At 74.8% G+C, this 56,507-nt stretch carries 53 protein-coding genes (1 of these 53 running past the window's edge); 30 read left to right on the top strand and 23 right to left on the bottom strand.

The annotated features are described in order from the left end of the window. The 3 genes in view from AMK13_RS35880 to AMK13_RS35870 are tightly spaced (at most 29 nt apart) and all read left to right on the top strand, a layout consistent with a single transcriptional unit that may run on beyond the window. Window positions 1-212 carry the end of an amino acid ABC transporter ATP-binding protein gene (locus tag AMK13_RS35880; RefSeq protein WP_107418955.1) on the top strand. The gene continues 589 nt to the left of window position 1, outside the view, so only the last 212 of its 801 coding nucleotides appear in the window; its start codon lies off the left edge, out of view; it ends in the stop codon at window positions 210-212. A 29-nt stretch (window positions 213-241) separates the two neighbouring features. Then, window positions 242-1,870, top strand: a complete 1,629-nt coding sequence (locus tag AMK13_RS35875; RefSeq protein ID WP_241853178.1) for an N-acyl-D-amino-acid deacylase family protein — start codon at window positions 242-244, stop codon at window positions 1,868-1,870. Beyond that, window positions 1,867-2,706, top strand: coding sequence for a serine hydrolase (locus tag AMK13_RS35870; protein ID WP_074005751.1), 840 nt, complete (start codon window positions 1,867-1,869; stop codon window positions 2,704-2,706). Before AMK13_RS35875 ends, AMK13_RS35870 begins: the two co-directional genes overlap by 4 nt. Before the next feature lie 67 nt (window positions 2,707-2,773). On the opposite strand, the gene AMK13_RS35865 is transcribed toward AMK13_RS35870, so the two are convergent. Both AMK13_RS35865 and lysA read right to left on the bottom strand, forming a co-directional pair. After that, window positions 2,774-3,697, bottom strand: coding sequence for a LysR family transcriptional regulator (locus AMK13_RS35865; RefSeq protein WP_049660390.1), 924 nt, complete (start codon window positions 3,695-3,697; stop codon window positions 2,774-2,776). 9 nt (window positions 3,698-3,706) lie between these two features. Further along, window positions 3,707-5,086 carry a diaminopimelate decarboxylase gene (gene lysA / locus AMK13_RS35860; protein WP_241853183.1) on the bottom strand — a complete coding sequence of 460 codons (1,380 nt, stop codon included), beginning with the start codon at window positions 5,084-5,086 and terminating at the stop codon, window positions 3,707-3,709. A gap of 183 nt (window positions 5,087-5,269) precedes the next feature. Between lysA and AMK13_RS35855 the strand changes: the two genes are divergently transcribed. Then, window positions 5,270-5,938, top strand: a complete 669-nt coding sequence (locus AMK13_RS35855; protein ID WP_074005749.1) for a GntR family transcriptional regulator — start codon at window positions 5,270-5,272, stop codon at window positions 5,936-5,938. A gap of 105 nt (window positions 5,939-6,043) precedes the next feature. Continuing rightward, entirely contained in the window at window positions 6,044-7,294 is a 1,251-nt protein-coding gene (locus AMK13_RS35850) for an MFS transporter (RefSeq protein ID WP_074005748.1), read from the top strand. A gap of 57 nt (window positions 7,295-7,351) precedes the next feature. Here the strand turns inward: AMK13_RS35850 and AMK13_RS35845 are convergent, their stop codons facing one another. Next, window positions 7,352-9,418, bottom strand: coding sequence for an MDR family MFS transporter (locus AMK13_RS35845; protein ID WP_074005747.1), 2,067 nt, complete (start codon window positions 9,416-9,418; stop codon window positions 7,352-7,354). Between the two features lie 264 nt (window positions 9,419-9,682). Between AMK13_RS35845 and AMK13_RS35840 the strand changes: the two genes are divergently transcribed. Further along, entirely contained in the window at window positions 9,683-11,158 is a 1,476-nt protein-coding gene (locus tag AMK13_RS35840; protein ID WP_053112161.1) for an MFS transporter, read from the top strand. A gap of 93 nt (window positions 11,159-11,251) precedes the next feature. On the opposite strand, the gene AMK13_RS35835 is transcribed toward AMK13_RS35840, so the two are convergent. Both AMK13_RS35835 and AMK13_RS35830 read right to left on the bottom strand, forming a co-directional pair. Beyond that, the gene (locus AMK13_RS35835) at window positions 11,252-12,124 is read right to left on the bottom strand and encodes an ABC transporter permease subunit (protein WP_107418954.1); all 873 of its coding nucleotides are present in this window, start codon (window positions 12,122-12,124) and stop codon (window positions 11,252-11,254) included. Continuing rightward, entirely contained in the window at window positions 12,121-13,044 is a 924-nt protein-coding gene (locus tag AMK13_RS35830; protein ID WP_074005746.1) for an ATP-binding cassette domain-containing protein, read from the bottom strand. Before AMK13_RS35830 ends, AMK13_RS35835 begins: the two co-directional genes overlap by 4 nt. 126 nt (window positions 13,045-13,170) lie before the next feature. Between AMK13_RS35830 and AMK13_RS35825 the strand changes: the two genes are divergently transcribed. Both AMK13_RS35825 and AMK13_RS35820 read left to right on the top strand, forming a co-directional pair. Next, the gene (locus tag AMK13_RS35825) at window positions 13,171-14,430 is read left to right on the top strand and encodes a sensor histidine kinase (protein WP_074005745.1); all 1,260 of its coding nucleotides are present in this window, start codon (window positions 13,171-13,173) and stop codon (window positions 14,428-14,430) included. Window positions 14,431-14,480: 50 nt separating this feature from the next. Further along, window positions 14,481-15,140 (top strand): response regulator, encoded by a 660-nt coding sequence (locus AMK13_RS35820; protein ID WP_079272832.1) that lies wholly within the window; start codon window positions 14,481-14,483, stop codon window positions 15,138-15,140. Window positions 15,141-15,162: 22 nt separating this feature from the next. On the opposite strand, the gene AMK13_RS35815 is transcribed toward AMK13_RS35820, so the two are convergent. Further along, window positions 15,163-16,002, bottom strand: a complete 840-nt coding sequence (locus AMK13_RS35815; RefSeq protein WP_074005743.1) for an SAM-dependent methyltransferase — start codon at window positions 16,000-16,002, stop codon at window positions 15,163-15,165. Between the two features lie 99 nt (window positions 16,003-16,101). Further along, on the bottom strand, window positions 16,102-16,851 hold the full coding sequence (locus AMK13_RS35810) for a hypothetical protein (RefSeq protein WP_074005742.1): 750 nt from the start codon (window positions 16,849-16,851) through the stop codon (window positions 16,102-16,104). Window positions 16,852-17,296: 445 nt separating this feature from the next. Here AMK13_RS35810 and AMK13_RS35805 point away from each other — a divergent pair, with 445 nt between their 5' ends. Then, window positions 17,297-20,095, top strand: a complete 2,799-nt coding sequence (locus tag AMK13_RS35805) for a hypothetical protein (protein WP_074005741.1) — start codon at window positions 17,297-17,299, stop codon at window positions 20,093-20,095. A gap of 95 nt (window positions 20,096-20,190) precedes the next feature. Here AMK13_RS35805 and AMK13_RS35800 read toward each other — a convergent pair whose 3' ends face one another. The 3 genes from AMK13_RS35800 to AMK13_RS35790 form a co-directional block, all read right to left on the bottom strand. Further along, window positions 20,191-21,216: a DUF1648 domain-containing protein gene (locus AMK13_RS35800; RefSeq protein WP_241853177.1), complete on the bottom strand. Its 1,026-nt coding sequence runs from the start codon at window positions 21,214-21,216 to the stop codon at window positions 20,191-20,193. After that, window positions 21,213-21,560: a GntR family transcriptional regulator gene (locus AMK13_RS35795; RefSeq protein WP_074005740.1), complete on the bottom strand. Its 348-nt coding sequence runs from the start codon at window positions 21,558-21,560 to the stop codon at window positions 21,213-21,215. The genes AMK13_RS35800 and AMK13_RS35795 overlap by 4 nt, the downstream gene beginning before the upstream one ends. A 114-nt stretch (window positions 21,561-21,674) precedes the next feature. Continuing rightward, on the bottom strand, window positions 21,675-23,465 hold the full coding sequence (locus AMK13_RS35790) for an oleate hydratase (RefSeq protein WP_074005739.1): 1,791 nt from the start codon (window positions 23,463-23,465) through the stop codon (window positions 21,675-21,677). 282 nt (window positions 23,466-23,747) lie between these two features. Here AMK13_RS35790 and AMK13_RS35785 point away from each other — a divergent pair, with 282 nt between their 5' ends. Together AMK13_RS35785 and AMK13_RS35780 are read left to right on the top strand one after the other, a co-directional pair. Next, entirely contained in the window at window positions 23,748-24,302 is a 555-nt protein-coding gene (locus AMK13_RS35785) for a universal stress protein (protein WP_074005738.1), read from the top strand. Between the two features lie 6 nt (window positions 24,303-24,308). Then, on the top strand, window positions 24,309-24,725 hold the full coding sequence (locus AMK13_RS35780) for a hypothetical protein (RefSeq protein WP_143204713.1): 417 nt from the start codon (window positions 24,309-24,311) through the stop codon (window positions 24,723-24,725). Window positions 24,726-24,961: 236 nt separating this feature from the next. On the opposite strand, the gene AMK13_RS35775 is transcribed toward AMK13_RS35780, so the two are convergent. The 3 genes from AMK13_RS35775 to AMK13_RS35765 form a co-directional block, all read right to left on the bottom strand. Continuing rightward, window positions 24,962-25,390 (bottom strand): RNHCP domain-containing protein, encoded by a 429-nt coding sequence (locus tag AMK13_RS35775; protein ID WP_074005737.1) that lies wholly within the window; start codon window positions 25,388-25,390, stop codon window positions 24,962-24,964. Window positions 25,391-25,419: 29 nt separating this feature from the next. After that, window positions 25,420-25,788 (bottom strand): RNHCP domain-containing protein, encoded by a 369-nt coding sequence (locus AMK13_RS35770; RefSeq protein ID WP_049655414.1) that lies wholly within the window; start codon window positions 25,786-25,788, stop codon window positions 25,420-25,422. A gap of 356 nt (window positions 25,789-26,144) precedes the next feature. Next, window positions 26,145-27,128 (bottom strand): S1C family serine protease, encoded by a 984-nt coding sequence (locus tag AMK13_RS35765; protein WP_074005798.1) that lies wholly within the window; start codon window positions 27,126-27,128, stop codon window positions 26,145-26,147. A 195-nt stretch (window positions 27,129-27,323) separates the two neighbouring features. Between AMK13_RS35765 and AMK13_RS35760 the strand changes: the two genes are divergently transcribed. Further along, the gene (locus tag AMK13_RS35760; RefSeq protein ID WP_074005736.1) at window positions 27,324-27,890 is read left to right on the top strand and encodes a Clp protease N-terminal domain-containing protein; all 567 of its coding nucleotides are present in this window, start codon (window positions 27,324-27,326) and stop codon (window positions 27,888-27,890) included. Window positions 27,891-27,955: 65 nt separating this feature from the next. Next, window positions 27,956-28,636, top strand: coding sequence for a GOLPH3/VPS74 family protein (locus AMK13_RS35755; protein ID WP_074005735.1), 681 nt, complete (start codon window positions 27,956-27,958; stop codon window positions 28,634-28,636). Between the two features lie 60 nt (window positions 28,637-28,696). On the opposite strand, the gene AMK13_RS35750 is transcribed toward AMK13_RS35755, so the two are convergent. Continuing rightward, window positions 28,697-29,116: a DUF3592 domain-containing protein gene (locus tag AMK13_RS35750; protein WP_074005734.1), complete on the bottom strand. Its 420-nt coding sequence runs from the start codon at window positions 29,114-29,116 to the stop codon at window positions 28,697-28,699. Window positions 29,117-29,324: 208 nt separating this feature from the next. Between AMK13_RS35750 and AMK13_RS35745 the strand changes: the two genes are divergently transcribed. Then, the gene (locus AMK13_RS35745) at window positions 29,325-30,302 is read left to right on the top strand and encodes a right-handed parallel beta-helix repeat-containing protein (protein WP_074005733.1); all 978 of its coding nucleotides are present in this window, start codon (window positions 29,325-29,327) and stop codon (window positions 30,300-30,302) included. A 9-nt stretch (window positions 30,303-30,311) separates the two neighbouring features. On the opposite strand, the gene AMK13_RS35740 is transcribed toward AMK13_RS35745, so the two are convergent. The 5 genes from AMK13_RS35740 to AMK13_RS35720 form a co-directional block, all read right to left on the bottom strand. Next, window positions 30,312-31,577 (bottom strand): NAD(P)/FAD-dependent oxidoreductase, encoded by a 1,266-nt coding sequence (locus AMK13_RS35740; protein WP_074005732.1) that lies wholly within the window; start codon window positions 31,575-31,577, stop codon window positions 30,312-30,314. A 138-nt stretch (window positions 31,578-31,715) separates the two neighbouring features. After that, window positions 31,716-32,147, bottom strand: coding sequence for a nuclear transport factor 2 family protein (locus AMK13_RS35735; protein WP_380720022.1), 432 nt, complete (start codon window positions 32,145-32,147; stop codon window positions 31,716-31,718). Window positions 32,148-32,154: 7 nt separating this feature from the next. Next, window positions 32,155-32,958, bottom strand: a complete 804-nt coding sequence (locus tag AMK13_RS35730; RefSeq protein WP_049655396.1) for an MBL fold metallo-hydrolase — start codon at window positions 32,956-32,958, stop codon at window positions 32,155-32,157. Window positions 32,959-33,037: 79 nt separating this feature from the next. Next, window positions 33,038-33,604, bottom strand: a complete 567-nt coding sequence (locus AMK13_RS35725; protein WP_049655393.1) for a hypothetical protein — start codon at window positions 33,602-33,604, stop codon at window positions 33,038-33,040. A 37-nt stretch (window positions 33,605-33,641) separates the two neighbouring features. After that, entirely contained in the window at window positions 33,642-34,913 is a 1,272-nt protein-coding gene (locus tag AMK13_RS35720; RefSeq protein ID WP_079272813.1) for an MFS transporter, read from the bottom strand. Window positions 34,914-35,118: 205 nt separating this feature from the next. On the opposite strand from AMK13_RS35720, the gene AMK13_RS35715 reads away from it, so the two are divergent. Together AMK13_RS35715 and AMK13_RS35710 are read left to right on the top strand one after the other, a co-directional pair. Then, a complete protein-coding gene (locus AMK13_RS35715; RefSeq protein ID WP_074005731.1) occupies window positions 35,119-36,216 on the top strand; it encodes a DUF5937 family protein in 1,098 nt (365 codons plus the stop codon). A gap of 72 nt (window positions 36,217-36,288) precedes the next feature. Next, entirely contained in the window at window positions 36,289-37,146 is an 858-nt protein-coding gene (locus AMK13_RS35710; protein WP_049660217.1) for a PhzF family phenazine biosynthesis protein, read from the top strand. A gap of 15 nt (window positions 37,147-37,161) precedes the next feature. On the opposite strand, the gene AMK13_RS35705 is transcribed toward AMK13_RS35710, so the two are convergent. Then, complete coding sequence (locus AMK13_RS35705) at window positions 37,162-37,338, bottom strand: AAA family ATPase (protein WP_234348702.1); 177 nt, start codon at window positions 37,336-37,338, stop codon at window positions 37,162-37,164. A 96-nt stretch (window positions 37,339-37,434) separates the two neighbouring features. Here AMK13_RS35705 and AMK13_RS35700 point away from each other — a divergent pair, with 96 nt between their 5' ends. Further along, window positions 37,435-38,682: an aminoglycoside phosphotransferase family protein gene (locus tag AMK13_RS35700; RefSeq protein ID WP_074005730.1), complete on the top strand. Its 1,248-nt coding sequence runs from the start codon at window positions 37,435-37,437 to the stop codon at window positions 38,680-38,682. Window positions 38,683-38,691: 9 nt separating this feature from the next. Then, window positions 38,692-39,621: a LysR family transcriptional regulator gene (locus tag AMK13_RS35695; RefSeq protein WP_107418952.1), complete on the top strand. Its 930-nt coding sequence runs from the start codon at window positions 38,692-38,694 to the stop codon at window positions 39,619-39,621. A gap of 77 nt (window positions 39,622-39,698) precedes the next feature. Here AMK13_RS35695 and AMK13_RS35690 read toward each other — a convergent pair whose 3' ends face one another. The 3 genes from AMK13_RS35690 to AMK13_RS35680 all read right to left on the bottom strand — a co-directional run bounded on the left by AMK13_RS35690 (window position 39,699) and on the right by AMK13_RS35680 (window position 42,523). Next, window positions 39,699-40,889, bottom strand: a complete 1,191-nt coding sequence (locus AMK13_RS35690) for an MFS transporter (protein ID WP_074005729.1) — start codon at window positions 40,887-40,889, stop codon at window positions 39,699-39,701. A gap of 165 nt (window positions 40,890-41,054) precedes the next feature. Continuing rightward, window positions 41,055-41,312 carry a ferredoxin gene (locus AMK13_RS35685; protein WP_074005728.1) on the bottom strand — a complete coding sequence of 86 codons (258 nt, stop codon included), beginning with the start codon at window positions 41,310-41,312 and terminating at the stop codon, window positions 41,055-41,057. Further along, window positions 41,309-42,523, bottom strand: a complete 1,215-nt coding sequence (locus tag AMK13_RS35680) for a cytochrome P450 (protein WP_049652220.1) — start codon at window positions 42,521-42,523, stop codon at window positions 41,309-41,311. The genes AMK13_RS35685 and AMK13_RS35680 overlap by 4 nt, the downstream gene beginning before the upstream one ends. A gap of 654 nt (window positions 42,524-43,177) precedes the next feature. Between AMK13_RS35680 and AMK13_RS35675 the strand changes: the two genes are divergently transcribed. The 12 genes from AMK13_RS35675 to AMK13_RS35620 all read left to right on the top strand — a co-directional run. Further along, window positions 43,178-44,263, top strand: a complete 1,086-nt coding sequence (locus AMK13_RS35675) for an S-(hydroxymethyl)mycothiol dehydrogenase (RefSeq protein WP_074005727.1) — start codon at window positions 43,178-43,180, stop codon at window positions 44,261-44,263. Beyond that, window positions 44,260-44,889 carry an MBL fold metallo-hydrolase gene (locus AMK13_RS35670; RefSeq protein WP_074005726.1) on the top strand — a complete coding sequence of 210 codons (630 nt, stop codon included), beginning with the start codon at window positions 44,260-44,262 and terminating at the stop codon, window positions 44,887-44,889. The genes AMK13_RS35675 and AMK13_RS35670 overlap by 4 nt, the downstream gene beginning before the upstream one ends. 61 nt (window positions 44,890-44,950) lie before the next feature. Then, a complete protein-coding gene (locus AMK13_RS35665; RefSeq protein ID WP_049652217.1) occupies window positions 44,951-45,352 on the top strand; it encodes a pyridoxamine 5'-phosphate oxidase family protein in 402 nt (133 codons plus the stop codon). Window positions 45,353-46,177: 825 nt separating this feature from the next. Next, on the top strand, window positions 46,178-47,209 hold the full coding sequence (locus tag AMK13_RS35660; protein WP_074005725.1) for a TauD/TfdA family dioxygenase: 1,032 nt from the start codon (window positions 46,178-46,180) through the stop codon (window positions 47,207-47,209). Further along, a complete protein-coding gene (locus tag AMK13_RS35655; protein ID WP_074005724.1) occupies window positions 47,206-49,014 on the top strand; it encodes a non-ribosomal peptide synthetase in 1,809 nt (602 codons plus the stop codon). Before AMK13_RS35660 ends, AMK13_RS35655 begins: the two co-directional genes overlap by 4 nt. Further along, window positions 49,011-49,781 (top strand): thioesterase II family protein, encoded by a 771-nt coding sequence (locus tag AMK13_RS35650; protein WP_074005723.1) that lies wholly within the window; start codon window positions 49,011-49,013, stop codon window positions 49,779-49,781. Before AMK13_RS35655 ends, AMK13_RS35650 begins: the two co-directional genes overlap by 4 nt. Continuing rightward, window positions 49,778-50,278 (top strand): cobalamin B12-binding domain-containing protein, encoded by a 501-nt coding sequence (locus AMK13_RS35645; protein WP_074005722.1) that lies wholly within the window; start codon window positions 49,778-49,780, stop codon window positions 50,276-50,278. Before AMK13_RS35650 ends, AMK13_RS35645 begins: the two co-directional genes overlap by 4 nt. Next, window positions 50,275-51,570 (top strand): methylaspartate mutase, encoded by a 1,296-nt coding sequence (locus AMK13_RS35640; protein WP_074005721.1) that lies wholly within the window; start codon window positions 50,275-50,277, stop codon window positions 51,568-51,570. Before AMK13_RS35645 ends, AMK13_RS35640 begins: the two co-directional genes overlap by 4 nt. A 62-nt stretch (window positions 51,571-51,632) precedes the next feature. Beyond that, complete coding sequence (locus AMK13_RS35635) at window positions 51,633-52,634, top strand: asparagine synthetase A (RefSeq protein ID WP_074005720.1); 1,002 nt, start codon at window positions 51,633-51,635, stop codon at window positions 52,632-52,634. Next, entirely contained in the window at window positions 52,631-53,959 is a 1,329-nt protein-coding gene (locus tag AMK13_RS35630; RefSeq protein WP_074005719.1) for a glutamate synthase-related protein, read from the top strand. The genes AMK13_RS35635 and AMK13_RS35630 overlap by 4 nt, the downstream gene beginning before the upstream one ends. Before the next feature lie 97 nt (window positions 53,960-54,056). Next, the gene (locus AMK13_RS35625; protein WP_049652209.1) at window positions 54,057-54,257 is read left to right on the top strand and encodes an MbtH family protein; all 201 of its coding nucleotides are present in this window, start codon (window positions 54,057-54,059) and stop codon (window positions 54,255-54,257) included. A gap of 136 nt (window positions 54,258-54,393) precedes the next feature. Further along, a partial coding sequence (locus AMK13_RS35620; RefSeq protein ID WP_143204712.1) for a condensation domain-containing protein occupies window positions 54,394-56,507 on the top strand: 2,114 nt, incomplete at its 3' end.

Raw genomic sequence — 56,507 nt, 5'->3', positions numbered from 1 at the left:
TGGTCGGCGAGGTGCTCGGCGTGATGCGCGACCTCGCCCGCAGCGGCATGACGATGATCGTCGTCACCCACGAGATGGGCTTCGCCCGCGAGGTCGCCGACCGGGTCGTCTTCATGGACGAGGGCGCCGTCGTGGAGGCCGGCAGCCCGGCCGAGGTGTTCACCGCCCCGCGGCACGACCGCACCCGGGCCTTCCTCTCGACGGTGCTCTGATGGGAGCGACAGGACTGATGGGAGCGGACGTGACCACGACCCCGGTCGACCTGCTGCTGCGCGGCGGCACCCTGGTGGACGGCACCGGGGCGCCCGGCCGCGCGGCCGACCTCGCCGTCGCGGGGGCCCGGGTCACCGTCCTGCCGCCGGGCACCGCGGTGGCCGCGGCCGAGACGCTGGACGTCACCGGACGGGTCGTCACCCCCGGCTTCATCGACGTCCACACCCACTCGGACGCGCTCGCCGCCCCCTTCGGCGGCGGCACCCACACCGACGGCGACGCCCTGGACGAACTGCGGCTCGCCCCGCTGCTCCAGGGCGTCACCACCGAGATCAGCGGCAACTGCGGGATCAGCCTGTTCCCCGCCCTGCCCGAGCGGCTGCCCGAACTGGCCGGGCACCTGCGGGTCTCCTTCGGCCTCGGGCCGGTGCTGCCCGCCGAGGACTTCGACGCCTTCGCGGCCGGCCAGCGGCCCGAACTGCGCCGCAACCACATCGCCTCGCTGGTCGGCCACGGCACGCTGCGCGCCGGGGTGATGGGCTTCGAGGACCGCCCGCCCACCCCCGAGGAGCTGGCCGCCATGTGCGACCTGCTCGACCGGGCGCTGGCCCAGGGCGCGGCCGGCCTCTCCACCGGCCTGATCTACCCGCCCGGCGTCTACGCGGACACCGAGGAGATCGTGGCCCTGGCCAAGGTCGCCGCGCGGCACGGCAAGCCGTACGTGACGCACCTGCGCGACGAGATGTCCCAGGTGGAGAAGGCCCTGGAGGAGGCGCTGGAGATCGCGGTGCGCTCCGGCGCGGCGCTCCAGGTCTCCCACCACAAGACCGCCGGGCGGCACGCCTGGGGCGCCACCCTGCGCACCCTGCCGCGCCTGGAACAGGCCCGCGCCGACGGCGTGGACGTGCTCTGCGACGTCTACCCGTACACCGCCGGCAGCACCGTGCTGCACGCGATGCTGCCGCCGTGGACCAGCGAGGGCGGGCCGGCCGCCCTGCTGGAGCGGCTGCGCAGCAAGGAGGTGCGGGACCGGATCCGGGCGGACATCGCGAACGGCGTCGAGGGCTGGGAGAACACCGTCGGCAACGGCGGCTGGGACCTGATCTCGGTGGCCGCCGCGCCCGCCCGCCGTACCGCCGAGGGCCGCCGGATCGCCGACCTGGCCGCCGAGCGCGGCGCCGACCCGGTCGACTACGTGAGCGACCTGCTGCTGGAGGCGCAGGGCGAGGTGACCATCATCAGCCACTCGATGCGCGAGGACGACGTCCGCCGGGTGCTGGCCAGCCCGCTGTCCATGATCGGCTCGGACGGCGTGCCCAAACCCGGCCGCCCGCACCCCCGTTGGGCGGGCAGCTTCGCCCGGGTGCTCGGCCACTACGGGCGCGAGCAGGGCCTGCTGCCGCTGGAGCTCGCGGTGCACAAGATGACCGGCCTGCCCGCCGGGCGGTTCCGGCTGGCCGGGCGCGGGGTGGTCCGGGACGGCGCCGTCGCCGACCTGGTGGTGCTGGACCCGGCGGCCGTCCTGGACGGCGCGACCTTCGAGCGGCCGCTGCTGGCGCCGGCGGGCGTGGAGACCGTCGTGGTGGCCGGCCGGGTCGCGGTGCGCGGCGGCCGGCCGACCGCGAGCCGGGCCGGAGAGGTGGTGCGGGTCCGATGAGCCTCGCCCAGGTGGCCGCCGCCGCGCGCAGCTCGGCGGCGCTCCCGCTGACCCTCGCGGTGGCCGCCGTCGACGTGGACGGCGGCGAAGCGGTCGGGGTGGACGACACCGTCGTGCTGCCCGTCGCCAGCGCCTCCAAGCTGCTGCTGCTCGCCGAGGTCGCCCGGCGGCTGGACAACGGGGAACTGGCGGCCGGGCAGCCGGCCGCGATCCTCCCCGAGGACGTCACCGGCGGCACCGGCCTGCTCGGCCGGCTCAGCCGCCCCGGCTGGACGGTGGAGGACCTGGCCTGGCTGACCGCCGCGGTCAGCGACAACACCGCCACCAACGCCCTGCTGCGGCTGGTCGGCCTGCCGGCCACCGCGCGGCTGGCCCGCGACCTCGGGCTGGAGCGGCTCACCCTGCACGACCGGGTGCGCGACGAGCGCGGGCCGGACGTCCCGCCGGTCTTCGCCACCGGCACCGCCCGCGACCTGGCCCGCCTGGTGGCCCTCGCGGTCCGGGGCACCATGGCCACCCCGGGGGCCTCGGCCCGGCTGCTCGGCTGGATGCGCGCCAACACCGACCACGGGCTGGTGCCCGCGCTGATCGACCACGACCCGTACGCCCCCGGCTTCCCCGAACCGCTGCCCGGCCGCCTGCTGGTGGCCAACAAGACCGGTACGGACACCGGGGTGCGGGCCGACGCGGGCGTCATCGTGGGCGCCCGGCGGGTGGCCTACGCGGTCGTCGCGCACTGGGACGTGGCGCTCGGGCCCAGCACCGAGCGGGCCGCCGTGCACGCCATCCGGGACGTCGGCGGCGCCCTCGCGGCCTGGGCCCAGCGGCCGGCCTGACGGGCTCCGGGCCGGGGAGGTCAGGGCCGGGCATGGTCCGGGCCGGGGGACGTCCGGGCCGGGGAGGTCAGGCCCAGCGCATGTCGAGCAGCGACCTGATCTCCCCGGCCGCCGCGCCGAGTTCGGCGAGGAAGGACCGCAGCACCGGGTTGCGGTTGGTGGTCCGGGTGGCCACCCCGATCCGGCGGTGCAGCTGCGGGTGGTCCAGCCGGCAGACGTGCACCCCGGCGCTGTCGGCCAGGCCGAGCGCCGGGATCAGCGCGACGCCCATGCCGGCCCGCGCGAGGTTGATGGTCACCTGGTAGTGGTCGCTGCGGCAGCGCACCCGGGGGCGGAACCCCTCGGCCGCGCAGGCGCGTTCGAGCACCGGCTCGCCGGTGCTGCCGCCGTGGGTGCCGATCCAGCTCTCGCCCTCCAGCTCGGCCAGCCGCACCAGCGAGCGCCGCCCGAGCCGGTGCCGCAGCGGCACCACGACCAGCTGCGGCTCCTCGAAGTACATCCGCACGTCCACCGCCGCCTGGCGGCACCACGGGTCCAGCGGGTGCTCGAAGACGACGGCCGCGTCCAGCCGGCCGGCCTCCAGGTCCGGGACCAGCTCGTGCGGCTGGCCCATGATCAGCTCCAGCTCCACCTGCGGGTTCGCGGCGGAGAACGCGGCCAGCGCCCGGGGCAGCAGGTCCAGCCCGGCGGAGGCGAAGAAGCCGATCCGCAGCACCCCGGCCGCGCCCTCGGCGTGCGCCCGCAGGTCGTCCTGGGCGACGGCCATCAGATCGGCGATCGCCTGGGCGTGCTCGGCCAGCCGGACACCCGCGGGCGTCAGGCGCAGGGACTGCGGAGCCCGTTCCACCAGCGCGACACCCAGCTCCTGCTCCAGGCGGGCGAGCTGGTGCGAGATGGCGGACGGGCTCAGGTGCAGGGCCTGCGCCGCGGCCACGATGGTGCCCCGGCGGGCGATCTCCAGGAGGACGTGCAGTCGGGCGCTGTTCAGCATCGGCCCAGGTTAGACGGCATGCGACCGCTGCGCAGCCACCGGTTCCCCGAGGCCGTCGCCGGCGGCCACGTCCAGCCGGAGCAGGTCGTGCTCGGTCTCCCGGCGCACCACCAGGCGGGCCTCGCCGTTGCGGACGAAGACCACGGCGGGCCGCGGCAGCTTGTTGTAGTTGGACGCCATGGCGTAGCCGTAGGCGCCGGTCACCGGGGTGGCCAGCAGGTCGCCGACCCGCAGGTCGGCGGGGAGCGCGGCGTCGTCGATGATCACGTCGCCGCTCTCGCAGTGCTTGCCGACCAGCCGGGCGTGCCCCGGCCGGGGCGCTTCGGGGCAGCGCGGCAGGAAGGCCTCGTAGCGGGCGCCGTACAGCGCCGGGCGCAGGTTGTCGCTCATCCCGCCGTCCACGCTGACGTACGTGCGCACGCCCTCGATCCGCTTGACGGTGCCGACCCGGTACAGCGTCAGCCCGGCCCGGGCGGCGATCGAGCGGCCGGGCTCGACGCCCACCTCGCCGCTCCAGCCCGCGCCGCGCACCGCCGCGCGGACCCGCTCGGCCCAGACCGCGAAGGAGGGGGCGCTCTGCCCGCTCAGGTAGGCCACGCCCAGGCCGCCGCCGACGGTCAGCCGGCGCAGTCCGTGCTCCACCGCGAACCGGGCCACCGCGGCGGCGCCGTCGGCCAGCTCGGCCGGGTCCAGCACCTGGGAGCCGACGTGGGCGTGGACGCCCTCCAGCCGTACGGCGGCGGAGCCCCGGGCGCGGCGCACCGCGGCCGCGGCGGCGCCGTCGGCCAGGCCGAAGCCGAACTTGGAGTCGTGGCCGCCGGTCTGGATGGCCTGGTGGGCGCCGGCCGCGACCCCGGGCGCCACCCGCAGCTGGACCCGGGCCGGGGGCAGGCCCTCCTCGCGGTGCAGCCGCTCGATCCGGTCCAGCTCGTCGAAGCTGTCCACCACGATGTGGCGCAGGCCGACGGTCAGCGCGGTGCGCAGCTCGGCCTCGTCCTTGTTGTTGCCGTGCAGCACGATCCGGTCCGGGTCGACCCCGGCGTACAGCGCGGTGCGCAGCTCGCCGCCGGAGGCGACGTCCAGCAGCAGGCCCTCCTCGGTGGCGAGGCGGGCCATCGCGGTGCAGAGGAAGGCCTTGGAGGCGTAGGCGACGTTGCCCCGGCCGAAGGCGGCCACCGCCTCCCGGCAGCGCCGGCGCAGGTGCTCCTCGTCGTAGACGAACAGCGGCGTGCCGTACTGGCGGGCCGCCTCGTCCAGGAGCACGCCGCCGACGGCCAGGCCCTCGGGGCGGAATTCGGCGGTGAGCGGCAGCAGGCCCGGGTCGACGGGCGGCAGGGCCGGGTCGAGGGGCGGCAGGGCCGGGTCGAGGGGCGGCAGGGCTGGGGACACAGGGGACAAGGCTTCCTCCCGGCAGGCTGGTTGGCCCCGCCCATCCTCGGCCCTGCGGGAGGGGGTGAGAAAGCGCATTCTTCCGGCCCTGAGCAGTACCGAAACCGATGCTCCCGGCCCGGGTCACGGCTCTGTCTCGACTGTTGCATCTAAGCTTGCATCTATGGTGCTACGGTGTGGTCCATGGCCGACACCCCGCCCCCCGCCCGCGTCCCGGCCGCGGACCGCGCGTACGACCTGACCAAGGACCTCATCCTCGGCGGCGGCCTCCCCGGCGGCACGCTGATCAGCGAGGGCGAGATCGCCGAGCGCGCCTCGCTCAGCCGCACCCCGGTCCGGGAGGCCTTCCTGCGGCTGCAGGCCGAGGGCCTGCTCCAGCTCTTCCCCAAGCGCGGAGCCGTGGTGGTGCCGGTCGGCCCCGGCGAGGCCGAGGACGTGCTGGAACTGCGCGAGGCGCTGGAGAGCACCGCCGTCCGCCGGATCACCCGCCGCCCCGACGGCCTCGACGCGCTCGTCCGGCAGCTGTCCGAGCTGATCGACCAGCAGCGCGAACCCGCCCGCCGGGCCGACCTCGGCGCCTTCGCCGACGCCGACGAGGCCTTCCACCGGGGCATCGTGACGGCCTCCGGCAACGAGCTCGCCGAACGGTTCTACGGGGCGCTGCGCGACCGCCAGCGCCGGATGGCCGTGCAGCTGCTCCAGGTGCAGCCGGAGGGGCAGCGGCAGCGGCTGGCCTCGCTGGTCGAGGAGCACACCGTGCTCGTCGAACGGATCGCCGCCCGCGACGCCGAGGGCTTCACCGCCGCCCTGCGCGCCCACCTGGACGCCCACCGCGCCGTCACCGACCGCTGACCTTCCCCCATCGCGCGCCGACGCGTTCGCGCACCGACGGGCGTTTCGCGCGCACAGCCCCGACGGACCGCCGGGACCTCCCATCCGACAAGGAGCAGCACCACCATGAGCACCACCCGGCCACCGTCCGCCGGTCCCGTCGCACCCTCCGGCCGGGGGCGGCCGTGGCTGCTCGCCGCCCTGGCCATGTTCTGCTGCGGGTGGGGCGGCAACCAGTTCACCCCGCTGCTGCTGATGTACCGCCACCTCGGCGGCTACTCGGAGGTCACCGTGGACGCCTTCCTGGGGGCGTACGTCCTCGGGCTGGTCCCCGGACTGCTGGTCGGCGGCGCCGCCTCGGACCGCTACGGGCGCCGCCCGCTGATGATCGGCGCGGTGGCCGCCTCGCTCGCCGCCAGCGGGGTGCTGTGCGGCGGCGTGACCGGTGAACTCCCCATCTACGCCGGGCGGTTCCTCACTGGCATAGCCGTCGGCATCGCGATGGCCGTCGGCACCAGCTGGGTCAAGGAGCTCTCCCAGGCCCCGCACGACCCGACCGCCGACCAGGGGGCCGGCGCCCGCCGCGCCTCCCTCGCCCTGACCCTCGGCTTCGGCCTCGGCGCCGGGGTGGCCGGCGTGCTCGCCCAGTGGGGCCCCTGGCCGATGGTCACCCCGTACCTCGCCCACCTGCTGGTCACCCTGCCCGCGTTGTTCCTGCTCCCGAAGGCCGTCGAGACCCGGGCGCGGGCGACCGCCGCCGTCCGCGGCCTCTGGGCCGACCTCAAGGTCCCGGCGGCCGGGCACCGGCGCTTCGTCCGGGTGGTCCTGCCGATGGCCCCCTGGGTGTTCGGCTCGGCCGGCGTCGCGTACGCGGTGACCCCGCAGCTGGTCGGCGACCGGCTCGGCCCCTGGTCGCTGGCCTACGCGACCCTGCTGACCGTCCTCACCCTCGGCACCGGCGCCCTCGTCCAGCCCTTCGCCAAGCGCCTGGACTCGCTCTCCTCGGCGCGCGGCGTCATCGTCTCCATGGTGCTGATGGCCTGCGGCATGGCCGTCTGCGCCGCCGACGCGGCGCTGCGCTCCCCGCTGCTCGGCCTGGCCGGTGCGGTCCTCCTCGGCGCCGCCTACGGCATCGGGGTGGTCTCCGGCCTGCTGGAGATCCAGCGCATCGTCACCCCCGACGACCTGGCCGGCATCACCGGCGTCTACTACGCGCTCTGCTACTCCGGCTTCCTGCTCCCCGCGGTGCTCGCGGCGCTCTCCTCGCTGGCCTCCTACACCGTGATGCTCAGCGTGGTGACGGCCCTCGCCCTCGCCAGCCTCGCCGTGATCACCCTCTCCTCCCGCCGCACGGCCCCCGCCGAGGCCTCCCGCTGACCCCACCGCCGCCGCCCCCGCCGCCCCCGCCCATCCCCGGGCGGGGGCGGCGTGCTGTCAGACCTTGGCGTCGTCCTTGGGGCGGGCGTGGGCGGGGAGGCCGTTGGCGAGGTCCTCGACCAGGAGGCGCCAGGCGATGGTGTCGGCGGCGGCCCTGAGCCGGGGGCTGCGGGGGCGGCCGGCGTCGGCGTCGAGGCGGGCGTTGAGCCAGTCGGACCAGGCGCCCGCGAGGGTGCGGACCTCGTGGGTGCCGGCCTCGGTGGGGGAGAGGCGGTCGCCGTCGCGGCGGAGGTAGCCCTCGGCGGCCATCCGGTCGAAGACCGGTTCCAGGACCTCGGGCGGGACCCGCTTGCGGGCGGCGATGAGGTCGAGCGAGGCGTGGCCGACGGCCTTCTTGTGGCCGGCCACCTCCATCAGCGCCCAGGCCCCGGCGAGGTCCACCCGGGTGTCGGCGCCGGAGACGATGGTGCGGACGGTGTCGAGGTCGACCCCGCGGACGATCTTGCAGACCGAGTACTCCAGGTGCGGGTCGGAGTCGGCGGTGGTCGGCTGGGCGAAGCCCTCGCCCATGTCGGTGGAGCCCGCCCGGGCGGTGTCGCGCAGCTGCACCTGTTTGAGGAAGAGCGCCACCACGAAGCCGACCACGGCCACCGGGATGGTCCACAGGTACACGGTGTGCAGGGCGTCGGAGTAGGCCTGGACGATCGGCGCGGCCTGGTCGGCCGGCAGGCGGTGCAGGCCCTGCGGGCTCTCCGCCGCGTGGGCGAGCACGGCCGGGTCGGCGCCGGTGAGCCGGGCGGCGGTGCCGATCCCGTGGGCGAGTTCGGTCTTCAGGCTGTTGGCGTAGATGGTGCCGAACACGGCGGTGCCGAAGGAACTGCCGATGGTGCGGAAGAAGGTCACCCCGGAGGTGGCGGTGCCGAGGTCGGCGTAGTCGACGGTGTTCTGCACGGCGATGGTGAGGACCTGCATGCTCAACCCGATGCCGGCGCCGAGCACGAACATGTAGAGCGAGGCCAGCGCGGTGCCGGTGCCGGGTTCCAGCCGGGAGAGCAGGTAGAGGCCGACGGCCATCACCGCGGTGCCGACGATCGGGAACAGCCGGTACTTCCCGGTCTTGCTGACGGCGTTGCCGCTGCCGACCGAGGCGATCAGCAGACCGATCACCATCGGCAGCGTCCGGACGCCGGAGACGGTCGCCGAGTCGCCGTCCACGTACTGGAGGAAGGTCGGCAGGAAGGTCAGCGCGCCGAGCATGGCGAAGCCGACGATGAAGCTGAGCACCGAGCAGACCGTGAACACCGGGTTGCGGAACAGCCGCATCGGCAGCATGGGTTCGACGGCCCGGGTCTCCACCCAGCAGAACAGGCCGAGCGCCAGCGCGCCGCCGACGAACAGGCCGATGATCACCCCGGACCCCCAGGGGTACTCGTTGCCGCCCCAACTGGTCGCCAGGATCAGCGCGCCGGCGCCGACCGCGACCAGCACGATGCCCAGGTAGTCGACGACCGGGCGGGTCGCCGAGCGGACCGAGGGGATGGTCCGGGCGGCCGCGGCGACCACCACGACCGCGATCGGCACGTTGACGTAGAACGCCCAGCGCCAGGACAGGTGGTCGGTGAACAGCCCGCCCAGCAGCGGCCCGATCACCGTGGCCACGCCGAACACCGCGCCGATCGCGCCCTGGTACTTGCCGCGCTCGCGCAGCGGGATGACGTCCGCGATCAGCGCCATGGCGGTGACCATCAGGCCGCCCGCGCCGAGGCCCTGGACGGCCCGCCAGGCGATCAGCAGGGTCATGTTGGTGGACAGCCCGCACAGGAACGAGCCGCCGACGAAGACGATCGCCGAGATCTGGAACAGCAGCTTGCGCCCGTACAGGTCGCCGAACTTGCCGGCCAGGACGGTGGCCACCGTCTCGGCCAGCAGATAGGACGTCACCACCCAGGACATGTGCGCGGCCCCGCCGAGGTCCGAGACGATGGTGGGCAGGGCGGTGCCGACGATGGTCTGGTCGAGGGCGGCCAGCAGCATGCCGAGCACGATGGTGGCGAAGACGACGTTCCGCTGCCGGACGTCCAGCACCGGAGGGGCGGAGGGCGGGGTCTCGGTGGCGACGGTCATGCCGTCAGCCTCCGGGGTGCGGGCGGCGGCCGCGATCCGGTTCGGCCGTCCGGGTGAGGCCGGGTGACGGGGGCCCGGGCGGCCTTCCCTGCCGAGGCCCGGTCGGTGACCCGGTGGCGGTCCCGGTGGCGGCCCCGGACGGCCCGGGCGACGATGAGCCGGACGAAGCCGAGCGAATTCGAACGAATCTGATTCGAAGCCGGTCGAAGCCGACCGACGTTCGTCCGGGTGCCACGACGCCCCGGCCCCCGGGAAGGGGCTCCCATGAACGCCGACCCCCCGCGCAGCACCGCGCACCCGGCGCAGCCCGGCGCCACCGCCGTGGGCGGCCGGGCCGCCGCCCGTCGCTGGCGGGCGCTCGCGGTCTGCCTGGTCGCCGGCTTCATGACCCTGCTGGACGTCAGCATCGTCAACGTCGCGCTGCCGACCGTACGGGCCGGGCTGCACATGTCCGACAGCGGCCTGCAGTGGGTGCTCAGCGGCTACGCGCTGGCCTTCGGCCTGGTGCTGGTGCCCTCCGGGCGGCTCGGCGACGCGCGCAGCCGGCGGGCCGTCTTCCTCGCCGGGCTCGCCCTGTTCACCGTGGCCAGCGCGCTCGCCGGGGCGGCGCAGAGCCAGGAGTGGCTGGTGCTGGCCCGGCTGTTCCAGGGCGCGGCCGGCGGGGTGCTGGTGCCGCAGGTGTCCGGCTTCATCCAGGTGCTGTTCCAGGGCCCCGAGCGCGGCCGGGCCTTCGGCGCGCTGGGCGCGACCATCGGGCTGTCCACCGCCGTCGGGCCGCTGCTCGGCGGGCTGCTGATCCACGTGGTCGGCCCGCAGGACGGCTGGCGCTGGGTGTTCCTGGTCAACCTGCCGATCGGCGTGGCCGCGCTGCCCGTCGCCTACCGGCTGCTCCCCGCGCCCCCGCCCGCCGGCGACCGGGCCGGGCACCGGGACTTCGACCCGGTCGGCGTGCTGCTGCTCGGCGCCGGGACGGTCTCGCTGCTGCTGCCGTTCGTCCAGGCGCAGCAGTGGCACGGCCCGACCCGCTGGCTGCTGCTGCCGCTGGCGGCGGTGCTGCTCGCCGCCTTCGTCGGCTGGGAGCTGCACTACGGGCGGCGGCGCGAACCGCTGGTGAGCATGGCGCTGTTCGCGGTGCGGCCGTACGCGGCGGGGGTGCTGCTGTCGCTGGTGTACTTCGCCGGGTTCACCGCGATCTTCTTCATCTTCACGCTCTACCTCCAGGCGGGCCTGCACTACTCGGCGCTGACGGCGGGCCTGGCGATCACGCCGTTCGCGGTCGGCTCGGGGGTGTCCGCGGCGGTGGGCGGGCGCCTGGTGAGCCGGCTGGGGCGGCGGCTGGTGGTGGCCGGACTGGTGCTGGTGCTGGCCGGGCTGCTGGCCTCGGCGCTCGCGGTGCAGCTGTGGTCGGGGCCCCGGGTGGGCTGGACGACGGCGCTGCCGCTGCTGGTCGCCGGGGTGGGCAGCGGACTGGTGATCGCCCCGAACCAGACGCTGACCCTCCAGCAGGTGCCGGTGGCCCGGGCGGGCAGCGCGGGCGGGGTGCTGCAGACCGCGCAGCGGGTCGGCTCGGCGGTGGGCATCGCCGTCGTCGGCTCGGTGTTCTTCGCCCATGCCGCGGGGCCCCGCCCGGACTGGTCGCTGGCCTTCCAGCTGGGCGTGACGGTCGCGGCCGGGCTGGTGCTGGCGGCGCTGCTGGTGGCGGTCGCCGACCTGGCTTCGGGCCGGGGCGGCCGGCCGTAGGAGCGCACCGGGCGGCCGTGGCGCGCCGGCCGGGCGGCCCGGCGCGCGGATCGGCCGTCAGCGGTCCCGCCAGTGCTTCTGTCAGTGCTTCCGTCAGTGGTCCCGGCGGTGGACGGCGGCCGCCGCGACGGCGACCGAGGCCAGCGCCCACACCGCGTAGGTGGTCCAGGCCCCCGTGACGGTGGCCGGGTACTCGGACGGCCGCAGGCCCGTCAGGGTGGTCCGGGCCAGGCGTTGCCAGGCGGACAGCGGCAGGGCGTGCAGCAGGTCGGCGCTCCACCGGTAGCGCTCGGTGACCAGCGAGGGGATGAAGAAGAGCACCACGACGGTGCCCACCACGGCCCCCGCGCTGTGCCGGATCAGCGCGCCGAGGCCGAGCCCGGCGAGAGCGCAGACCGGGCCGAACAGCACCGCCGCCGCGACGTACCGCAGCGCGGCCGGGTCCGTGACGGACTGCCCGATGCCGGTTCCGGACAGGACCGCCTGGCTGATGCCGAAGGAGGCGCCGACGGCGAGCACGCCGTAGCCGGACAGCACGGCGGCCAGCACGCAGGCCTTGGCGGCGAGCACCGCCCGGCGGTCGGGCACGGCCGCCAGGGTGGTGCGGATCAGCCCGGTCGCGTACTCGCCCGTGATGACGAGCGCGCCGAGGCCGCCCGCGACCAGCATCAGGATGTCGGCGGAGGCGGCGCCGAAGGCGTTGTTCAGCGCCACCTGCGCCATCATCACCGGGTCGTCCTCGCCCGGCGTGTAGTGGTCGCGGGTGTACAGCGCGGACTTGAGGCCGGCGGCGACGATCGCCAGGGCGCTGAGGCCGAGCACCCAGGGGACGGAGCGCAGCGACCAGAACTTGATCCACTCGGCGGCCAGCAGGTCGCCGAACCGGGCGCGCGGCTCGGCGGCGCGGGCGCCGGTGCGGGTGTCGGCGGGAACGGTGCCCAGCGGGGTGTTCGAGGAGGTGTTCAACGGGGCTCTCCGGCGGGGTACTCGACGCTGTCGGCGGTCAGGTCCATGAACGCCTCCTCCAGGGAGGCGCCCCTGGGGGTCAGGGCGTGCAGCAACAGGCGGTGCTCCAGGGCGAGTTCGCCGATCCGGGTGGCACCCACGCCGGTCACCGCGAGGGCGCCGTCCGGGCCGGGCCGCACGGCGGCGCCGGCCGCCGTCAACACGGCCGCCAGCCGGTCGGGTTCGGCGGCCCGGACGGTGACGGTGCCCCGGCCGGCCCGGGCGGCGAACGCGGACAGGCTCTCGTCCGCGATCAGTCGGCCGCGTCCGACCACCACCAGGTGGTCGGCGGTGTGCTCCATTTCGGCCATCATGTGGCTGGAGACGAAGACGGTGCGCCCCTCGGCGGCGAGCCGGCGGAACAGTCCGCGCACCCAGAGCACGCCCTCCGGGTCCAGTCCGTTGAGCGGCTCGTCGAAGAGCAGCACCGGCGGGTCGCCGAGCAGCGCGCCCGCGATGCCGAGCCGCTGCTTCATGCCCAGCGAGTAGCCGCCGATCCGGCGCCCGCCTGCCTCGGCGAGCCCGACCTCGTGCAGCACCTGCTCGACCCGGGCGGCCGGGATCGCGTTGGTGCGGGCGAGCGCCCGCAGGTGGGCCCGGCCGGTCCGCCCGCCGTGGGCGTCGCCCGCGTCCAGCAGCGCGCCGGCGTGCCGCAGGCCGCGCGGCCTGCCGCGGAAGGGGCGGCCGTCGACGGTGACGGCGCCGGAGGTGGGGGTGCTCAGGCCGAGGACCAGCCGCAGGGTGGTGGACTTGCCGGCGCCGTTGGGGCCGAGGAAGCCGGTGACCCGGCCGGGCCGGACGGTGAAGGAGAGACGGTCGACGGCGGTGCGGACGCGGTGGCCGCGGCCGTAGCGCTTCGTCAGCTCGGTGACTTCGATCATGGGCTCCACGGTGCCCGTCCGGCCCGTACGGCAGCATCGGACCGGCGTCGACAGTGCCGGTCACCCCCGGCCGTACAACCACGGCTGGATGACGGCCTCGCCGGACCGTCGTTACGATCTTGGACCATGTCATCGACGCCCTCCCCGCCGCTGCTCCGGCGCGTCCCGCCCGAGGTCTGGGTCGGCCTCGCCTGGTGCGTGGCCGCCGGCTACCCCGCCGTCCGGCTCGGCGGCGACGCCTCGCAGCACCCCGGCGCCGCCGCGCACGGCGGCTGGGCGTTCACCCTGGCCGACACGGTGGTGGCCTTCGCGGGCGCGGCGCTGGTGCGACGGCTGCCGGTGCTCTCCGTCGTCCTGCTGCTGATCGCCGCGTTCACCGAGACCGACGGGTGGGCCGGCGGCGCCCAGGTGCCGCCCGGCGCGCTGCTCGCCGTGGACGTCGCGCTCTGCCTGATCACCGCGACCCGGCCGCGCCGCACCTCGCGGGCCGCCTTCACGCTGGTGATGGCCCTCCTGGTGGCGCACATCGGCATGGTGCACGGCAACACGGTGGGCATCTTCACCGGCACCCACATCGGCTCGGCCGACGGCGCCGCGCTGCTCGCGCTGGTCGCCTGGCTGGTCGGCCGCTCGGGACGGCAGAACCGGGAGCACGCGGCGGCGCTCGGCGCCCGGGCGGCCGAGGAGGCGGTCACCGCCGAACGGCTGCGGATCGCCCGCGAGATGCACGACACCGTCGCGCACAGCCTCGGCATCGTCGCCCTCCAGGCGGGCGCCGCCCGCCGGGTGATCGACCGTCGGCCGGAGCGGGCCAAGCAGGCGCTGGGCGAGATCGAGGCGGCCGGGCGGGACACCCTGGCGGCGCTGCGCAGAATGCTGGTCGCGCTGCGGGAGGCTGACGGCGAGGCCTCGGCCCCGGTGCCGCAGGGCCTGGCCGACCTCGACCGGCTGGCCGGGGCGACCACCGCGGCGGGGGTGCGGGTGGAGGTGCGGCGGCGCGGCGAACCGGGGCCGCTGCCGCCGGAGGTGGACCTCGCGGCCTTCCGGATCGTCCAGGAGTCGGTCACCAATGTGGTGCGGCACGCGGACACCGACGCCTGTGTGGTGGCGGTGGACCACCGGACGGCGGGGGAGCTGTCCGTCGAGGTCACCGACCGGGGGCGGGGCCTGGGTCCGGTCCGGGGGGCCGGCGGCGGGTTCGGGCTGGCCGGGCTGCGGGAGCGGGTCGCCCTGCTGCGCGGCGAGTTCGAGGCCGGGCCGCTGCCCGGGGGCGGCTTCCGGGTGGCCGCCCGGCTGCCGGTGCCGGTGGCGGTATCGGCGTCGGTACCGGGTTCGTCGGGTTCGTCGGGCTCGTCGGGCTCGTCGGCCGGGGAGGCGGGCGCGTGATCCGGGTCCTGCTGGTCGACGATCAGCCGCTGGTGCGCGCCGCGCTGGAGATGGTGATCGCGGAGACGGCGGACGTCGAGGTGGTCGGCGAGGCCGGCACCGGGGCGGAGGCCGTCCGGCTGGCCGCCGAACTGCGGCCGGACGTCGTGGTGATGGACATCCGGATGCCCGGCATGGACGGCATCGAGGCGACCAGGTTGGTGACCGCCGACGGCGGGCCGACCAGGGTGGTGGTGCTCACCACCTTCGACGAGGACGAGCACGTGTACGCGGCGCTGCACGCCGGGGCGTCCGGCTTCCTGGTGAAGGACATGGCGCTGGACGACATCCTCGGCGCGGTGCGGGTGGTCGCCGCCGGGGACGCGCTGATCGCGCCGAGCGTCACCCGGCGGCTGATCGGGGCGTTCGTCGGGGGCCGCCCGTCGCGGTCGGGGACCGGCGGGCCCGGGCCGGGTGCCCGGGGTGTCACCGCTGCTGCCGCCGCCGTCGCAGCCGAGCGGCGGCTGGCGGCGATCACCGGGCGCGAGCGCGAGATCCTGACCCTGGTCGGCCGGGGCCTGTCCAACACCGAGATCGCCGCCGAACTGGTGCTCAGCATCGCGACCGTCAAGACCTACATGACCCGGCTGCTGGCCAAGCTCGACGCCCGGGACCGGGTGCAGCTGGTCATCCTGGCCTACGAGGCGGGCCTGGTCTCGGTGTCCGGCTGACCGGGCCCGCCGCAGAAACGATTCAGCGCTTGATCGCCACGCCCGCGTACATCGCGATGTCCTGGTCGCGGACGGGCGCGGCACCGGCGTCCGGCCGCCAGTGGTGCACCAGCGTGACGCCCGGGTCGAGCAGCTCGTAGCCGTCGAAGAAGGCCTCCGTCTCGGCCTTGTCGCGGATCTGGAGCGGGATGCCGCGCGCGTTGTACTCACGGCCGACGCCGCCCACGCCCACCGGGTCGGTGTCCCCGGTGAAGACCGTCAGGGCGAGGAAGCTGCCGGGGGCCAGGGCGTCCATGAAGCGGCGCACGATGCCCTGCGGATCGTCCTCGTCCAGCACGAAGTGGACGATCGCGATCAGCGACAGCGCCACCGGCTGCGAGAAGTCGAGCACCTCGCGCAGCCGGGGGTTGCCGATGATCGACTCCGGGTCGCGGAAGTCGGCCTCCACGTAACAGGTGCGGCCCTCGGGCGTGCTGTCCATCAGGGCCCGCGCGTGGGTCAGCACGATCGGGTCGTTGTCCACGTAGGCGACCCGGGCCTCGGGGTCGACCGCCTGGGCGACCTCGTGCACGTTCGGCGAGGTCGGGATGCCGGTGCCGATGTCGAGGAACTGCCGTACGCCGTACTGCTCGGCGAGTCTGCGCACCGAGCGCTGCATGAACTCGCGGGTGGTGCGCATCGAGGTCGGCAGCGCCGGCCAGGCCCGCACCGAGGCGTGCGCCGCGACCCGGTCCGCCTCGAAGTTGGTCTTTCCGCCGATGAGGTAGTCGTAGACCCGGGCGGAGTGCGGAACGTCCATCCGCAGGTCCACCGACGGGTAGTCCTCGCGCGGACCGTGCTCTGCCCGGACCTCGTTCGCCATGTTCGTTCTCCCGCCGCTGGGCATCCGTCACCAACCGCCCTGGTGGCGGTTCATGGTGCGCATGGTAACGGTCGCCCGCCGCACGGGAATGACAGGGTCTCAGGCGTGCGCCTCCGGGTGCTTCGGGTCGAGCGCGTCGGCGCCCGGCTGGCGGGGGACCACGGCGCTGTCGGCGTCGCGCCGCCCGTGCGCCGCGAGTTCGAGGGCGGCGCCCGTCCAGGCGAGGCCGAAGGCCCAGGTGGCCAGCCACTCGCCCAGGTACAGCGGCCGCACCGGCCAGTCGGAGCCGACGCCCGTCACCCCGGCCAGCAGCGAGAGCGCCAGGGCGGCCAGGATCACCACCCCGGCCACCAGGTACGCCGTGCCCACCCGGGCCGGCTGGGCGGAGCGGGGGTTGCGGAAGGAGTAGAGGCAGAAGACCGCCAGCATGACGAACAGCAGGCCGGCGAAGACCAGGTGGAACACCCCGACGGTGCGGTCGAGGCCGGACCCGCCCCCGGTGTACGTCGGGCAGAGCGCGACCCCGAGCGCGAAGAACCCGGCCGCCGTGCTCCAGCGGTCGTCCCGGCGGTCGAAGCGGTAGCAGATCAGGAACACCCCGAGGGCGCACAGCGCGCCGACGAAGACGTTCCGGGTGTCGGTGTAGTACGCGCCGCTCATCGAGTTCGGCCAGAAGCCGTCGGTGCTGCGCCCCGTCAGCTCGGCGGCCAGCCAGTTGCCGAACGGCAGGGCCACCGGCAGCAGGATGCCGATCAGGCCGACGCCGAGGCGCAGGATCGCGATGGTCCGAACGTCCTGGGTGCTCCGCCGGACAGCGGGGGTGTTCTGCGTGCGCACGTCGTGAGCCACGGACGCCTCCTTGCCTTTCGCACGGGCGCGTGGGCCCGCTCGTCCTCCGGCCGCGCGGGACGGGGTGGGGCGGCGTCGGACGGGCGCCGCCACACACCTGAGCGACCGTCAACTGGTGTACCCGCATTGGCGTTCGAAGCACCACCGATTTGAGCGGTTTAGACCCCCGATGACCGTCCGGGGCGCCCCGGACGGTCATCCACTACGGACCCGGAGGGCCCGACGGTTCAACTCCCGCGCGGAGAGCGGGACAGCGGCCCCCACCAGCCCCAACCGTGCCTGGACGAGCCTGGATCGATCTGTACCATTCCCTTCCGATCGGTGATCGGATCTGACAGCATCGTCCGGCGACCGGTCGCCGGTGATCCGTGCGCGGTGCGCGCACGACGCGTCCACCCGCGGCCCCTCCGGCGGCCGCCGTCCTGCTGCGCCTCGTGGAGGAGACGTGACCGCCAAGGCCGGCACCCCCGGGGCCGCCCACCGCCCGGCGCACTGGGTCCGCACCCGGCTGCGCGCCGACCCGGGCACCGCCCTGCTGACGGCGGCCCTCGCGTTCGTCACCGTCCTGCTGTCCGTGGCCGTCCCCCGCGTCACCGACCGGGGCGCGGACGCGGCGCTGCGGGACTACGTGCACCGGCAGGGCATCCACGCGACCAGCCTGCACTTCTCCTCCAAGGCCCGGCCGAGCGACACCGCCGCCGACCTCGACGCCGTCGACCGGCAGCTCGTCGAACGGGTCGGCGGGAAGCTCGCGCTGTCCCCGGCGGGCCTGGCGCACGGCTCCGTGACCGATTCCGTCCCGATGTTCAACCCGGGCTACCGCCGGGTGAGCGACAGCGCCCCGCCCAGGCTCTCCCTGGCTCACCTGGCCGGCCTCGCCGACCGGGTCACCCTGACCGAGGGCAGCCGCCCGGGCCCCGCCACCGCCGGAGCCCCGCTGCCGGTGATGGTCAGCCGGACGGCCGCCGAACTGGTCGGCATCAAGGTCGGTGACGTCGTCGACAGCGGCAGCACCGGCCCCGACAGCCGGCGGACCGCCGTGGTGACCGGCCTGTTCCGGGTCGACGACCCGCTGGACCCGTTCTGGACCGGCCTCGGCTGCCCGGACCGCCCCTGCCTGAACATCGACCTGGAGCACGGCAACTGGCTGGGGGCCACCGGCTTCGTCGACGGCGACAGCCTGGCCGGGCTGACCGGCTGGGGCACGTCCGTCCAGAACTTCTGGCGGGTGGCCGTGGACCCGGCCCCGCTGCGCGCCGACCGGCTGGAGCGGACCCGCGCCGACGTCCTGCCCCTCGTGTCCGGGCCGGGCGTCGCGGCCCTGGCCGACGCGACCGGGCGCGCCGACCTGCGGTCCGTCTCGACGCTGCCCGTCATCCTCGACCGGGCGGCCGAGCGCTACCGGGCCGCGATGGCGCTGAGCGCGATCGGGCCGGCCGGCGTCGCGGGCGTCGCCGTGGTGGTGCTCTGCCTGGCCGCCGCGCTCGGCACCGACCGCCGCGCCGCCGAACTCGGGCTGCTCCGGGCCCGCGGCGGCTCGCGCGGCGGGGTGCTGCTGCGGCTGCTCGGCGAGGGCGCGGTGACCGTGCTGCCCGCCGCCGCGCTCGGGGCGGTGCTCGCCCTGGTGCTGCTGCCCACCCCGCGCTGGGGCCTCGCGGTGGCGGCCGGCCTCGGTACGACCCTGCTCGCGCTGCTCGCCCTCCCGGCCCGCGCCGCCCTGCTGTGGGACCGCCCCCGGCCGACCGGCCGCGGGCGCCGGGTGGTCGGCGAACTCGCGCTGCTGGCCGTCACCGCCGTGGCGGTGGCCGAGGTCCGCCGGCGCGGCGTCGGCCACTCCGGCCGGGGCGTGGACCCGCTGCTGGTGGCCGCCCCGCTGCTGCTCGCCGTCGCCGGCGGGCTGCTGCTGGCGCGGATCGAGCCGGTGGCGACCGGCCGGCTGGCCGCGCTCGTCGGCCGCAGCCGCGGGCTGATCGGCTTCCTCGGCCTCGCCCGGGCCGCCCGGGACGGCTCCGGCCGCCGCCGGCCCTCCGCGCTGCCGCTGCTCGCCCTGCTGATCGCCGTCACCGCGACCGGCTTCGGCGCCACCCTGCTCGCCTCCGTGGACCTCGGCAGGCTGCACGCCGGACGGGTCGCGACCGGCGGCGACATCGCCGTCTCCGTCCCGGACTACGCGACCCTGCCGGACCCGTTCCTCAAGGCCGTGGGCGGACTCCCGGAGGCCCGGAGCGCGACCGCGGTCCGGGTGGACCAGCGCGCGCGGTTCGTCGGCGCAGGCCCCAACGACTACACCAAGGTGACCCTGGTGGTCGCCGAGCCGACCGCGTACGCCGCGATCGCCCGCACCCTCGGGGCCGGCGCGTTCGACCCGGCGAAGCTCGCCGGCACCCCCGGCGGCCCGGACACCCCGGTGCCCGCGCTGTTCAGCCGCGACCTGGCCGCGCGCCTGGCCGCCGGCGCGCCGACGCTGCACCTGTCCACCGCGAGCGAACTGCGCACCACCGTCGCCGGGATCGTCACCGCGACCCCGGCACTGCCGGAGCCGGAGCAGCCGTTCGTCGTGGTGCCCAGCGGCCCCGCCGTGGAACGCCTGCCGGAACTCGGCCGGTGGACCGGGTGGCTGGCCGTCGGCGACGGCCTCGACCCCGGGCGGATCAGGTCGCTCCTCCTGGAGCGGGGCCTGGTCGAGCCGACCGGTCTCGACAAGCTGATCGCGGACGAGGCCGCGGCGGCCGGCCGGGGCAGCCACGGACTGCCGCCCGCCTACCGGGTCGGCAGCAGCCGCGAGTACGCCGCACAGCTCGCCGACGACCCGTTGCAGCAGGCCGCAGGGCGGCTGTTCTGGTACGCGGCCCCGGCCAGCGCCGGATTCGCCGTCCTCGCTGTCCTGTTGACGCTGCTGCGGGCCGCGCCCGACCGTACGGCGGTGCTCGCCCGGCTGCGCACCATGGGCCTGCGGCCACGGCAGGGGCTGGCGCTGATCATCGCCGAGGCGCTGCCGCGGACCCTGGCGGCCTCCGCCGGCGGCGCCGGGGTCGCGGTGCTGGCGGCCGTCCTGCTGGGGCCGGCCTTCGACCTCTCGACCCTGGTCGGGGCCGGGACGGGCGGCTCCCTCGATCCCGCGCCGCTGCCGGTGCTGCTGCCCACCGCGGGCCTGACGCTGGTGGCCTGCCTCGGGGTGGTGCTGGAGACGCTGGTCGCCGGACGGCGGCAGATCGCCACCGAACTGCGCGCGGGGGAGTCCTGAGGGGAGCGGGGGTGAGTGCGGCGAGGGGGCGCGGGAACGGCGAGGCGGCCCGGTCGTGGTGACCGGACCGCCGGGTACCCCGCTGCCGAAACGATTCAGCCGGTGGGCTGCCGGGTGCGGGCGATCAGCGCGTTGAGCAGTGCGGCCCCGCGCTCGGCGTCGTCGACGCTGACCGCGAAGTCCGTGCCCCGACGGGTGCGGACCACCAGGCAGACGCCCGGGCGCACCATCACGGTGGTGCCGAGCCCGTTGATCCGGTAGCCCCAGCCGCCCGACTGCGCGGCGGTGCGCCGCTCGGCGCGGGCGGAGTCGAGCTCGGCGGGGGACCAGCGGCGGGCGGGCCACCCGAACGGGCCGAAGCCGACGGTGAGGCCGCGGGCGGTCACCCGGGTCCGTACCGAGGAGCAGCCGAGGAGCGCGAGGGCGCCGACGGCGAGCGGCAGCACCAGCACCCAGTCCAGGTCGACGACCCCGCTCGCGGTGAGCAGCACCCCCGCCACCGAGAGCAGCCCGAGCACCGCGGCGGACAGCTGCAGCCACGGGTTGGCGGCCTGGGAGAGCCAGACGACCTGCTCGCCCGGCGGTACCTCCAGCGCCGGTGCCCCGGCCGCCGGGTGCCGCTCCGGACGGCCGCCGTAGCGCCGGCCCGCCAGCACCGCCAGCAGCCCGGCGAGGCCGGTGGCCAGCAGGATCAGGACCACCTCGATGCCCATCGGGGCGGCGTCCTGCCAGCGGGCGCGGTCCAGGTTGGCGTGCACGATGGAGGCCTGCGCCCCCGTCAGCAGCACCCCGCCGGCCGCCAGCATCGCCGACGCGGCCCCGGGCGTCCGGCCGGCCCAGTACCGCCGCAGGACCACCGAGATCAGCACCAGGACCGCCCAGAACGCGGCCGGGAAGACCGTGGCCGCCGTCAGCGACATCGAGCCGTCCGGTTCCCGCCCGCCCCAGTGGGTGGCCAGTGGGTCCGGCAGCCGGTGGCGCGCCACCAGCGGCAGGGCGACCAGCAGCGCCAGCACCCCGACCGACCAGGCCGCCGCGGCCCAGACGGCGCCACCGGCCGCCGGTGGCCGCGCGGCGGCCGGTTCCGTGGTCGGTTCCTTGGTGTTCCCCGAGTCCGTCACGACATCCCCCTGATCATGTCCACGAGATCGTTCCTGCTGTAGCCGGCCCGGGCCGCGTCCTCGACCAACTGCCGTACCCGGTCCACAAGTTCGGAGCGGGTGTCGGCGCCGGTCGCGATCGTGATGCCGCGGCCCCGGCGGAACTCCAGCACCCCCTCGTCGCGCAGCGTGCGCAGCCCGCGCAGGACGGTGTTGGTGTTCACCCCCAGGGCCCGGGAGAGCTCCCGGGCCGGGGGCAGCTTGTCCCCGGGGGCGCACTCGCCCTCGGCGACGGCTCGTCTGATCGCGCCGGCGACCTGTTCGTGCAGTGGTCGGGTGTCCCCGATGTCCAGCTTCAGCAACATGGTGCTAGTGACGATAGCACCATTCGCGTCTGGTGCCATGGCCCGGGACGGCGGAACGGGCAGCGGTGGGGGCGGGTCCCAGGACCCGCCCCCACCACCGTCAGCGCGCTCCGGCTACCTCCGCTCGTCCTCGATCAGCCCGAACTCCTGCATCAGCTCGCCGATCTCGGTGGCCTCCAGCCGGCGCAGTAGCCGCTTGCGCAGGAACTCCGGCCCGGGCAGGTCGAGTTCGGCGCCGTCCCGGAGCCGGGTGGTGGCGGCGAGCAGCTTGCGCACGTCGTAGGTGGAGTTGAACACCTCGGGCACGCCGCGCTCGACGTCGAGCAGCCGGTAGACGGCCTCCATGCCGGTGCGCACGGAGTACTCGGTGGTGAAGACGCAGTCCCGGGTGGTCTCCGCGAACTGGCCGATGAAGGCGAAGTTGACGGCGCCCTCCGGCACCACGTCCGGCCGGTCGCCCGCGTGCCGGGGCAGGAAGAAGGACGTCACGTACGGCATCATCACCGGCACGCAGCGGGCGGCGTTCGCGGCCAGGTCGGGGATCTCGCCGACCGGGACGCCCAGGTGGTACAGCCACTCCTGGGTGATCTCCTCACCCGTGCAGTCCTGCATCGGCTTCTTCACGAAGTCGCCGGGTCGGTCGACGAACAGCGAGTAGACCCAGACCACGATCCGGTCGGCGGGCTGCTGCTTGAAGTGCGGCTGGCGGTTGACCGTCCAGCTCAGCAGCCAGGAGGAGTCCCGGGCGGTGACGATGCCGCCGGTGACCACGCCGCCGCCGAACGGGTCGCGCCGGGCGACCTTCTGGATGTAGCGCGGGATGCGCGGGTCCAGGGTGGTGACGGTCGCCGACTCCCACTTGCTCTCCGGGATGTTGCCGCAGAACACCTCGGGGCGGCCGAAGGCCGGGTCCTTGGCGGCGATCCGGCGCCACAGGTCCCAGGCCGGGGCGGGGCCCTCGTCCAGCCGGGCCGGGGTGTGCTGGTCGCCGTCGTCGGAGTTCTCGGTGAGCGAGCCGATGGTGGTGAACACCAGGTCGTCCGGGCCGAGGTCCACCCCGCCCTCCCGGCCGGCCTCCCGCCAGTGGATCCGGGTGGCCTGCTTGCGGCCGGGGGAGCCGTCGCTGCCGGGGGCGAGGTCGAAGTCGATGTCGGTGACCTCGACCTCGTAGCGGAACCGCACGCCCTGGTCCGTCAGCCAGCGGGTCAGCGGCAGGACCATCGACTCGTACTGGTTGTACTTGGTGAACTTCAGCGCGGACAGGTCCGGCAGGCCGCCGATGTGGTGGATGAAGCGGTGCAGGTAGAGCTTCATCTCCAGCGCTCCGTGCCACTCCTCGAAGGCGAACATGGTGCGCCAGTACAGCCAGAAGTTGCTGTCCAGGAAGTTCCGCGAGAAGACCTCGTCGATCCGCTTGCCCTCCAGCTCCTCCCGGGTCGCGAGGAAGACCCGGACCAGGTCCTTCTGCGCCTTGTCGTCGAGCGCGAACAGGCCGTCGGTGCGCGCGTCCTGGCCCCGCCGCTCGGTGACCCGCTGGAGCGAGAAGTTGGGATCGTCCTTGTTGAGCCAGTAGAACTCGTCGAGGACGGAGGCGCCCTCGACCTCCAGCGAGGGCACCGAGCGGAAGAGGTCCCACAGGCACTCCATGTGGTCCTCCAGCTCGCGCCCGCCGCGGACCACGAAGCCCTTCTCGGGCACCTCGATCCCGTCCAGCGCGCCGCCGGCCAGCTTCAGGCGCTCCAGGACCGTGATCCGCTCGCCGGGCACCTGGCCGTCCCGGACCAGGAACGCCGCCCCGGCCAGTGCGGCGAGCCCCGACCCGACGAACCAGGCCCGCTTGCGGTCGGCCCCCTCGGGCTTCCTCGGCCGGGCGAACGCCTCGTAGTTGCCGCTGCTGTAGTACAAGCCCGTGCTCCCTAGAACGTTCGACATCGAACCGCCCGGCGGGCATGCCGAATCCCGGCGGGCCGTCTCCATCCACCCATCCGGCGGTGATCTTCGCCCGCTGAGTAGGCCGAACGGGTGAGACGCGGATGGTCCCGGCGGCGCGGGAACCCGGCGGGCCGCGTATGGAGCGCGTTGGGAACGCCCTCCGGGACGTCAGGAAGCCGTCAAGGAGCGCAGGTCAGCCCCGGCACGGCGGTTGGCTGGACGACGACGGAGAACACGACCACACGAGGACGGAACATGCACGGCAACGGGCGGCACGAGGACGGCGCGGCACCCAGGGTGGTGGTCGGGGTCAGCGGCTCGCTGGGCAGCCTGGCCGCACTGCACCGCGGCGCCGCCGAGGCCCGCGACCGCGGCGCCGTCCTGGTGCCGGTGCTCGCCTGGGAGCCCCCCGGCGGCGAACACGGCTACCGGCGCTCGCCCTGCCCGCCGCTGCTCGCCGCCGTCCGGGAGGCCGCCGACCAGCGGCTGCGGGACGCCCTCGACGCGGCCTTCGGCGGCGCCGACCCTGGCGTGCCGATGCGCCCGGTGCTGGTCCGCGGCGACACCGGCCCGGCCCTGCTGCACATCGCCGACCGGCCGGACGACCTGTTGGTCCTCGGCCACAGCGGCGGCCCGCTGCGCCGCCGGCTGCGGCGCGCGGTGCCCGCGTACTGCGCCCGGCGGGCCGGCTGCCCGGTGCTCACCGTCCCGGCCCCCGAGCTGCTGCACGACCTGGAGGCCCTGCACCGCCGCACCCGCTGGCACCTGCCGGTCGGGCCCGCGCCCGAACTCCTCGCGGCGGAGCGGTAGTCCGCGGTGCGGATGTACTCGGCCCGCCCCGGCGGCACCCGCTACCACCCCGTGCTGGAGCGGCTGTCGGCCGGCACCGCGGGCAGCGTGGCGCTGCTCGCGGGCGGCGGAGTGGCGCTGGTGCTCGGCGTCCTCGGCGAACTGCACTCGGGCCCGCTGCCGTACGTCGGCTACCTGGCGCTGTGCGCCCTGGTCGGCCGCCGCTCCCGGCCGGCGGCCGCGCCGCTGATCGGCCTGGCCGCCTGGCTCTGCCGCAACGCCTTCGCCGAACACCACCACGGCGAACTCGGCTGGGCGGGACCGTGGGTGGAGGCCGGGCACTACGCGGTGTTCACCGCCGCCGCCCTGCTGGCCGCCCTGCCCGCCGCCCTCCCGCGCCGCTCGGTGCGGGTGGCGCTGCTGCGCCCGGACCGCCCGGTCTGAGGCGCGGCCCGTGAACGGTCCGCCCGTACGGACGGACCGCGCCGAGGAACCGGGGCTCCGGCCGGTATCCGGAGCCCCCCGGTGAACCGGTGGGGACAGGTGGCCGGGCGCGCGGAGCGGTCGACGGTTCGGACAGCGGGCCCACCCGTACGGACGGGCCCGCCGCGACCGCCCCGCGCGCCCCGGTCACAGGCACGTCCCGGTCGGAGACACGGGGACGCGTGGGGGACGCGCGCCTACAGCGTGAGCATCGTGCGGTGCGCCACGGTGGTGTCCCGCAGCGGTTTGAGCGCGAGCCGGACCAGGGCCAGGGCGTTGTCGTCCCCGGCGATCCGGTTGGCGCTCAACTCGCCGCAGGACAGGCACTGGTGGATGATCATCCACTCGCCGTCGGCGCGGACCGACAGGCTCAGCACCGTCATCCGGCCGCCGCAGCCGGCCGCCCGGTCGCCGGGTGTCCGGCCGTCGACATGACGGCTGGCCAGGCAGTTCGGACAGTGGTTGCGGTGGGCGGTGCCGGGGGCGTCCAGCGGGACGTCCAACCGGCAGTCCACGCAGCGGAAGGCGTGCGCCCGGTGCCCGCCCTGTCCGTGCAGGACGTCCTTGTACCGCTGTGGGCGGCGGTCCCGCCGACCCCCGCCGCCGGTGTTCTTGCGTCGTGGCATGGTTCGGTCCTCCCTCTTCCGGGCGCGCTTCAGAGGGTGCCGAACGCTTCGAGCGGGAACGGCGGTTGGGCGAGCGGACGGACGGCCATCCGCATCAGGACGAGCTGGTTGTCGTCCGTGCAGACCGGGGTGGACGTCAGCTCGTCGCAGCGCACGCACCGGTGGACGACCGTCCAGTCGCCGGTGCGCAGCACGGCGATGGCGATCGGCGACATCCGGCCCAGGCAGTCGCTCGGCCCGCCCTCGACGTGGTCGAGGACGTGCTGCGAGTGCAGGCAGGACGGGCAGTGGTTGCGCCGTGTGCCGTCGGCGGCGTAGGTGGAGACGGTCAGACCGCACCAGGCGCAGGCGAAGGTGGAGGTCTTCAGAACGGGGGGAGTGCTGGAGGTGCTGGACACCCGGGGTGCTCCTTGCTGGGGGGTTCGTGCAGTGGCAGCAAGAGCAGGCCGAGCGGCCTCGACTGGTCGTCAGGCGATGCTCGTCAGACGGTGGTCGTCGGACGGTGGCGAGGCGCACTCGGCGCGATCCGGGACATCAAGACACCCTCTCCGGTCGGGCGGCAGCCCGGGTCGATCGGTACGGAACGGCGTCAGCCTAATCACGCCGGTCGCCCGGGCGCCAACGGTTTTCTCCCCGCTCCGGCCCTCGTCGCGGCGCCGGACATAAGGGCGCGCACGATGTCGGTATGGAGGTGACCAGGATGCCGTCGGCGCTCGGTCCCGGCCCCGGCCCTGCCGACGGTCCGGGCTCCCGGTCAGTCGTCGGCGGGCAGCTCCGCCGGGACGGCGAGCACGTCGACCAGGGCCTCGCCGCGCAGGACGGTGAGCGGGAGCGGGCGGCCGATCGCGTCGGCCAGCATCAGGCGCTGGAGGGCCTGGGCGCTGCCCATCGGCTCCCCGGCGGCGGTGAGCAGCAGGTCGCCCTCGTGCAGCCCGGCGCGGTCGGCGGGCGCGCCGGGCACCACCTCGACGATCCGCAGGCCGGTGCGCTGCCCGGTGCGGTGGCGCAGGGCGGGCGGCAGGGGCGCGGGCACCCCGGCGAGGCCGAGGTAGGCGCGGCGGATCCGGCCGTCGGCGAGCAGCGCGGCGACGATCCGGCGGCTGGTGGCGTCGATCGGGACGGCCAGGCCGAGCCCGTTCCCGGCCACCGCCGTGGTGATGCCGACCACCTGGCCGTCCGCGGTGGCCAGCGCGCCGCCGGAGTTGCCCGGGTTGAGCGCGGCGTCGGTCTGGATCACGTTGTCGATGACCCGCACCGCGCTGCCGGAGCGGGCCGGGATCGAGCGGCCGAGCGCGCTGACCACGCCCGCCGTGACCGACCCGGCCAGGCCCAGCGGGTTGCCGACGGCCACGACCAGCTGCCCGACCCGCAGACCGGTCGCCTCGCCGAGCGTCACCGGCGACGGGGTGGGCCCGTCGGCGCGCAGCACGGCCAGGTCGGAGAGCGGGTCGGCGCCGATGGTGTGGAAGGGGGAGGTGGTGCCGTCGGCGAAGGCCAGCGTCCCGGCGTCGGCGTGGCCGACCACATGGGCGTTGGTGAGCAGGAACCCGTCCTCGGTGAAGACCACCGCCGAGCCGAGCGCGGTGCTGAACCAGCCGCCCCGGCCGCGCCGGGGCACCTGGAGCGCGGCGACCCGCGGGGTCAGCGCGGCGGCGACGGAGGTGACGACCCGGGAGTAGGCGTCCAGCGGCGCCTCCGCCTCGGGGACCGGGCCCGGCCCGGGGAGCGTGTCGGCCATGGTGCTCACCCCTCTCGCGGGCGCGGTTCTCACGATGGCACCAGATGGCAACAACGGTGGGGCGCCCGGTCTTCCGGGCCCGCCGCCGGCGCCGTCCTGACGCTTTCTTGACGTGCGGAAAAGACCCAAGAGAAGGAAAAGCGAGCGTATAGTCCGAGTAAAGCCGCAGTCGTGGGAGGGCCGATGGAAACGACCGTGCCGGAGCCTGACCGGCGGGACTCGCCGGTCTCACCGAACTCGCTGAAATCACCGGATTCGCCGGACTTTCCGGATTCACCGGTCTCGGCGGGCGACCCGGCCGCGCCGGGTGCCCTCGACCCGCTGCTGCGCCCCACCCGGGAGGCGCTGCTGGCCCGCCGCGCCCACCCGGCCCCGCGCTGGAAGCGCCTGCTGCAGCCGGGCCCGTCCGGTCCGGCGGCCTGGATCCGGCCGGAGGCCGACGCCCAGGCCGAGCGCCTCGGACGCCGTACGCCCGGCACCGAGCACGTCCTGCTCGCCCTGCTGGCCGTGCACGAGGTGGCCCGCCATGAGCCGCGGCCGGTGGAGGAGGACGGCGCCGGCGAACTGCTCGCCGGTCTCGGCCTCGACTACGCCCGGGCGCACGCCGCGCTCGACTCCGGCGAGGTGACGCTGCCCGCCGACCCGCGCTCGGTCGAGGCCTACCTGGCCGACGTCGCAGGTCAGGGCACTGATCGGTTGCTCCGGGCGTTGTTGGAGGAGGACACCAGGGCCCGACGCCTGGTCGACGCCCTGCGGGGCTGAGGGCTACGCGCCTGGGGCCCGCGTGGCCGCGACAAGCCGAGAAGCCGAGAAGAAGGGACACCCCGATGCACGTCACCCTCGCCGAGGAGCTGATGCTGCTCTCGCTGGACGACGAGTCCGGCGTGGCGAAGGACGCCGCCACCGCCGCCTGGGCCGCCGCGGGCGGCATCCTGGCCGAGCTGGTGCTGGCCGAGCGGGTCGCGCTCGAGGAGGGTCGGCTCACCGTCACCGAGCGCACCCCGACCGGCGAACCGCTGGTGGACGGCCGGCTGGCCCGCCTCGACGAGTGGGCCGCCGGACGCCGCTCCGGCAAGGCCAAGGCGGCCGACTGGCTGACCAGGGACCGGTCGACGGTGGTCGCCGACACCGTCGCGCGGCTGTGCGAGCGCGGCCTGGTGGTCGAGGAGCGCCGCCGCGCGCTGGGCATCTTCCCGGTCCGCCGCTACCCGGAGGCGGACGGCGGCGCGGAGCGCGAACTGCGCGCGCGGCTGGCCGCGGTGGTGCTGGACGGCGCCGAACCGGACCTGCGCACCGCCGCCCTGGTGGCGCTGCTGCACGGCTCCCGGCTGCACGGGCTGGCCTTCCCCGAGCTGCCCCGCAAGCAGGTCGAGCCGCGCTTCGCCGAGATCGCCGCCGGTGACGGGGCGGCCGATTCCGTCCGCGAGGCGATTCGGGCCGTGCAGCTCACGATGGCCGCCGTCACCATCGCGACCACCGTGGCGGCGACCACCGCGGCCACCGTCTGAGCCCGTCGGGCGGGCCGGGCGGGTCGTGCGCGGCCCGCCCGCCCGCGTGCGCCGTACCGCTCAGAGCACCGCGGCGCCGAGGGTGATCGAGCCGAGCACCACCAGTACCCCGAGCGCGAGGAACCCGTACTCCAGCCCCGCGCGCTCCCGCCCGTCCACCAGCACCTGCCGCGGGTCCGCCGGGTCGTAGCGGACCGGGACGAAGCCGCCGTCCGGCAGCGGGTGGCGGGCGGTGGAGGGGACGGGGGAGAAGACCTCGACCACCCGGCCGTCCTCGGTCTCGAACTGGAGCAGCGGCCGCGGCGGCAGCGCGCGGTCCTCCGACCCCGCGGCGCGCTCGCGCACCAGCGCCCGCACCGGGACGCCGACCCGGCGCAGCCGCCGCAGTTCGCGCAGGCCGACCACCCCGGCGAGGTAGGCGACCACGCCGCCCAGCGCACCGAACACCACCACGGCGAACCCGGCCGTACCGCCGCCCATCGCCGCCTCCCTCTCCGACCGTCCGACCCCGACCGATCCTGACCGACCCTGTCCGAGGCTGTCCGAGGCTCCCCCAGGGCTCCAGTATCGCGCGGGGAGGCACTCTTGACGCCTCGGAATGGTCCAGTCCACTCTGGGCGACGGCATGTTCCTGTCGCCACCGGCCCCGTCCTCCGGCCGGCCCCGACCACCGCAAGGAGCACCGTCCGTGACCAGGCGCCCCGTTCTCCTCGCCGCGCTCACCGTCCTCACCCTCGGCAGCGCCGCCCCCGCGGCCGTGGCCACCGACTCCGCCGCCCCGGCGGCCGTGGTCAAGGTCGGCACCGCCAAGCAGCTCCAGAGCGCGCTCGCCGCCGCCGCGCCCGGCCAGACCATCCAGCTCGCCGACGGTACCTACACCGGCACCTTCAAGGCCACCACCCCCGGCACCGCCGCCGCCCGGATCACCCTCACCGGCTCGGCGAAGGCCGTCCTCACCACCCCCACCGGCGGCGGCTACGGCCTCCACCTCGACGGCGCGAGCTACTGGACCGTCCAGGGGCTGACCGTCACCGGGGCCCAGAAGGGCATCATGGCCGACTCCGCCGACTACGTGGTCCTCGACGACGTGACGGTCCACCACACCACCATGGAGGGCGTGCACTTCCGCAACTCCAGCGCCCACGGCACGCTGCGCGGCTCGCGCATCCACGACACCGGCCTCAGCCGGGACGGCATGGGCGAGGGCGTCTACGTCGGCACCGCCAACACCCTGACCGACCACAGCGACTACGTGCGGATCACCGGGAACACCTTCGGCCCGAACATCGGCGCCGAGAACGTCGACCTCAAGGAGGGCACCATCGGCGGCCTCGTCTCCGGCAACACCTTCGACGGCGACGGCCTCACCGGGCGCAACTACGACGACTCCTGGGTCGACGTGAAGGGCAACGGCTACGTCATCGAGAACAACACCGGCCGGCGCACCACCGACGACGGCTACCAGGTCCACAGCGTCCGGCCGGGCTGGGGCTGCGGCACCGTCTTCCGGGGCAACCGCTCCGACCTCACCGGCGCCACCGGCCCGGACCGCTACGCGATCGACGTGACCGACTACGACGCGGCGAACTGCACGGTGACGATCGACGCGGGCAACACCGTCACCGGGGGCCGGGGGCTGGTGAACCCCGGCATCCCGGTGGGCTGAGGCCGGACCCTACAGGTCCCCGAGCGGCACCTTCGGGTCGGCCAGCGCCTTGGTGTCCACCACCCGCCCCGAGCGCACCAGTTCGCGGATCGGGTCGGTGACGTCCCAGACGTTGACGTTCATCCCCGCGAGCACCCGGCCGCCGGAGAGCCAGAACGCGATGAACTCGCGGGTGGCCGGGGCGCCGCGGAACACCACCCGGTCGTAGCCGTCGGGTTCGACGTAGCCGACGTACTCCATGCCAAGATCATATTGATCCGTGAAGAAGTACGGGACCCGGTCGTACACCGCGTCCGGCTGCCCGAGCAGTGCGCGGGCGGCGGTCTGCGGCTGGTTGAGCGCGTTGGCCCAGTGCTCGACCCGGACGTGCCTGCCGAACAGCGGGTGGTAGGCGTTGGCGACGTCGCCGGCCGCGTACACGTCCGGGTCCGAGGTGCGCAGGTGCTGGTCGGTCTTGATCCCGTTGTCGACCTCCAGCCCGGCCGCCTCGGCGAGGCCGGTGGCGGGGGCGATGCCGATGCCGACGACCACCGCGTCGGCCGCCACCGTCGTGCCGTCGGCGAGCTTCACGCCGGTCACCGAGCCGCCCTCGCCGGTCAGTTCGGCCACCTTCACACCGAGGCGCAGGTCCACCCCGTGCTCCCGGTGCAGGTCGGCGAAGACCTGGGCGACCTCCCGGCCGAGCACCCGCAGCAGCGGCAGTTCCAGCGCTTCCAGCACCGTCACCTCGGCGCCCGCCTCGCGGGCCGCGGCCGCCACCTCCAGCCCGATCCAGCCCGCGCCGATCACCGCGATCCGGGCCCCGGGCCGCAGCGCCGCCCTGATCCGGTCGCTGTCCTCGACCCGGCGCAGGTAGAGCACCCCGTCCTGGTCCGCGCCGGGCACCGGCAGTCGGCGCGGCACCGAGCCGGTGGTCAGCAGCAGCTTGGCGTACTCGATCCGGCCGTCGTCGGCGAGCGTCACGGTGTGCCCGGCCGGGTCGATCTCGGCCACCGCCGTGCCCAGCCGCAGCGTGACGTCGTGCTCCGCGTACCACTGCGGCGGGTGGACGTAGATCTTCTCCCGGGGCGTCTTGCCCTGCAGGTAGCCCTTGGACAATGGCGGCCGCTCGTACGGGCGCTCGTGCTCCTCGCCGATCAGGACGATGCCGCCCCGGTACCCGGCCTCGCGCAGCGCCTCGGCCGCCTTCGCGCCGCCCAGGGACGCCCCGACGACGACGATCGGGCGCTGCCGCCCGCCGCCCGCTCCGGTGGTCCCGGTGTCCGTGCCCGCCATGCTCGACTCCTCGTTCTCCGGCCGTGGTCGGGGTCAGCCTGCCGCCGTCCGGGTGGTCTGTCGAGACCGCGCCTGGCGCGCCGCGCCGCGCTCGCCCGTACGAGTGAACGCGGGCGTCGCGAGGGTCCCGTGCGGGCCTCAGGCCGTCATCGCCTCCCTGACCAGCGCGGTGTCGGTGAACTGCTCGAAGCGCACGATCCGGCCGCCGCGCACGGTGAAGTGGTGGGCGACCCGCACCGCGAGCGGTTTTCCGGTGGCCCTGTGGACGGCCGTGTAGCGGGCCAGGACCACGACGTCCTCGCCGTCCACCACGTAGCTGTCGTCGTGCGCCGTCCAGTCGTTCCAGTCGGCGGCCAGCCGCTCCATCACGTTGGTGGTGACGCCCTTCGGGGTGCGGTAGGTGCCGCCCAGCGGGAAGCCGGCCATCTCGGTCCACTCCACGTCCTCGGCCAGGGTGGCGCGCAGCGCGGCCAGGTCGCCCCGGGCGGAGGCCAGGTACTGGCGGCGCACCACGTCGGCGGGGGACTGCGACTCCGCGAAGGAGGCGACGTCCCGGGGGATCTCGATCACCGTCCGCTCACCCCCACGCCATCTCGCCCATGACGACCTTGGTGCCGATGTCCACCGCGATCCGCAGCCCCAGCGTCGGGAAGCGCCGCTCCAGCGCCTCCTTGGCGGCGGCCGCGTCCGCGGCCCGGCCGATCTCGGTCTCGAAGGCGCGCAGGTAGGCCCGGGTGTGGTCGACGGCGTTCAGGTCCGTGGGCGCGCCGGCGATCCGGTGGCCGGCCGCCACCCAGGTCGGGTGGAGCGCCTCGATACCGTCCAACAGGTCGATCCAGGCGGCCCGTTGGGCGGAGGTCGGGGTGTCGGCGGTCCACACGTGCAGCCCCTCGAAGAGCAGCACCCCGCCCAGCACGGCCCGGTGGTGGTGCTGCCAGAGGTAGTGCCGGTCCGGCAGGTGGAAGTCGGCGCCGCGCAGCTCGAAGCGGTGGCCCTCGAAGACCAGCTCGTCCCCGTGCAGCACCTCGGGCCGCACCAGCCGGGTGGGCAGCTCGGGGCCCAGGTGGGCCCAGGCGCGCAGCTTGGACTCGTACGTCTCCTGGATGTGCTCGACGGTCGTGGCGGTGGCCAGGAAGCGGGCCCGCGGGAAGGCGTCCTGGACCTCCTGGGCGCCGAAGTAGAAGTCCGGGTCGCCGTGGCTGACGAAGACCGTGGTCAGCTCCTTGCCGCTCGCCCTGATCCGTTCCACCAGCCGGCGCCCGTCGGAGCGGGTGAACCCGGCGTCCACCAGCAGCGCGTCCTGCGGGCCGGTGACCAGGACGGAGGTCTTGTTGAGCGAGCTGTCGGGGCTGTCGATGATCTCGAAGTCGAGTGCGCTCATGCTTGATTGGTCCTTCCTCGGGCCGGTCACGCCTCGCGGTCAGCATCACCGGTCCGCGGCCCGTCCGCATCCGGAAGGCCTAGCCGCGGGTCCAGAGCGTGAGGTCGCTGCTGGTGGCCACCGCGAGGGTCCGGCCGGTCGGGGAGAAGCCGGCCGCGCGGAAGGTGGACCAGGAGGAGTCGAGGACCAGCCACCAGCTCTCGCCGTGCTCGCCCTGCCACGGACCCCGGCCGCTGGCGAGCAGCACCCGGTGGTGCGGCCACTCCGGCGCGACCACCTCGATGTGCCAGCCCCCGTCGGCGGCGGTGTGCAGCCCGCCGCCCCACGTCCCCGCCACCGGGATGCGCACGTCCGCGACCTGGCCGAGGCCGGGGCAGGCGAGGTCCTGGCCGTCCGGGTCCTCGGCGGGCTCGTGGTCGCGGGCCAGTTTGAGGCCGGTCACCGCGTCGAACAGGCCGTGGCCGCTGTGCGAGACCGTCAGCACCAGGTCGTGCCCGCTCTCCGGGTGGACGGCGAAGCCGATGCCGAGCAGCCCGCCGACCGCGATCATCCCCCGGCCGACGGGCCGCCACGGCTCCGGCGGAGCGGTCACCCCGGCGGCCATGATCCGGTCGCGGAGGTGCTGCTGGTGCGGGGTGAGAGCCATGGGGCCGATCATCCCACCGGGGTCGGGGCCACGGCCTTCACCGCGGACCCAGCCGCAGCACCGCCAGCGCCCCCAGCGCCGTGGCGGCGGCGAGCGACGCCCACAGCGCCCCAGGACCGGCGGCCAGCAGCGCCGTCAGTACGGCCGGCGCGGCCGCCCGCCCCACCCCCGAGGACAGCTCCCAGCGCGCCAGCGCCCGGCCGAGCAGGTGCGGCGGGGCGACGGACGCCACCAGCGCCGTCCCCGAGCCGGTGTAGAGGATCTCGCCCAGCGTGTACAGCACCGAGACCGCCGCGATGCCCGCCGCCCCCGGCACGCCGCCCAGCGAGCCGACCGCCCAGAAGGCCAGGTACGACACCGCCAGCAGCGCCCCCGAGGCCGCCAGCACGGTGTGCCGCGAACGGTCCGCCAGCTTCAGCACCAGCGCCAGCTGCAGGGCGATCACCAGCACCGTGTTGCCGACGAAGACGCCCGAGGACCAGGCCGGCGAGGCGTGCAGGTGCAGCACCAGCAGCGCGGGCAGCGCCACCTCCAGCACGTCGAAGCAGAACGCGTACGGCACGTTGGCGAGGCTCAGCAGGGTGATCCGGCGCAGCGGCTCCGCCCGCTCCCGGGTGTCCGCCGGCCGCTCCTGCCGCGGTGCCCGCACCCGCAGCGAGCCCACCAGGACGGCCGCGACCAGGCAGGCCGCGCCCGTCACCCCGGCCAGCAGCCGGATCACACCCGTCCCGCCGCTCACCGCCACGGTGGCCAGCAGCGCGCCCGTGCCCATCCCGGCGTTGCGCAGCGACCGCCCGGCGGCCAGCGCGGCGTCCCGCAGCCGGCCCTCGGTCAGCGTGCTCACCACGGCCGCGTGGGTGGTCGGCCAGGACTGGCTGCCCACCCCGAACAGCACCGCCGCCGCGGTGAACCCCGGCTGGCCGTCCGCGAGCAGCAGCGCCAGCGCACCCGCCGCCCGCACCAGCAGGGTGACGGCGGCGGGCAGGGTGCGGGCGCCGCGGTCGATCCAGCGGCCGGTCAGCGGCACCACCAGCAGGCCCGCCACCATCCCGGCGGACAGCGCCAGCCCGGCCGCCCCCGCGCCGAGGTGCAGCACGCCGATGCCGTACAGCAGCAGGAACGGCCGCAGCAGGCCGCCGCCCACCGCGTCCACCGCCAGCGCGACGGCGTACCGGGGCCCGCCGGCGGCGGTCAGCAGGCCCAGCAGCGCGGACGGCCCCCGGCGGCCCGTGCCGATCGGCGGGGCGGGCGGCTCGCCGTGGCGGGCGGCCGCGTGGTCGTGGACGGACTTCTCCCGGATCAGGCTCATGGCCGGTACCGTCCGCCCAGGTCGGACCGCCTGGCACGCGGATTGACGCTTACCGTCAATCCGCGGCGGAGGCCGTCGGGCGGGGTGACAGGATCGAACGCGTGAGTGAGCGGAGCGAGCGAACCATCAGGAACAGCGTGTGGGCGCATGCCCCTGCGGAGCGCCGGGGGTACCCCCGGCCGGAGGCCGGGGGAGAGGCGGGCGCATGAGCCTGACGATCGACATCACCGGCCTGCCCGACGAGCGCCTGCTCTTCACGCCCTCCCCGCTCGGCGAGCTGAACGCCATGCTGCACGTGCTGGCCGAGCCCGCGCACCACCCCGCGCTGCACGGCTGGGCCGGCTGCACCGCCGCCGTGATCCCGCCCGAGCTGTCCGAACGGCTCCTGGAGGCCGACTTCCTCTGGCGCTCCTCGCGCGCCGACTTCCTCGTCCCCGGCCTGCCCGGCGCCACGCTCGACGAGGAGCTCGACGCCATCGACCGGATCGACGACGAGCTGTACGTCGCCGCCGCCCTCATCACCACCTGCGGCTCCTCCCGGCTCACCCGCCGGATGGGCTCCCCGCTCACCGACCCGGACGCCAACGAGCGGGCCCGGGAACTCGCCCTCGCCCGCGGCCCCCGGCAGGCCGCCTTCGCCGACCGGCTGCTCGCCGACCCGCCGGCCGTCCGGGCCCTGGTGCGGCGGATGCTGGAGGACTGCCGGTCCGCGTTCTTCGCCGACGCCTGGCAGCGCGTCCTGCCCGACCTCGCCGCCGACGCCCGGCGCAAGGCCGACCTGCTCGCCCGCCGCGGCCTCGCCGAGGCGCTCGCCGACGTCTCGCCCTCCGTCACGCTCGACCAGGGCGGGGACGGACGGCGCCGGATCGTCATCGACAAGCTCCAGGACAGCGCCACCAGCGGCACCGACTCCGGGGGCGTCACCTTCATCCCGACCGCCTTCGGCCGCCCCCACCTGCTGGTGGTGCACGCGAGCGGCTGGCGGCCCGTCCTCCAGTACCCCGTCGCCGAGGCCGGCCTGCCCGAGCCCGTCTCGCTCGCCCTCGTCCAGCAGCGCCTGGAGGCGCTCGCCCATCCCGTCCGGCTGCGCCTCGCCCGCACCATGGCCCGCGGCCCGCACACCACCGGCGAACTGGCCTCCGCCTGGCAGCTCAGCGCGCCCGAGGTGTCCCGGCACCTGGCCGTGCTGCGCAAGGCCGGGCTGCTGACGACCCGGCGGCGCGGACGGTACATGCTCTACGAGCTCGACCTGGCGGGCAGCGCCCGGCTCGGCTCGGACTTCCTGGAGGCGGTGCTGCGGTGAGGGCCCCGCTCCGGTGGAAGCGGTGCTCCGGTGGGCGGGAACAGCGGACGAGCGGCAGGCGTTCGTCCGATCATGACCGACGACGCCGCTCCTGAGATCCTCCGCTACGCCGCCTTCGCCACCCGCCCCGAGGGCGGCAACCCGGCCGGCGTGGTGCTCGACGCCACCGGGCTGACCGACGAGCGGATGCTCGCCGTCGCCGCCGAGATCGGGTACTCCGAGACCGCCTTCCTGACCGCCGGCCCGGCCGAAGGGGCCTACCGCGTACGGTACTTCAGCCCGCTCGCCGAGGTGCCGTTCTGCGGGCACGCGACGGTCGGCGCCGCCGTCGCCCTCGCCGAGCACGTCGGCCCCGGGCGGTACGTCTTCGTGACCGCGGCCGGGGACGTCCCGGTCGGGGTCGAGCGCGGGGCCGACGGGCTGCTGCGCGCCACCCTCACCAGCGTCGAGCCGAAGGTCGAGGAGGTGCCGGCGGCCGACGTCGCGGAGGCGCTCGCCCTGCTCGGCTGGTCCGCCGCCGACCTCGACCCGGCCCTGCCGCCCCGCGTCGCCTACGCGGGCGCCCGCCACCTCGTCCTGCCGGTCGCCACCCGCGAGCGGCTGGCCCGGCTCGACTACGACTTCGACGGCCTCGCCGCCCACATGCGCGCCCGCGACCTGACCACCCTGCAGCTCGCCTGGCGGGAGGCCCCCGAGGTCTTCCACGTCCGCGACCCGTTCCCGGTCGGCGGCGTGGTCGAGGACCCGGCCACCGGTGCCGCCGCGGCCGCCTTCGGTGCCTACCTGCGGGAGCTCGGCGCGGTGACGGCCCCGGCGGTGCTCACCCTGCACCAGGGCGAGGACCTGGGCCGCCCGGGCGTCCTGCGGGTCGAACTGCGGGCCGAGGACACGCGGGTGCGGGTCTCCGGCACGGCGGTGGCGATCCGATAGGGCCTGTTCAGGGCCTCAGGGCGGGGGCTGCGGCAGGACCAGCCCGGCATCGCACCGCCCGAGCCGCTCCCAGACCACCTCGTCGATCGACAGCCGCGCGTAGCCCCGCCGGACGAGGCCCATCGCATACGTGGTCTTGCCCGCCCCGGGCAGACCGCACATCAGCACCACCGTGCCCGATCGCCGTGTCACCGGCCCAGGTTAGCCCCGGGTGGGGCGGCTCCGCCCCGCTCCGGGCGGGCGGAAATTCGTTCGCGCCGAGCCGCTCCGGTGGGCGAAGCTGCTCCGATGCAGCGAGCGAGCAACCGGACCGTGACGGTCGATCTCACCTACGGCGACGAGCACTTCGGGCAGTTGGGCCCGTTCGAGGTGGAGGTCGGCTGGTGGTCCTCGGTGGACGGGGTGGTCGCGCGGGCGACCGAGGCGGCCGGGGTGCCGGTGCTGGTGGCTCGCCTGGTCGAAGGCCGGAGCGAGGACCCGGGCCACGGCGGGCGGGTCCGCTACCACGCCGAGGCGCTGCGCCGGCCGACCGCCCTCACGGCCGGTGCCCCGGACGACGGGACGGCAGCGCTGCTCGGCCCCGCCGAGCGCCGCGCCGCCTGGGCCACGCCCGACGGCCTGCGGGAGGCGCTGGACTGGGCGGAGGCACGGCTCGCCGCCGTCGGCCGTCCGTCGGCCGGGCCCGCGCGGCAGATCCGGACCTGGAACCTCTCCGGCCTGTTCCGCCTCCCCACCGCCACCGGCGCCGACGCCTGGCTGAAGACCACGACGCCCGCGTTCAACGCCCACGAGGGCGAGGTCATCGCGCTGCTCGGCGGCGCGGACCGCGGGCTCGTGCCGACCGTCCTCGCCGCCGACCCCTCCGCCGGCCGGCTGCTGCTCGACCACGTCCCCGGCGAGGACTGCTGGAGCCCCTCCGCCGGGACGGTGGCCGACGTCGTCCCCCGCCTCGTCGCCGCCCAGGCCGCGCTCGCCGACCGCCCGGCCGACCTGGCCGCCCTGCGCGACCGCACCCCGCGCGCCCTGGCGGCCCAGCTGGCGGCCCTGTCGGACCGGTTCGCCGGGGAGACCGACCTGACGCCCGAGGAGCTGGACCGGCTGGCCGCGTTCGCCGCCGACCTGCCCGGGCTGCTGGACCGGCTCGCCGACTGCGGCCTGCCGGAGACGCTGCTGCACGGCGACTTCCACCCCGGCAACTGGCGCTCCGACGGCGCCGGCACGGTGGTCGTCGACTACGCCGACTCCTGCCTCGGCCACCCCGCCCTGGACGGGCTGCGCCCGCGTGCCTACCTCGGCGAGGAGGCCTGGCAGCACCACGTCCGGGTCTGGACGGAGGCCTGGCAGCGCCACGCCGCCGGCTCCGACCCGGGGCGCGCCCTCGAACTCGCCGAGCCGCTCTACCACCTGTCCTACGCCCTGCGGTACCAGGAGTTCCTGGACCACATCGAGCAGAGCGAACGCCCCTACCACGAGGGCGACCCGGCCGCCGAGCTGCGCGCCCTGTTGGCCTGCGGAGCGGCCGGTCGGCCCGCGTAGACTGCCGAGGTGGAACGACCGACGCCGGCCCCCGGAGCCTCCGGGACTCCCGTCCTGCCCGAGCTGCCGCTGCAGGAGCTGGAGTGCTTCGCGGTCCTCGTCCACCAGTTGCACTTCGGGCGGACGGCGGAGCGCCTCGGCGTCTCGCAGGGGCGGGTCTCCCAGCTGATCAAGCGCCTGGAGAGCAGGGTCGGCGCACCGGTGTTCCAACGGACCAGCCGCCGGGTCGAGTTGACCGAGCTGGGGCGGGCGCTGGCCGAGCAGGTGGTGCCCGCCTTCGAGCGGCTCCGGGAGGGCTACGACGCGGCCCGGGCCGCCGCGGCCACCGCGCGGCCGCTGCGGCTGGGCTTCCAGTGCGCGGTGTACGAGCCGGTCGCCCGGGTGCTCGCGCGCCTGCCGGAGGGCACGGTGCAGCTGGTCGAACTGCCGTGGGCGGACCCGTTCTCGCACCTCGCCCGGGGCGAGGTGGACCTGGCGATCGTGCTCGCCCCGTGCCGGGAGCCGGGACTGGACGTGCTGATGGAGTTCTCCCGCCAGCCGGTGTACCTGGCGGTCTCCGCCGAGCGGCGCCTCGGCGGGGCGGACGGCGCGGACGGGGTGGGCGCGGAGGAGCTGGCCGGGGTTCCGCTGATCGAGCCGCGCGGCCCGGCGCCCGAGTACTGGCGGTGGGCGCAGGCACCCCGGCGGACGCCGGGCGGGCGGGAGCTGGCCTACCCGGCGGGTGCGGTCACCATCCAGGAGGGCCTGTCGATGGTGGCTGGCACCCGTCAGGGGCTGCTGCTGTGCGAGCGCAGCACGGCGTACGTCCGGCGGCCGGACATCCGCTTCCTGCCGGTGCCCGGGCTGGAGCCGACGGCGCTGGAGGTGGTCCAGCACGAGCGGCGGCCGCACCGGCTGGCGGCCGGGTTCGTCGAGCTGCTGGCTGGGCTCCTCGACTGAGCCCGCGGGGAATCAGACGGGCCGGTCGGGCCGCGGGCCGGGTCGGTGATCGGGCCGGGCCGGTGATCGGGCCGCCGTCAGGGCCGCCGGTCGTCGGGCCGGGAGAGCAGGGCGATCAGCAGTCCGACGGCCGCCAGCCCGGCCGCGGTGAGCAGGACGGCGCGGTTCCCGGCCCGGTCGACGACCAGTCCGCCGGCGAAGGAGCCGAGCGCGATGCCCGCGTTGAACACGCCCGCCCAGACCGCCGCCGAGGCCTCGATCCGGGCCGGGTCGGCGGTGCGGACCCAGGCCTGGGTGGAGACCGACACCCCGCCGTACGAGGCGCCCCAGACGACCAGGACGAGCAGGACGGTGACGACGCCGCCGGTGTACGCGAGCAGGGCGGCGGCCAGGGCGACCCCGGCCAGGGCGAGGGCGACGGCGGTCTTCGGGCGGCGCCCGGACAGCGGGCCGAGGGTGAAGTTCCCGGCGACGCCCGCGAGTCCGTACACCAGCAGGCAGGCGGCGATCACGCCGCTGCTCAGGCCCGCGTCGGCTTCGAGGACCGGGCGGATGTAGGTGTAGCCGGCGAAGTGTCCGAGCACGACGAAGGCGGTGATCGCGATCCCGGCGGCGACGCCCCGGTGGCGCAGGGCGCCGGCCAGTCCGCCGAGCCGTCCGCGCTCGTGCACGGGCAGCGCGGGCAGGGTGGCGGCGAGGACGGCGGCGGAGGCGGCGCCGAGCAGGGCGAGCGCCCAGAACGCGGCGCGCCAGTCGAGCAGCGCGGCCAGGTAGGTGCCCAGCGGGACGCCGAGGACCGAGGCGATGGAGACGCCGGAGAAGATCAGCGTCATGGTGAGCGCGAGGCGCGGGCCGTCGGCGAGGCGCGGACCGACGCTCGTGGCGAGGCCCCAGACGATGCCCATGGCGGCGCCGAGCAGGACGCGGCCGACGGCCAGCACCGCGAAGTCCGGCGCCAGCGCGGTGACCGCGTCGGCCAGGCCGAGCAGCAGCATGAAGGCGACCAGGACGGTCCGGCGGTCGCGCGCGCCGACGAGCAGCGGGGCGAAGGGGGAGAGGGCGGCGGCGATTAGGCCGGTGATGGTGAGGGAGAGGCCGGTGACCCCGTCGGTGACCCCGAGGCTGTGGGACATCGGGGTGAGCAGGCCGACCGGCATCATCTCGGAGGACACCACGGTGAAGGTGGCGAGTGCGACGGCGAGGACCGGGGGCCAGCGGTGCGCGGTGGGTGGGGCGGCTGGTGGGGCGGGGGCTTCGGCGTTTGTCATAGGGCCAGCCCACCAGCGGGCGGAGGGGCCGAACAAGATCGATAAGCTCATCGACCCATGAGCCCGGCTAATCGGTTGACAGTGCCGGGAAGGCCCGGCGGCTTCGGGAAGCGCGCCGGCGGCGCCCGCCGCGAACGACCGCGGTCGGGCGCCACCGGCGCCGGGTCACTCCGCCGGAGCGATCCGGTAGCCGCCGCGCGCCGAGTGGAGGCTGAGCGCCTCGACCGGGCAGTAGTCCACGGCCTCGCTCAGCCCGTCCGTCAACTCAGCGCCGCCGTCCGCGTACCCGGCCAGCGGCGCGGCCAGTCCGTCGGCGCCGAGGGCCAGCGAGTCGGGGGCGCTGAGGGCGCACATCCCGGAGCCGATGCAGCGGTCCCGGTCGACCCGGACGAGCACCGGATCGGTGTCCGCGCGGCCCGTCACCAGACCACCCGCAGGGAGTTCGGGCTGCGGGTGAGCAGGCCGCGCCGCCAGTCGATCCGCTCGACCGGGTCGGCCAGCCGCAGCGCGGGCAGCCGGCGGGCCAGCCGGTGCAGGGCGAGTTCCAGCTCCATCCGGGCCAGCCAGGCGCCCAGGCAGTGGTGCGGTCCGGCGCCGAAGGTGAGGGTGGGAGCGGCCAGCGGGGAGAACAGCTCGGTGCGCAGGTCCCCGGTGAAGATCTCCGGGTCGTGGTTGGCGGCGGCCGCGTCGGCGGCGACCACGCTGCCGGCCGGGATGACCACGCCGCCGATCTCGACGTCCTCGACGGTGCGGCGCATCAGCCCGGGCAGGTGCTCCTGGGGGTCGCCGAGCGGGACGGCGCGCAGCAGCTGCTCGGTCGCGGCGACGGCGCTGGCCTCGTCGGAGGCGAGCCGCTGCCAGGCCTCGCGGTCGTCCTGGAGCAGGTAGACCAGGGCGTTGCCGAGGCTGGTCATGGTGGTCTCGTGGCCGGCCACGACCAGGCCGATGACCAGCGCGACCAGCTGGCCCTCGGTGATCGAGCCGTCCTCGGCGGCGGCCGCGAGCAGGCCGCTGACCAGGTCCTCGCCGGGGGCGGCCCGGCGCTGGGCGATCACCTCGGAGCCGAAGGCGGCGAACTCGGTCATCGCGGTGGCGATCGCCTCGGCGCTGTAGGCGGTGGCGGAGAGCGCGTGGTCGCTCCAGTGCGCGAGCCGCTTGCTGTCCAGGTTGTCCAGGTTCATCAGCCGGCTGATCACCGCGACCGGCAGCGGGCGGGAGTAGCCCGCGATGATGTCGGCGGGGGAGCCGTGGTCGATCAGCTCGTCGATCAGCGACTCGACGGCCGAGGCCACCCACGGCCGCCAGCGCTCGATCGCGCGCGGGGTGAAGGCCCGCTGCACGGTGCGGCGCAGCCGCTGGTGCTCGGTGCCGTCGATGTTCAGCATGCTCTGGGGATCGTCCAGGATGTTGGGCGTGACCGTGACCGGCGGGGCGTCCGGCGCGTAGAGCGGGGCGCGGCCCAGCCGCGGGTCGGTCAGCACCTGGCGCACGTCGGCGTGCCGGCTGACCAGCCAGACCGGCGTGCCGGTGGGCAGCGCGGCGAGGCGGGGCGGGCCGGGTTCGAGCCGGCGCATGCAGTGCAGCGGGGGGAGCGGGGCGGTGCCGGCGCTGGTCGCACTGTTCTCGGTGGACATCCGTACTCCAGACTCCAGGACGGTGGGCCGCGGGGCGCGACCCGACGGGGGGTGAATCCGGGGATGGTGCGGGGGACGGGTGATGCGGCCGGCTGGCGGCTCGACACGGGCCGGGGTTCGGTCGGGCTCCTACGGGGGGAATTGCGGGGGTCTGGCGCGAAATGTGCGGCGGCGCACGGTCGGTACGCATCCGGCGCGGCCGGCGCAGGGTCACGCGCCGACGGGTGGGGCGGGTGTGCTGAGCGTGGTCGCTTGGACCGTCTCAGCTACGACCGTACGTGGCTGGCGGGGCGCCCGTCTGCGGCACTTCCAGCCAACGCCGGTGCTTTCCGGGCACTTCGAGGCGCACGGACGGGCGCTCAGTGCCACCTGTGCGCCCCCACCGCCACGGCCGCGCCGGACTGTCGCCGGGCCCCCGGCGGATACCCGGCCGGCACGTGCCACCGGAGAGGTCGTGAGCCGCTTCCACGCCGGCGGACAGGCCGTCGGCGGGTGGGGCGGGTCCCTAGCACACCGTGCCGCGGAGGATCGCCCCGGGCGCTCCGCCGGTGGGCGGCCGGGTGGGCGATACGCTTCGTGGGCAGTTCGTCTTGCAGTCGTTTGTCGCAGGTCAGACCGGTGCAGAGCCGCACCGGCAGACGGAGGTGGAATCGGATGCCCCAGCAGGTCAAGGCAGTCATCGCGCGCGCCAAGGGCGCGCCCGTGGAGGTGGCCACGATCGTGGTGCCGGACCCTGGCCCGGGTGAGGCGGTGGTCCGGATCCAGGCGTGCGGCGTCTGCCACACCGACCTCCACTACCGGGAGGGCGGCATCAACGACGAGTTCCCGTTCCTGCTCGGCCACGAGGCCGCGGGCATCGTGGAGTCGGTCGGCGAGGGCGTCACCGAGGTCGAGCCCGGTGACTTCGTGGTCCTCAACTGGCGCGCGGTGTGCGGCCAGTGTCGCGCGTGCAAGCGGGGCCGCCCGCAGTACTGCTTCAACACCCACAACGCCAAGCAGCGGATGACGCTGCTGGACGGCACCGAGCTGTCCCCGGCGCTGGGCATCGGCGCGTTCGCCGAGAAGACCCTGGTCGCGGCCGGCCAGTGCACCAAGGTGGACCCGGCGGCCGAGCCGGCTGTCGCGGGCCTGCTGGGCTGCGGCGTGATGGCGGGCCTCGGCGCCGCGATCAACACCGGCAACGTCGGCCGGGGCGACTCGGTCGCGGTCATCGGCTGCGGCGGCGTCGGCGGCGCGGCCGTGATGGGCTCCCGGCTGGCGGGCGCGGCGAAGATCATCGCCGTCGACATCGACGACCGCAAGCTGGAGACCGCCCGCAAGCTGGGCGCCACCCACACCGTCAACTCCCGCACCACCGACGCGGTCGAGGCGATCCGCGAGCTGACCGGCGGCAACGGCGCGGACGTGGTGGTCGAGGCGGTCGGCCGCCCGGAGACGTACAAGCAGGCCTTCTACGCCCGCGACCTGGCCGGCACCGTCGTCCTGGTCGGTGTGCCGACCCCGGAGATGACGCTGGAGCTGCCGCTGCTCGACGTCTTCGGCCGCGGCGGCGCGCTGAAGTCCTCCTGGTACGGCGACTGCCTGCCCTCGCGGGACTTCCCGATGCTCGTCGACCTCTACCTCCAGGGCCGCCTGGACCTCGGCGCCTTCGTCACCGAGACCATCGGGCTGGACGCCGTGGAGCAGGCCTTCGAGCGCATGCACCAGGGCGACGTCCTCCGTTCGGTGGTGATCCTGTGACCGCGCGGATCGACCGGCTGGTGACCGCCGGGACCTTCGAACTCGACGGCGGCAGCTGGGAGGTGGAGAACAACGTCTGGATCGTCGGGAACGACGAGGAGGCGGTGGTGATCGACGCCGCGCACGACGCCGAGGCCATCGAGGCCGCGCTCGGCGGGCGCCGGCTGCTGGCGATCGTCTCCACCCACGCGCACAACGACCACATCGACGCGGCCCCGGCCCTCGCCGACCGCACCGGTGCGCCGATCCTGCTGCACCCGGACGACCTGCCGCTGTGGAAGCTCATCCACCCCGAGCGGCTGCCGGACGGCGAACTGGCCGACGGCCAGCGGATCGAGGTGGCGGGCACCGAGCTGACGGTGCTGCACACCCCGGGCCACGCGCCGGGCGCGGTCTGCCTGTACGCGCCCGCGCTGGGCACCGTCTTCACCGGCGACACCCTGTTCCAGGGCGGTCCCGGTGCCACCGGCCGGTCGTTCTCGCACTTCCCGACGATCGTCGACTCGATCCGCGAGCGGCTGCTGACGCTCCCGGCCGAGACCGTGGTGCGCACCGGCCACGGCGACCCGACCACCATCGGCGCCGAGGCCCCGGCCCTGCCGGAGTGGATCGCGCGCGGGCACTGACGCCGCTGCCCGCACGGCCCCCGGGGAACGACCGTTCCCCGGGGCCCGTACGATCGCGGGCATGGCCCACGACCCGCGCGACCTCGACGAATCCTTCCTCGCCTTCTGGCGGGAACGGCACATCTCCACGCTGACCACCACCCGCCCGGACGGCACGCCGCACGTGGTGCCGGTCGGTGTGACGTACCAGCCGGAGACGGGGACCGCCCGGGTGATCACCAGCCGCACCAGCCGCAAGGCCCGCAACGTCGCCGAGGCCGGGCCCGAGGGCCTGCGCGTCGCGGTCTGCCAGGTCGCAGGGGCCCGCTGGTCGACGCTGGAGGGCGTGGCGGTCGTCCGCGAGGAGCCCGAGCAGGTCGCCGAGGCGGAGCGCCGGTACGCCGAGCGCTACCGCGAGCCGCGGGTCAACCCGGACCGGGTGGTCATCGAGATCGCCGTCGACCGCGTCCTCGGGCGGGCCTGAGCGCGCCGGCCGGGAGGAACGGGCCCGGGCCGGCCGCTGCTCCGGAGGACGGGCCCGAGCGCGCCTGCTCCGGAGCGGGCCCGAGCGTGTCCGCTCCGGAGGGCGGCCCGGGCGCCGCTGTTCCGGAAGCGGAACTCCGGCTTCTGGTACCGGTGTTGCCGCCGTTGCCGGACGGGCGACGGCGGTGTCCCGTCGTCCTCAGCACGGGAAGTGCCCCATACGGTGAGGGAATCGTCACTGTCGGTGACGTGAATGTGACATTAAAGATTCCGAACTTGCCTCTGCTACTTCTTCCACGGCGGCGCATTGGTGTGATCTGATTGGCGGTGCACGGTCAATGCGAGGCGATGGGGGAGTACTGCACCCGCCTCGGCAGCTCGGGGGAACGACACCGGGTGCGCGATTCCGCCGCACCTGAATGTGAGCACTCGGGAGGGGGGAATGGATCGGTGTGCGGGTGTGCCGGACGGCAGCCCGACGTTCTCCGGTCGGAGCTACGGTACCGGTAGTCCGCACGTGCGGCCAGGGGTGGCCTGACGGTCCCGGGTAGCGGCTCGTCGACGCCTTTTCGGGCGTTGCGGAGCCGGCCTCTTGGGCTGCCCATTCACTGCCGCCGGTGGCGGAGAACAGCGACACCCCGCCGAACCGTCCTGATGTCGGCCCTTGAACCGGGCCGCGCGAATTCCCTGGCGACCCGGCACGACGACCCCCCGCGGGTCGATGACCGTGTTCTCGGGTCAGAGGTTCTGATCACGATTCAACTTGCCCCGGGGTGACCACGGAACCACGCCGTGGCGCTCCGTCATGAGGAAGGTGCATCGAGTCATGTCTTCTGCAAGCACCGCGCCACAAGAACTGGAATGGACCGTCGAGGAGGGCAAGCCGGCGACCCTGGTCGTCCCTCGATTCGAAGGCGCCGAAGCGGCCTGCGCGTGGCTGAACGCGCTCCTGCCCGACCTCCGTACCGCGCTTCAAAGGTACGGCGCGCTGTACCTGCGCGGCCTCCCGGTCGCCTCCGTCGAGGACTTCGCGCTCGTCCGGGACGTCCTCATCCCGCAGCGGACGCCCTACCGGGAGAAGGCGACGCCGCGCAGCAGCTTCGGCAACGACGTCTACTCGTCCACCGACCTGCCGCCGGCCCAGTCGATCCGGATGCACAACGAGAACAGCTACACCCTGACTTTCCCCGGGCTCCTGATGTTCGCCTGCCTCATCGCCCCCGAGGAAGGCGGGGCGACGCCGGTGGCGGATTGCCGGGAGGTCCTGCGGCACCTGCCCGCCCCCCTGGTCGAGCGCATTCGCTCCCACGGCTGGACCCTGCACCGGAGCTACTCCGAACACATCTCCGTGAGCTGGGAAAAGGCATTCGCGACCGAGCGCCGCGAGGACGTCGAGCAGTACTGCGCGGAGAACCTGATCTCCTGCCGCTGGGACGGCGAGGGAAATCTGAAAACGGTGCAGCGGCGGCCCGGTATCGTCCGGCACCCGGCCACCGATGAGGAGGTCTGGTTCAACCACATGGCCTTCTGGAATTCCTGGTCATTGGACGAGGAACTCCGCGAGACGCTCCTGGACGAATTCGGCGCGGACGGCCTGCCGTTCGAAACCGGCGTGGCCGACGGGAAGCCCCTGACCCGGGACGAGCTCGAGCTCATCAACACCGCCTACGCCGAGGCCACGGTGCGTCAGGCCTGGCAACCGGGCGACGTCATGCTCGTCGACAACGTGCTCACGGCGCACGGCCGCGACCCGTTCCGGGGCGACCGGAAGATCGTCGTCGCGATGGGCAACCCCGTCGAGCTCGACGACTGCCGGCCCACCGTGGCGGCCTCGGCGGAGACCGGCGGTGCCGCGTGAGCATCACCGAGGAGCCCCTGGCCCCGGCGGCCCGGACCGCACCCGTCGACCCGATGGTCCGCTTCCGGCGGGCGGTCGAATCGACCCCGGACCGGATGGCCGTACGCGGGACCGACCGCACCCTGACCTTCTCCGAACTCGACCAGGACGTACGGCAGTTGGCCGGGCGGCTGGCCGAGCGCGGGCTCGGCCGCGGCGCCCGGGTCGGCGTCAGCATGCACCGCGGCGCGGACCTCGTCGTCGCCCTGCTCGCCGTGTGGCGGATCGGCGCCGCCTACGTGCCGCTGGACCCGGCCTACCCGCAGGAGCGCCTCACCCACATGGTGACGAGCGCCGGCCTGCGGACCGTCCTGGCGGAGCCCGGCAACGGTCCCGCCTGGCCCGCCGGAGTCGACGTCCTCACCCTCGCGGACGCCCTCGCCGCGCCGACCGCGGACACGCCGGCGGCACAGGCCGCCCCGGCCGACCCGGCGTACGTGATCTTCACCTCCGGCTCGACCGGGACGCCCAAGGGCGTCGAGGCCACCCGGGGCGGCGTGGCCGCGCTCGCCGCGGACCTCGAGGACGCCGGCTTCTACGCCGACCGGCCGCGCGTGGTGGCCTGGAACGCGAGCATCTCCTTCGACGCCTCCGTCCAGCAGTGGGCCCGGATCTGCCGGGGCGACAGCATCGTGGTGATCGGCGAGAACGAGCGCACCGACCCGGCCGTGCTGCGCGCCCTGCTCGACGAGCACGCCGTCGACGACCTGGACCTGACGCCCTCGCACTGGGAGGTGCTGCGCGAGGCCCTCCTCGCCCCCACCGCCGACGGCCGCGTGCTGCGGCTGTTCATGGGCGGCGAGCCGGTGCCGGCCGAGGTCTGGCGGGAACTGGGCGAGGCCCGCGCCGCCGGGACGGTCGAGGCGATCAACCTGTACGGCCCCACCGAGTGCACGGTGGACGCCACCGCGGGCTGGATCACCGGCGAGGGCCCGCACATCGGCCTCCCGCTGCCCGGGTTCACCGCCCACGTGCTCGACGAGCACCTGCGCGCCGCGCCCGTCGGCGAGCCGGGCGAGCTCTACCTGGCCGGGCCCTCCGTGACCACCGGCTACGTCGGCCGGCCCGCGCTGACCGCGCAGCGGTTCGTCGCCGACCCGACCGGCACCGGCCGCCGGATGTACCGCACCGGCGACCGGGTGCGGCTGCGCCCGGACGGCGCCATCGACTACCTCGGCCGGGTCGACCGGCAGATCAAGATCCGCGGCTACCGGGTGGAACTGGGCGAGATCGAGGCCGCGCTCGCCGCGCACCCGGGGGTCAGGACCGCCGCCGTCGTCCTGCACGGCACCGCGACCGCCGGCGACCAGCTGGCCGGGTACGTCGTCCCGGAGGGCGGGAGCGCCCCGCACACCCGGGAGCTCCAGGAGCACCTGGGCGGCCTGCTGCCGTCGTTCATGGTCCCGTCGGCCTTCGTCACGCTGGAGGCCATGCCGCTGAGCGTGAACGGCAAGGTGGACCACCGGGCCCTGCCCGCCGTGGACGAGGCCCTGTGGGCCGACGGCGGACAGGAGGCGGGGGACGAGCCGCAGGGCGAGCTCGAGACCCTGATCGCCGGCGTGTGGTCCGAGGTGCTCGGCCGGCCGCGGATCAGTCCCACCGACAACTTCTTCTCGCTGGGCGGCCACTCGCTCATCGCACTGCGCGTCATCGGCCGGCTGAAGAAGCAGTTCGGCATCACCGTGTCCACGAAGGAGGTCTACCAGCACCCCGAACTGCGCGGGCTGGCGGCCTTCGTGGAGTCCCGTCGGACGGAGGGCAAGTGAACACCGCACAGGACACCACCGTCATCAGCATCCGGCGCCCGGAGGGAGCCGCGCTGACGCTGATCTGCCTGGGCTTCTGCGGCGGCGGGACGGCCTCCTACCACCTGTGGGGCGACGCCGTCCCGGCCGACATCGCCCTGTCGGCGATCTGCTACCCGGGCCGGGAGGGCAGGTTCCTGGAGGACTTCGCCACCGACTGGGAGGAGCTGGCCCAGGACGCCACCGCGGCCGTGCTCTCCGCCGTCGACGGCCCGTACGTGCTCTTCGGGCACAGCATGGGCGGCTGGATGGCCTTCGACGTCGCCGCGCGGATCGAGAGCAGCGGCGGGCCGCTGCCGCTGAACCTGGTCGTCTCCTCGGCCAACGCGCCCGCCCGCGGGCTGACGCCCCGCGACATGTTCCCGTCCCAGCAGGACGACGACGACGGCCTGCTGCTCTGGATGAAGACCCACGGCCTGATGCCGGCGCACGTCCTGGAGGACCCAGAACTCCAGGAGATGGCCGTCGAGTTGATGCGCGCCGACATCCGGGTCCGGGACACCTTCCGGTACACCGAGGGCGCCACCGTCAGCATGCCGGTGCAGATGCTCTCGGGCGCCGACGACGACGTCATCGAGGCCAACGCGGGCGAGCAGTGGCGCGCGCTGGCCCTGGGCGAGTACCGCCACGACGTCCTTCCCGGCGGGCACTTCTACACCCCGGAGGTCTGGAAGACCCTGCCCTCCAGGATCGCCGCCCTCGACCCGAGCGAGAGGAGCCGGCGGTGAGCACCGACGCCACCCTCGACGTGATCGTCAGCGGCACCGAGTCGGACTCCCACACCTGGAACCTCGTCTTCCTCCAGCTCCAACTGGAGGACTGGGGACACCGGGTGCGCAACCTCGGCCCGTGCCTGCCGGGCGCGGAACTGGCGGCGGAGTGCCGGCGCGAGGCCCCCGACCTCATCGTGCTCAGCAGCGTCAACGGCCACGGCGAGAGCGACGGGCTGTCCGCCGTCGCGGAGCTGCGCGCCGTCCCGGAGCTCGCCGACACGCCGATCGTCATCGGCGGGAAGCTCGGCACCGGCCGGCAGTTGCAGGCCGGGGCGGGCGGCGGGGGCGGCGAGTCCATGACGCGCCGGCTGCTGGACGCCGGGTTCTCCGCGGTCTTCCACGAGTCGGCCGGACTGCCGGAGTTCGAGCGGTACGTCTCCGCCCTCGGCGCCGTGAAGGCGGGGCGGACCGGCCGCGTCCTGGAGGAGCTCCGCGCCGCCCCCACGCCATGAACGACGCGCCGGCCAACGCGTTCGCCGACTTCGTCCGACGGTCGCACGCCCGGGGCAACCTGGTGGTGCAGCCGCGGATGGGCTTCGGCGACCCGCTGGCCATGCGGGAGGGGCTGGTCGCCGTCAAGGCGGCCAACGCCACCACGGTCGGCACGATCACCCTCGACAGCTACACCCGGCTCGGCAAGCTCGCCGACGCCCGGCGGGCCGTCGACGGTGGCGGCGACCTCAACGGGTACCCGATCAGGACCCACCCCCCGGCGACCAACCGGGGGGTGCTGGAAGGCGTGCGCGAGCGCGACTTCCCGGTCCAGGTGCGGCACGGCTCGGCCAGCCCCTACGGCATCATCGCCGCCTCGCTGGAAGCGGGGCTCGACACCACCGAAGGCGGCCCGGTCTCCTACTGCCTGCCGTACGGCCGCCTGCCGCTGCGCGAGGCGGTGCGGAACTGGGAACGGTCCTGCGAGCTGATGGTCCGGGCCCGCGACGGCGAGGTCGAACCGCACGTCGAGACCTTCGGCGGCTGCATGCTCGGCCAGCTCTGCCCGCCCAGCCTGCTGGTGGCGATCAGCGTCCTGGAAGGCGTGTTCTTCCGCCAGCACGGACTGCGCAGCATCTCGCTGAGCTACGCGCAGCAGACCAACGCCGAGCAGGACCGGGAGGCGGTGCTGGCCCTGCGCCGGCTCGCCGACGCGCTGCTGCCGGACGTCGACCGCCACATCGTGATCTACAACTACATGGGGGTCTACCCCGGCACCCGCTCCGGTGCCCTGCTGCTGCTCGAGCAGGCCGCCGAGCTGGCGGTCCGCACCGGGGCGGAGCGGCTCATCGTCAAGACGGCGGCCGAGGCGCACCGCATCCCCACCGTCCGGGAGAACGTCGAGGCCCTGGAGATCGCGGCGCTCGCCGCGCAGAACGCGGGCGGATCGGCGCCGGCCGACACCGGGGCGGGCAGCGAGGTCCTGGACGAGGCGACCGCGCTCGTGGACACCGTCCTCGGCCTGAACACGGACGTGGGCGCCGCCCTGGTGGAGGCGTTCGCCCGGGGGCTGCTGGACGTCCCGTACTGCCTGCACCCGGACAACGCCGGGCGGGCCAGGAGCTACATCGAGTCCGACGGGCGGCTGCGCTGGTCGCACACCGGCGCCCTGCCCGTCCGGCCGTCCGGGCGATCCGCCGGCGACCGCTCGATGAGCGCCTCGGACCTGCTCCGGGCCCTGTCCCACGTCGCGCGGTCGTTCGACGAGCGCGCCGCCACCACGCTGGACCGGCTCCCCGGGATCCCCGGCTGAACCCCCTGCCACAACCGCAGAACCAGAGACCGCAGGACCAGAGAACCGAAGGAAGAGACCCCTTGACCAGCGAGTTCGAGTCTGCACGGCCCGGTGCACTGCCGGACCACCTCAAGAACCCCGTGACCCGGTCCGTGCTGCGGATCCAGAACCAGATCGTCCAGGCGGGCCGCGAACTACTCCTCGGCGAGGGGTTCGTGGAGCTGCTGCCGCCGATCATCGGACCGGTGACGGACCCGGGCGGCCGGGGCGCCAAGCAGGTGGACGTCGACTTCTACGGCCACCGCTACAAGCTGATGACCAGCGCGATCCTCTACAAGCAGGCGTCGCTGCTCGCCTTCGACAAGGTGTTCTACGTCGCGCCGAACGTCCGGCTCGAACCCCTGGAGACCGCGAACATCGGCCGCCACCTGGCGGAGTTCCACCAGTTCGACGTGGAGATCGCCGGCGCCACCCAGCAGGACGCGATGGGGGTGGCGCAGTCCATCGTGACCGCGGCGGTCGAGCGCGTGGTGCGGACGCTGGGCGACGACCTGGACGCCCTGGGCCGCGACGCGGACGCCTTCACCCCGCTGCTCACCCGCGACACCCCCTTCGAGCGGATCAGCCACGGCGAGGCGATGGCCGAGCTGGCACGGCTGGGCCACGAGCAGAACCACGACGCGGAGATCGACTGGCAGGGCGAGGGCCTGCTCTCGCACAAGTCCGACGCGCCGTTCTTCATCGTCGACTACCCCAAGGGCTCACGCGGCTTCTACGACCGCGAGGACCCGCAGCGCCCGGAGGTCCTGCGCAACTTCGACCTCATCGCCCCCGAGGGCTTCGGCGAACTGATCAGCGGCAGCGAGCGGGAGTTCGACTACGCGCGGATCATCGCCCGGATGCGGGAGAGCGGCGAGAACCCGGCCAAGTACGAGTGGTACCTGAAGATGGTCCGCGAGGGCATCCCGGGCAGCGCCGGCTTCGGGATCGGCATCGAGCGGCTCACCCGCTACGTCGCCGGGCTGGACGCGGTCTGGCAGGCCACCCCGTTCCCGAAGGTCCCCGGGGTGGTCTCGCCGTGAGTGGGGTGCTGAGCGCCCCGGGGTTCCCGGAGGCCGCGATCCGGTCCCGGGCCAGGGAGGGCGCCGCCCGCGCGTTCCCCTCGACGGACGGCTACGGCCTGACGCTGTTCGGCGCCGGCGGCACGGGCGGCGAGCCGCGGACGGCGGCGCCCCGCGGCGGGGACGCGCTGGACGCGATGCGCCTGGTCCCGCCGGTCTTCGTGCCCCAGCGGCTGGAGAAGCTCACCGACCTGGCCCGCGAACCGCTCTACGGCGACGTCGAACTCGCCACCGACATCGGCGGGTTCCGCTCGGCGCTGCCGGTGTACGTGTCGGCCTTCGGCTCCACCCAGGTCGCCTCCTCCGGACTGGGCCTGGCGGCCAGCCGCCAGGCCGGACGCCTGGGCATCCCGCTGGTCATCGGCGAGAACGTGGTGCCGACCAACGGCTTCGCCGGCGCCTCCGGCAGCGGTTCCGCTGACGCCTCCGCCGACACCGGCGACAGCATGCTCGCCCGGCTGCGCGCCTACGAGCAGGAACTCCCGGACGACATGGGCGGGTTGGCGTTCCAGCAGAGCACCGAGGACGCGGACGCCGAGGTGTGGAACCAGATCTACAGCGCCCCGGCCGCGAAGGCGCTGCTGGAGTCCGGCCGCCTGGCCTTCGAACTCAAGGTGGGGCAGGGCGCCAAGCCCGGGCTCGGCGGGATGACGGTGCTGAAGCGCGAGGTGGCGGCGCAGCTGGCGGATCGGTACAGCACCGACGAGAGCGTCTTCGCCGACGGGCAGGGCGAGGACGACCGGGTACTGCGGTCCAGCAGCCCGGGCACGTTCACGGCGGAGATCCTGCGCCAGCAGATCCGGTTCATGCGCAACAACTATCCGCGCGCGCGGATCTGGGTGAAGCTCCCGCCCGGGCGCGACATCCACGAGGCGGCGGTCGTGGCCTGGGCGAGCGGCGCGGACTCGGTGACCGTGGACGGCGCCGAGGGCGGCAGCGGCTGGGCGCCCAGCAGCTTCCTCGACCAGGTGGGCCTGCCGCTGGGCGAGTGCCTGCGCCGGCTGGGGCCGCCGTCCCGGTCGCACTGCCTGCTGGCCTCGGGCCGGATGTGGGAGGGCGCCCGGGCCGCGAAGGCCCTGGCGCTCGGCGCCCGCGCCGTCGGGCTGGGCCGGGCGGCGCTGCTCGCGGCGGACGAGGACCCGCAGGACGGGATCGCCCGGCTGGTCGCCTGCCTCGCCTTCGAACTACGGCTGCTGATCAGCGCGTTGGGCAAGTACACGCCCGCCGCCCTGGACCCGGAGGACGTCTGGCTCCCGGAAACGGCCGGGCCGTACCTCCACCCGTAGGACACGGGGCGCCGCCCCTTCGCTTGCGTGAACGTCCGATCCGTTTATCCCGCACGTCCTGTGCATTCCGTACCTTCCGTACAGAAGGAGAACCGCTGTGACGAACCCGTTCGAGGACGCCGAGGGCCGCTACCTGGTCCTGGTCAACGACCAGAACCAGCACTCCCTGTGGCCGAACGTGCTCGCGGTCCCGGCCGGCTGGACCACGGCCTTCGGCGAGAACGACCGCCAGGCCTGCCTCGAGTACATCGAGCAGCACTGGACCGACCTGGCGCCGCGCCCGACGACGGTCGGCTGACCCGCGGTCCCGGATCCCTTTTCCTCCATTCCGTTCGCACACCCGCGTGCGGCCCCGGCCAGGTGACGAGGCACCCGGCCGGGGCGGCCGGTCACGCGCATCGATCACCGCCGGATAGGCACCAGAGGGAGATGTCATGGCTCAGCAGATGGAACCGACGACCGGGCAGAAGGACACGGCCGAGGGCGGTCGCGCTCCCGAGTCGGCGCAGGAACAGCTCCTGTGCGGCCTCTTCGCCGAGGTCCTCGGGCTGCCGTCGGTGGGAGTCGATGACAACTTCTTCGCCCTGGGCGGCCATTCGGTCATCGCGACCCGGCTGATCAGCCGCATCCGCAGCACGCTCGGCGCGGAGCTCGGCATCCGGGACCTGTTCCGGAACCCGACCGTGGCCCGGGTGGCGGAGAAGCTGAAGGAGGGGCGTCCGGCGCGTCCGGCGCTGGTGGCGGGGGAGCGTCCGGAGGTGCTGCCGCTGTCGTTCGCGCAGCAGCGGCTGTGGTTCCTCGACCAGTTGGAGGGCGCTTCCGCGACGTACAACAGCCCGTTCGTGTTCCGCCTGCACGGGGCGGTGGACGTCGAGGCGCTGAGCGGGGCGATCGGTGACGTGGTCGGGCGGCACGAGGCGCTGCGGACGGTCTATCCGGCGGTCGACGGGCAGCCCCGCCAGGTGGTGCTGCCCGCGGGGGACGTCGAGGTGCCGTTCAGGGCCGAGCCGTGCACGGCGGAGGAGCTGGCGGAGCGGATCTCCGCCGAGGCCCTCGCCGCGTTCAACCTGTCCACCGGGCTGCCGTTGCGGGTGGTGCTGTTCACGGTCGCCGAGGGTGAGTCGGTGCTGGTGGTGACCTTGCACCACATCGCGAGTGACGGTTGGTCGATGGAGCCGTTGTGGGAGGGGGTGGCGTCGGCGTATCGGTCCCGCCTGGCGGGGGTTGCTCCGGAGTGGTCGCCGTTGCCGGTGCAGTACGCGGATTACACGTTGTGGCAGCAGGGCCTGTTGGGCGGGGTCCTGGATCAGCAACTCGCCTACTGGTCAGGGGTGTTGCGGGATGCGCCGCAGGAGGTGGCGCTGCCGTTGGATCGGCCTCGGTCGGGGGTGGCTTCGCGTGCGGGTGGTCTGGTGGAGTTCGGGCTGGACGCGGAGCTGCACGCGGAGTTGGAGGGGTTGGCGCGTCGGCACGGCGTGACGCTGTTCATGGTGCTGCACGCGGGCCTGGCGGCTCTGTTGTCGCGCCTGGGCGCGGGGACGGACATTCCGATCGGCACGGTGGTGGCGGGGCGTTCGGACGAGGCCTTGGACGAGCTGGTCGGGTTCTTCGTGAACACGCTGGTGTTGCGGACGGATGTGTCGGGTGCGCCGACCTTCGGTGAGTTGCTGGGCCGGGTCCGGGATACGGATCTGGCGGCGTTCACCCACCAGGATCTGCCGTTCGAGCGGCTGGTGGAGGAGCTGAACCCCGTCCGCTCGGCGTCGGTCCATCCGTTGTTCCAGGTGATGCTGGTCCTGCAGAACAACAGCGAGTGCAGTCTCCAACTCCCCGGCCTGGTCGTGGAGCCGGAGTGCTCTGTCGCTGCCCCGGCCCGGTTCGACCTCAACCTGAGCTTCTCCGAGCACCACGACGCCGCCAACAGGCCGGCCGGCATCCGGGCCGAACTGCGCTACGCCGCCGACCTCTTCGACCACGGCACCGTCACCACCTTCGCGGAGCGCCTGCGCCGGGTGCTGGCCGCGATGGTCGCGGATCCGGACGGGTCGGTGGGGTCGGTTGAGGTGTTGGTGGGTGGCGAGCGTGAGTTGGTCGTGTCGGGGTGGGGTGGTGGTGGGGGTCCGGTGCCGGCGGGGACGGTGTCGGGGTTGTTCGGGGAGCAGGTGGTGCGGGCTCCGGGTGCGGTGGCGGTGGTGGATGGTGATCGCCGGTTGTCGTACGGGGAGTTGGATGTTCTGTCGGATCGGATGGCCGCGCGGTTGGTGGAGTCCGGTCTGGTGCGGGGTGGGTTGGTGGGGGTCTGCCTGGGGCGTGGTGCGGATCTCGTGGTGGCGTTGTTGGGTGTGTTGAAGGCGGGTGGTGGTTACACGCTGTTGGATCCGGAGTTCCCGCGGGAGCGGTCGGCGTTGGTGGTGGCCGAGGCGGGTGTGGGTCTGGTGGTGTCGAGTTCGGGGCTTCGGGGGTCGGTGGAGGGGCTCGCGGAGTGTGTGGTGTGGGTGGATGAGGAGTGGGAGCCGGCGGCGGGTGTCGGGGTGGTGCCGTCGGTGGT

The sequence above is a fragment of the Streptomyces sp. CB02056 genome (assembly GCF_001905545.1).
Classification (GTDB): Bacteria; Actinomycetota; Actinomycetes; order Streptomycetales; family Streptomycetaceae; genus Kitasatospora.
This window is presented reverse-complemented; position numbering and strand designations above follow the sequence as displayed.

Coding starts and splice junctions, on each gene's coding strand:
- AMK13_RS35740 (WP_074005732.1), bottom strand. CDS start 31,577: ATGGCGGGCACGGACACCGGGACCACCGGAGCGGGCGGCGGGCGGCAG.
- AMK13_RS35775 (WP_074005737.1), bottom strand. CDS start 25,390: ATGCCACGACGCAAGAACACCGGCGGCGGGGGTCGGCGGGACCGCCGC.
- AMK13_RS35820 (WP_079272832.1), top strand. CDS start 14,481: ATGGTGATCGCGGAGACGGCGGACGTCGAGGTGGTCGGCGAGGCCGGC.
- AMK13_RS35865 (WP_049660390.1), bottom strand. CDS start 3,697: ATGCTGAACAGCGCCCGACTGCACGTCCTCCTGGAGATCGCCCGCCGG.
- AMK13_RS35725 (WP_049655393.1), bottom strand. CDS start 33,604: ATGGCTCTCACCCCGCACCAGCAGCACCTCCGCGACCGGATCATGGCC.
- AMK13_RS35785 (WP_074005738.1), top strand. CDS start 23,748: ATGCACGGCAACGGGCGGCACGAGGACGGCGCGGCACCCAGGGTGGTG.
- AMK13_RS35825 (WP_074005745.1), top strand. CDS start 13,171: ATGTCATCGACGCCCTCCCCGCCGCTGCTCCGGCGCGTCCCGCCCGAG.
- AMK13_RS35675 (WP_074005727.1), top strand. CDS start 43,178: ATGCCCCAGCAGGTCAAGGCAGTCATCGCGCGCGCCAAGGGCGCGCCC.
- AMK13_RS35720 (WP_079272813.1), bottom strand. CDS start 34,913: ATGAGCCTGATCCGGGAGAAGTCCGTCCACGACCACGCGGCCGCCCGC.
- AMK13_RS35640 (WP_074005721.1), top strand. CDS start 50,275: ATGAACGACGCGCCGGCCAACGCGTTCGCCGACTTCGTCCGACGGTCG.
- AMK13_RS35840 (WP_053112161.1), top strand. CDS start 9,683: ATGAACGCCGACCCCCCGCGCAGCACCGCGCACCCGGCGCAGCCCGGC.
- AMK13_RS35830 (WP_074005746.1), bottom strand. CDS start 13,044: ATGATCGAAGTCACCGAGCTGACGAAGCGCTACGGCCGCGGCCACCGC.
- AMK13_RS35730 (WP_049655396.1), bottom strand. CDS start 32,958: ATGAGCGCACTCGACTTCGAGATCATCGACAGCCCCGACAGCTCGCTC.
- AMK13_RS35855 (WP_074005749.1), top strand. CDS start 5,270: ATGGCCGACACCCCGCCCCCCGCCCGCGTCCCGGCCGCGGACCGCGCG.
- AMK13_RS35680 (WP_049652220.1), bottom strand. CDS start 42,523: ATGTCCACCGAGAACAGTGCGACCAGCGCCGGCACCGCCCCGCTCCCC.
- AMK13_RS35690 (WP_074005729.1), bottom strand. CDS start 40,889: ATGACAAACGCCGAAGCCCCCGCCCCACCAGCCGCCCCACCCACCGCG.
- AMK13_RS35660 (WP_074005725.1), top strand. CDS start 46,178: ATGTCTTCTGCAAGCACCGCGCCACAAGAACTGGAATGGACCGTCGAG.
- AMK13_RS35710 (WP_049660217.1), top strand. CDS start 36,289: ATGACCGACGACGCCGCTCCTGAGATCCTCCGCTACGCCGCCTTCGCC.
- AMK13_RS35715 (WP_074005731.1), top strand. CDS start 35,119: ATGAGCCTGACGATCGACATCACCGGCCTGCCCGACGAGCGCCTGCTC.
- AMK13_RS35870 (WP_074005751.1), top strand. CDS start 1,867: ATGAGCCTCGCCCAGGTGGCCGCCGCCGCGCGCAGCTCGGCGGCGCTC.
- AMK13_RS35850 (WP_074005748.1), top strand. CDS start 6,044: ATGAGCACCACCCGGCCACCGTCCGCCGGTCCCGTCGCACCCTCCGGC.
- AMK13_RS35665 (WP_049652217.1), top strand. CDS start 44,951: ATGGCCCACGACCCGCGCGACCTCGACGAATCCTTCCTCGCCTTCTGG.
- AMK13_RS35845 (WP_074005747.1), bottom strand. CDS start 9,418: ATGACCGTCGCCACCGAGACCCCGCCCTCCGCCCCTCCGGTGCTGGAC.
- AMK13_RS35755 (WP_074005735.1), top strand. CDS start 27,956: ATGCACGTCACCCTCGCCGAGGAGCTGATGCTGCTCTCGCTGGACGAC.
- AMK13_RS35795 (WP_074005740.1), bottom strand. CDS start 21,560: ATGTTGCTGAAGCTGGACATCGGGGACACCCGACCACTGCACGAACAG.
- AMK13_RS35700 (WP_074005730.1), top strand. CDS start 37,435: ATGCAGCGAGCGAGCAACCGGACCGTGACGGTCGATCTCACCTACGGC.
- AMK13_RS35765 (WP_074005798.1), bottom strand. CDS start 27,128: ATGGCCGACACGCTCCCCGGGCCGGGCCCGGTCCCCGAGGCGGAGGCG.
- AMK13_RS35750 (WP_074005734.1), bottom strand. CDS start 29,116: ATGGGCGGCGGTACGGCCGGGTTCGCCGTGGTGGTGTTCGGTGCGCTG.
- AMK13_RS35815 (WP_074005743.1), bottom strand. CDS start 16,002: ATGGCGAACGAGGTCCGGGCAGAGCACGGTCCGCGCGAGGACTACCCG.